This window comes from Pseudofrankia asymbiotica, from assembly GCF_001983105.1.
Lineage (GTDB): Bacteria > Actinomycetota > Actinomycetes > Frankiales > Frankiaceae > Pseudofrankia > Pseudofrankia asymbiotica.
Window position 1 is genome coordinate 1 of sequence record NZ_MOMC01000078.1, and the last position, 46,187, is coordinate 46,187.

A 46,187-nucleotide genomic window follows, 5' to 3' on the forward strand; every position below is an offset into this window, starting at 1 on the left:
AGTCTCACACGCGGACGCCGCTAACTCACTCGCATCGAGTGCCATCTACGCCACCGTTCCGCCGAGAATCGACTGTTCAGCACGAGCTTTTCCGGTCGCGGGCCGCGGACGTCGTGGCAGCTCACCGGACCTTCCACACTCGCACCATACAGACGTATAGCACACCCGGGCGGCCGGCGCGATCCCGGACAGACGAAGATCGTCCGAATCGTCCGACAGACCGTCAGATACTTGCCGGGGATTCCAGCAGGGTGCGGGCCGCTTCCATCCAGTTCTGGCCCGAGAGCCGGCGGAACGCACCCACGAGCGCGTCGCCGATGTCGAAGTCGGGCGACTGAAGCCACTGGAGCTTGAGGCCGTCCCAGGCGCCGATGAACTGCCGGGCGACCTCGGTCGGGTCGAGCCCGGGGTGTGCCTGTCCGTCACGCTGCCGTTCCGCGACGAGGCAGGCGTAGCCCTCGACGGCGAGCCGGTACTGCCGGGAGATGTACTCCTCGGCGGGGTGCCCGGGGATGGCCGCCAGGCCGAGGACGGCGACGTACAACCTCAGCAGGGGTTCTCGGCGTACGGCGGTCCGCGCGAAGTCCCCGAGCGCGTCGAGGTCGAGGCCTCGCAGGCCATCGGCCAGGGCAACTCCGTCCCGTTCGGCCTGTGCCCTGAGGAGCTGGTCGTCCCGTTCGAGGGCCGCGACGAGCAGGTGGTCCTTCGTCGGGAAGTGATACAGGACGGTCGCCTCGCTGGTGCCGGCCCGCGTTCCCACCTCGGCGGTGGTGACCTTCGCGTGCCCCTTCTCGACCACGAGGTCGAGCACCGCCTGAGCGATCTCCTGGCGGCGCGCCGCCGTCCGCGCGTAGCGACCGCGCCCACGGCCGGCCGTCGAAGCCATGGCACGACGATACGCGCCATCATCCTGAGTCGATACCAAACAGAGGGTCGAGAGTCGGCCTGCCCCCGACTTCCTGGGTCACGCAGACCCTTGCGACAACGTCAATCATTATGCTTTGCTCAGTTTTCGCAGATCAGAGGTGCTCCTCGAAGCACATCGCACATGGGAGACAGACGTGAGATCAAGAACTCCCGGGGCCGCGGCCTGGCCGTGGCGCCTGCGTACCCGCTCACTGGCGGCGGGGCCGGCGCTGCTCCTGGCGGTCGCCCTGGTCGCCGCGGCCTCCTGCTCCTCGGACGGCGAGCCCGCCCCTGCGGCCACGAGGGCGTCGTTGCCTACGAAGACCGACGTGGGGCGCCCGTTAGCCATCAGCACGGACCCGTCACCAGGACCGGCCTGCACGCCTGAGCAGGAGGGGGGCACGGTTTTCGTCACCGCGTCCTGCGTCGATCCGGACCTCAACCGGCCCTATGTCGACGTAGATGAGCAGCGGACCGTGGCAGATCCGACCAGCGGCGTCACCGTGTCCTACCGCTACGTCGGCGGCGGCTTCCGGGACAGCAAGGTGAAGTTCTCCTTCTACTTCCCGAAGCAGTATCAGGGCCGGTTCTTCCAGTACACCTACCCGACGCTGACGACCGCGGAGGCGCCGGCCAACGACATCGCGTTCGCCGTCTCCCACGATGYCTACCTGGTGATGTCCAACAACGGCGGAGGGCTACCCCAGGCAGGTGTGATCGGCGGCGTCCGAGCGAACGCGGCGGCCGCCACGTTCTCCCGCACGGTCGCGGCACAGGTATACGGTGACACGTCCCGGCCTCGGGGCTATATCTACGGCGCGAGCGGCGGCGGGTACCAGTCGATCGGCGCGCTGGAGAACAGCGAGGGCGTGTGGGACGGCGGGGTACCGATGGTCCCCGGCACTCCCAACTCGATCCCGACCAACCAGGTCGTGCCGCTACTCGCCCGCCGCGTGCTCGCCGACAAGCTCCCCCAGATCGCCGACGCGATGGAACCGGGCGGCACCGGCGACCCGTACGCCGGGCTCACCGCGGAGCAGCAGGAGGTGCTGCACGAGGCGACCCGTCAGGGCTTCCCGCTGCGCGGCTGGTGGGACTACAAGAACATGAACAACGGCTCCTTCATAGCCGTGGCCGGGGGCGTCCGCATCGTCGACCCGACCTACGCCGACGACTTCTGGACGAAGCCCGGCTACGCCGGGACCGATCCGGCGTCCTCGGCCAGCGCCGCGCGGATTCAGGCCGAGGCCGACGTCACCGCGGTGGATGGCTCACCGGCCAGCGGATTGGCCCTCTCCGGTGTTCCGGCCGGCGATCTGACGGRCTCCGACCTGGTGGTCCTGACCGGCGCGTCGGCGGGGAAGACCGTTCAGTTCGTCGACGTGAACGGCACGAAGGTCACCTTCCCGACGAGCGCGGACCGCACCGTCACCGGCGCGATCCGCCCAGGCGACCGGGTCCGCCTCGACAACTCCTGGTACATCGCGCTGCAGTACTACGCGCGCTACCAGGTCCCGTCGCAGGACCAGTACGGCTGGAACCAGTACCGGGACGCCGGCGGCAAGCCCCGCTACCCGCAGCGGCCGTCGCTGGCGGGGCCGATCTTCGCCGGCGCGGCCAGCGGCGCCGTCCCGACCGGGAAGTACCACGGCAAGATGATCATGCTGGCGACGCTGCTGGACACCGAGGCGTTCCCCTGGTCCGCCGACTGGTACCACCAGCAGGCCAAAGCCGACCGAGGCACGAAGATCGACGACAGCTACCGGCTCTGGTACATGGACAACGTCTGGCACGGCCCCACGCCCACCCGGCAGGCCACCACGCCCGACAAGTCCGCCGAGACACACGTCGTCGGCTACTGGAGTGAGCTCCAGCAGGCTCTGCTCTACCTCGACGAATGGGTCACCCAGGGAACCCCACCGCCACCCAGCTCCGCCTACACCGTCGACGCCGACTCCCAGGTACACCTGCCCGCCACCGCCGCCGACCGGCACGGCGTGCAGCCCGTCGTCACTCTGACCATCGACAAGGTCGGCTCCCGCGACGCCGGCGACGCCGTGCGCGCCGACGCCGCCGTCGGGCAGAAGGTCACGTTCACCGTGACCGGCGACATGCCCCCGAGTACCGGCCAGATCGTCAGAGTGGAATGGGACTTCGCCGGCACCGGCGACTACGCCGACACGTCGAAGGTGGACCCCGACGGCCAGGTGCGGCTGACCTCCACGCACACGTTCACAAAGCCGGGCACCTACTTCGCGGCCGTCCGGGTCAGCGCCGAACGAGACGGCGACCAGAGCGCACGATTCGCCCTTGTGCAGAACCTCAGCCGCGTCCGCGTCGTCGTGAGGTAACGACTTCAGACGCTCCTCGACGGGACGGCCAGCGCACGTCGCTGGCCGTCCCCGGCGTTGACGCTGGCGACCGCGTCGTGGCCGCGCAGCAGGGCGCACGTCGCCTGCGATACGTACGTACAGCATCGTCCGACAACCTGTGATACGAACGTATTGCGCCGTTTATGGACATCGACCGGGTCGGTGACACGGCGTGCGACGGAGAGGTGCTGCCGGGTGAGGATCGGACTGACGGGACGACCGACGACGGCCGAGAAGCTCGTCGAGCAGGCCAGAGCAGCCGAGCAGGATGGTTTCAGCTCCGTCTGGTACGACAGCACGGCGTTGGGAGACCCACTCGCCGCGATGGCGGTCGCGGGCCGCGAGACCTCCACGATCGAGCTGGGGACCKCGGTCCTCCAGACGTATCCCTGCCACCCTGTTCTGCAGGCCAACCGGGCCGCCGCGGTGGCGGCGACGATGGGACGGCCCGGATTCACCCTGGGCATCGGGCCGTCGCACGAGCCCCTCGTCCGCGGCCTGTACGGGTTGTCGTACGACCATCCGGGCCGCAACACAGAGGAATACCTGCGAATCCTGGCGCCGTTGCTGCGCGGCCAGACGGTGACCTTCGAGGGATCTGACTGGACGGCCCGCGGCGCACGGGTCCCCGCGTCGCAACCGGTACCAGTGCTGCTGGCCGCGCTCGGACCACGGCTGCTGCGCGTCGCCGGCGAACTGGCCGACGGTGTCGTCCTGTTCATGGCACCGCCACGGGCGATAGAGACCCATGTCGTGCCGCGGCTACAGGCCGCGGCCTCCGCCGCGGGACGGCCCGAGCCGCGGGTCGTCGCCGGGCTGCCGGTGGCGGTGCACGACGATCTCGACGAGGCTCGGGCCGCGACGGCGGCCACGTCGAAGGTCTACGAGAGCCTGCCGAACTATCGGAGGATCATGGAGATCGGCGGTGCCGACACTCCGGCCGACGTGGCCGTGCTTGGCAATGAGAAGAGCGTGACGCGCCAGTTGCAAGGTCTTGTGGACGCGGGCGCCACCGATATCCAGGTATTCGTGGTGCCTGTCGGTGACGATCGCAAAGCATCGCGGCAGCGCACCATGGACCTGTTGACCTCACTCGCCGTCTGAGTCTCCAGACGAAGTCGGAGCCCCGCCGCTCAGCTGTCGCCGTGGTGAAGCTCCACCACGCTCGCCTCCGACACCGAGGCGTCCGATGCAGGTGGGGACGGCTCGGGCTCGACCTCGCTGAGGTAGTGCTCGAAGAAGTCCGTCGCCGCTGCATGGGACGTCGACATGCCCACGACATCCTCGATGTGAATCATCATCGGCCCGCTTGTCAGGAGGAAAACGAGCACCTCGGGGGACACCGACCCGAGCGACCGAGAATAGTCGTTCGACGAGCTGCGCAGCGCCGCGAGAGTCAGCTCGCGCACCTTCTCCCCCACCGCCGCGATCTCGGCGCGGATCGCCTTGCGGTGATTCGCCAGCGCCGTCAGCTCTGCCATCAAGGCGGCCGCGACCCTGTTGTTGGAGAACTCCCAGAGCGCCCGCAGCGGCTGCCCCCTCTGAAGCCCGTCGACGAGCACGCCCACTGTCTGCTGTGTGCGCCGTCGGACCAGGGCAAGAAAAAGGTCGTCCACCGCAGGAAAGTAGTACTGCACGAGCCCTGGCGTGACACCGGCTTTCGCGGCGAGGCCGCGATAGGTGACCGCGGCGTATCCCTCGTCGAGCATGAGACGTTCAGCGCTGTCCAACAACACCGCACGCGTCTTCGAGGACTMGGTGCCGACCCGCCGGCGAGGTGTCGTCATCTGGCGCCCTTCAGGATCATCTCCCCGCACGTCTCACACGGAGCCTCGACCGTACGAGATTCCCAGGTCCGACATGCTATGTGGCCGTCGCCGACCGTGCCCAGCGCGTCCCCGCCGTGAGCCCGTCGCCGGCCGGCACCGGCCGGCGACGGAGTCACCCGCGTCGAGAAGCGAAGCTAGCGTGACTCGGCGGAGGACGTGAGGTACTCCGGTATGCGCGGGTCGGGTTCGAGATCGAGCGAGTTCATCACCCAGGCCATGGTTTCGTAGCAGCCGGTGACGAACAGCACGTCGAGCAGCTTCCGCTCGTCGAGCTCGGCCGCGAGTGCTGCCCAGGTGTCGGCCGAGATGACACCGTCGTCGATCAGCTCGTCGACGGCCAGCAGCAGGGCCCGGTCGAGCGGCGAGAGGAAGGGCGCCTTCGGCCCGTAGGCCACCCGCGCGATCTCCTCGTCGGTCAGCCCGGCGGCCCGGCCGGCGAAGAAATGCTGACCCCATAGGTAGCGGGACTGACGGCGCGCCGCGACGCGCAGGATGAGGATCTCCACCTCGCGGATCGGCAGCTCGGTGTCCAGCAGTGTGTACCCGTTGAACGGCAGGAAGGCCTTCGCCAGCACGGGGTGACGGGCCAGCGCGGCGATCGCGTCCCGACCGGACGGCCGGCGGCCCAGGTCCGGCGCGGGACGGCCACGCGTCGTCGGGTCGATCGCAGCCAAGGCGGCGACCACCTCGGCAGGCCACTGCCTCGGATGCAAAGGTGGAATTCGCGCCATCAAGCCGCTCCTCCGCTAGCTGCGTACCAAACGTCCACGGTTCCGCTCAGAATGACGGGGGCGCCTTGAGCATCGCGCCGGCATCGACCCGGAGGTTGAGCCCGGTCATGTAACGCGAATCGTCACTCGCGAGGTACGCGACCAGGCCGGAGACGTCCTCGGGCTCGATGTACGGGATCGGCATCGCCTGCATCACTGGGAACGCGAGTTCGGCGTCCGCCCGAGTGGGGTTCTCCAGGTCCCGCCGGAACGCCCGGTACACATTGTCGTTGTGCAGCAGCGTCGTGTTGACGTTCGTCGGGTGAATGGCGTTCAGCCGGACGGAATGCGGCGCCAGCTGCAGCGCGAGCACCTCGACATACTTGGCGACCAGCTGCTTCGCCAGCGAGTAGCCGACTCCGCCCGACGCGCCCATCGCGTCCGTCGTCCCCTTGATCATGCCAGCGGTCGAGCCGGTGACGATGATCGAGGCGCCCGCGCCCAGGTGCGGCAGCGACACCGCCACGGTGTTCTGCACGCCGCCGAGATCGACGTCCATCGCGTCGACGAAGCTGCTGCACAGCGTCTCGTCGGTGAGGGGGCAGATGCCTGCGTTGGCGCAGACGACGTCCAGCCGGCCGAGCTCGGTGACGCCGGCGTCCAGGGCGGCGCGCAGCTTCCCGCGGTCGCGGACGTCGACCTGCGCCGCCACGATCCGCCGGCCGAGCGCCTCGACCTCCTTCACCGTCGCCGCCAGGTCGTCCGGGGTCGCCAGCGGGTACGGCACGCTGGCGATCTGCTCACAGATGTCGACCGCGATGATGTCGGCCCCCTCGGCCGCGAGCCGCACGGCGTGGCTGCGTCCCTGACCGCGCGCCGCACCGGTGATGAAGGCGACCTTGCCGTCCAACCTGCCCATGGAGTGTCCTCTCGTTCTTCCGCAGATATCTCGGGCCCGCGGCTCTTCGCCATGCGGGCGTCACCAACGGACGGCGGGCTCGCTGTCCGGGAGCAGCGGGCGGGCGTAGGACAGGTCGTCCGTGTCCCAGGTGCCCTTGAGGAAGCCCTTGAAGGCCCCGGAGTGGAGGAACGACGCGTCCGCGGTGAAGGCCCACTCGATCGTGCAGCGCCGCAGGGCGATCTTCCAGACGCCGTCGCGCCGCTCCAGCCGGTCCAGGTAGCGGCCGCCCATGAAGGCCAGCGTCTTGTGGTCCCGGCCCACCATCGTGCCGATCACGTAGCTTTCGGCGTGCGCGACGTCGCCGTCGATCTCACAGGTGTGCGTCGTGATGTTGTGCAGGTGGTCCGCGAACACCAGCGAGTGCTGCTGGTTCGCCCACGGGCCGTAGGCCGCGCCGACGTTCGACACCGGGCCGTGCTCGTCGATCCCGTCCTCCGCCAGCACGCTCGTCATCAGATCGGCGTCGTGCCGGTCGTGCCCGCGTGACTGCTTGTTGACACAGTCGAGGATGTCCTGCCGGTCCCGGAGATAGCGGACCTCACGACGCAGCTCCTCGAGCTCACTGTCAGTACTCATGCAACTCCTACTGGGATCGAGGCAAAGACGATCTGGATAGCCCACACAGGCTCAGAAGGGCKGGAATGGCTTGGTCGTGTCCTGGACCAGTTCGATGCGGGTGCCGTCCGGGTCGGCGAGGAACACCATGTCCATGGCTCCGCCGGGCACGTCGATGTGAACCCGTGTGTCTTCCAGCAGGGTGGCGCCGAGGGCAACCAGATGGTTGCCGACGGCCGCCAGGTCGTCGACATAGAACGACAGATGAGTCAGCCCGTTCTGGTTCCGGCGCCGCAGTGGGGTTCCCTCCGCCGCCGGGGTCGTCCATCCGATGATCTCAAGACGGGTCGCGCCCTTGCGGATGATCTGGGTTCTCCCCTTCATCGGTGGGCTTACTTCGGCGAGCGGGGCGAAGGCGTTACCCACCGGCCATCCCTCGGCGAGCTCGAATCCGAGGCCCTCGGTGTAAAAGCGCAGCGATCTCTCGTAGTCGGAGACGCAGATGCCGACGTGGGAGAACGCGGCGCCCACTGACGCGGTCATGGCTCACTCCTCGTTTCTCACGGATGGCGGCACTCAGGCGACGACGGCTGGCATGCTGTCCCAGCCGCGTACGGTCGACGCCGGGGACCGGACGGCGTTCGCAAGGTCGATGTCCCAGTCGGGCCAGCGGTTGAGCACCTCGTCGAGGGCGATCCGCGCCTCGAGCCGGGCGAGGGCCGCGCCGAGGCAGTAATGCGCGCCCTGGCTGAAGGCGAGGTGCTTGTCGATGGTCCGATGGATGTCGTAGCGGTCGGGGTCGTCGAAGTGCCGGCCGTCGCGGTTGGCAGCGGACAGCATGAGCAGCAGCCTGCTACCGGCGGGGATCCTCTGGCCGTGGACGGTGAGGTCCTCCGTGACGTAGCGCGCGACGTTCGGCGAGGAGGTCTCGAAGCGCAGGAGCTCCTCGATCGCGTTCGGGATGAGCGCGCGGTCCCGGGCAAGCTCGCGGCGCGCGTCGGGGTGCTCGCCGAGGACCTTCCCCATCCAGYCGAACAGCCGCCCGGTGGTGTCGACGCCAGCCGCGGAGATCACCGCGAGGAAGATCTGCAGCTCGTCGCGATGCATCCGGCGGACGGTGCCGTCAACGTCCTGGAACTCGATGCTCAGCAGCTCGGTGATCAGGTCGTCCGACGGGTTCCTCTCCCGCCACGCGACATAGTCGGCGAAGTTGTCCCCGGAGAAGTACCTGTCCTTCCGCACGGCGAGCGGCTCGCCGGGGGCATTGCGCAGCGTCCGGTGCGCCTTGTCGCGCACGATGGGCTGATCGGCGTCGGGAATGCCGACCAGCATGCCGATCACCCGCATCGGCAGCTGGGCGCCGAGGTCCAGGAAGAAGTCGAACCGGTCACCGCCCACCAGCGGGTCCAGACACCCCTGGCAGAAGGCGCGCACCYGGTCTTCCAGCGCCTTCATCTTCCGCGGGGTGAACGCCCGGGAGACGAGGGCGCGGTGCACGGTGTGCAGCGGCGGATCCTCGTTGATGAACACGCCGCGGGGCATCGCCGGGTCCGCCCTGATGACCTCGAGGATGTTGCCCTTCCCCGAGATGAGCCGCCGGTGGTCGCGCAGCGCGGCCTCGACGTCGTCGAACCGGCTCAGGGCGTAGAAGCCGTGCCGCTCGTTGTGGTACAGCGGTGCCTCGTCACGCAGCCGCCGGTAGACCGGGTAGGGGTCCTTCGCGATCTCCTGGTCGTACGGGTCGAAATACAGGTCCGCGCCGCTCATCACTTTCCTCGCAGCCGGCCGACCAGCGGCGCGAACGTGTCCATCGCGTTCTGCGGGACCGTGACGTAGCTGGTGCCGAAGTCGTCGCGGTTGGCGTGCAGCCGCTRCTCCATCTCGTCGAGCGTTCCGACCAGCACGTTGGGATGGTCGGGGAGGACGTCTGCGTCGACGGAGATCCAGCCCGCGATGTCGCGGTAGGCCGCCGCCGGGTCGTCGGTGCGGATCGTGAAATAGGGCGAGCCCTCGATCTCCAGGCCGGCCAGCCGGTCACCGGCCGCGGCCCGCACGAGGTCGTACCGGTACGTCGCCTCCTGCCGCGGCGTGCGGCCCGACGCGTCGACCGGGTCGAAGGGGACGTTCGAGATGCTGACGATGTCTGCCGCCCGGGCCGCCAGGGACAGCATCCGCGGCCGGTTCCCGCCGATCATCAGCGGCGGTCGCGGTCGCTGCGCGGGCAGTGGCAGGCCCCGATACCCGGAGACGTTCACGTGTTCGCCATGCAGATCGATCGGCTCGCCCGACCAGTGCGCCTTCAGCAGGGCGATCACCTCTTCGAGCTTGTCGACCCGCTCCTTGCCAGGGGCGAACGGGATGCCCAGCGCCGCGTACTCGTGCACCTGCAGGCCCGCGCCGATCCCCATCTCGAGCCGGCCGTCGGAGAGCAGGTCGATCGTCGTCGCCTCCTTCACCAGCGCCGCGGGCACGTGATAGTCGATGCAGAACACCCGGCAGCCGATGCRCAGCGTTGACGTGACCGCCGCGGCGGCGGCCATCGCCGCGATCGGCGCGAGGTGCTGCGGAGGCATGCTGCACGCCCGCGCCGCCGGGCCGGGCCCGACATAGTGGTCGGCGACGAACAACGTCGAGTACCCAAGGTCCTCGGCCTTGCGGGCGAGGTCGTACCACTCGCGCGCGGACGTCGCCCGCGTTCCCTGGACGGCGAAGCGGAACGGGCACGTGGTCATCGGGCGTACCCGGCCTGCGCCGCGCCAGGACAGGTAGGACGAGCGCCGCGCCCGGCCCGGATGGCATCGGTGAGCATGTGGCCTCGAGACCTGCCTTCCTACTTGGACGCGAACGTGTTCGCGAAGTCCTGAGCGTCGGCCAGGTCTTCGAAACCGAATTTGAGGTCGAAGTTGGCCATGAGGAGATCCGTGGACGGGTCGAACCGGCCGACCGCCGGGGCGGCGCCGCAGTCCGGCGTCGCCGCCGTCGTCGACGCGGGTTCCTGCCGGGGCGCCGCCTCAGGAGATTTCGAGGAGCATCCCGGGCGACGGCGATGCACAACACCGCGCCTAATCGCTGGGCCGCCCAGCGCGGTCGAGCCATGATGTGGTCCTTCGTCTTGGTTCGGTGCCTGTGCCTGGGTCGTGTCAGATGCCGGCGGGGCCTGGGCCGCCGTGGACGTAGAGGGTCTGGCCGGAGCAGAAGCTGGCGGCGTCGGAGGCGAAGAACAGTACGGCGTTGCCGATCTCCTCGGGTTCGCCGAGCCGGCCGGAGCCGTTCATCAGGCCGATCGCCTCCGGGTCCAGTCCGTAGCGGGCCGCGTCGTCGGTGAGGGTGGCGGCGCGGACGGYGCCGACGGCGACGCAGTTGACGCGGATTCCCTTGCGGGTCCAGGCGGTGGCCATCGAGGCGGTCAGGTTGTTCACGCCGGCCTTCGCCGCGCCGTAGGGCGCTGCCTGTGGCATGCCGAGCAGGCTCGCGCCCGAGGAGATGTTCACGATCGAGCCCTTCCCCGCCGCGAGCATCGGCACGGACGCGGCGCGGGACAGGAACCAGACCGAGCCGAGGTTGAGCGCCAGGACCTGGTGCCATTCGTCCTCGGTCCACCTTCTGATCGACTTCGTCTCCGCGCCGCCGGCGCAGTTGACCAGAACGTCGAGGCGGCCGAACTCGGCGAGGGTGACGTCGACGATCCGCTGGCACTCCTCGGCGCTCGTCACGTCGGCCGGCAGGGCGATGGCGCGCCGGCCCAGTGCCTCGATCTCCTTCGCGGTCGACTCCAGCGGTTGCGGGCGGCGGGCGGAAAGCACGACGTCCGCGCCGTACTCGGCCAGCGCCAGTGCCGAGCCGCGGCCGATCCCGGTGCCGCCGCCGGTCACGACGGCGACCTTTCCGGCCAGCGAGAATCTGTCGTTCACAGGACCGCGCCTCCGTTGGCGGCGATGACCTGGCCGGTGATGTAGCCGGCGGCCTCCGAGCACAGGAAGGCGCAGGTCGCGCCGATGTCGTCGGGGGTGCCCACCCGGCCCGCCGGGATCATCCGGGCGATGACCTCGGTCTTCGGCAGGTTCCGACCACTTTGCTGGCCGCGCAGCAGCGGGGTGTCCACGGCGAACGGCGGAATCGTGTTCACTGTGATCCCCTTAGCTGCGTACTCGAGCGCGACGGCCTTGGTCAGGGCGATGACGCCGCCCTTGGTCGCCGAGTAGTGGCCCTGTCGGGCGGTGCCGGTCTGGCCCGCAGCCGACGAGATCGTCACCACGCGGCCCCAGGCGGCCGCCACCATGTCCGGGATCGCGGACTGGACGCAGTGGAAGGTGCCGGTGAGGTTCACCGCCACGAACCGGTCCCACAGCTCGAGGGAGATCTCCTCGAACGGGGTGAACCCGGAGACGGCCGCGCTGGTCACGAGAATCTGGATGGGCCCGAGCTCGGCGCGTACCCGTTCGAACGCCGCGTCGACCGTCCCGCGGTCCGCGACGTCGACCTCGACCGCGGTCGCCGACGCTCCCACGGCGCGCAGTCGTTCCGCCACCTCCTTGGCCGCGGCGCCGTTCAGGTCAAGAACCGCCACCCGGTGCCCGGCATTCGCCAGGTGCTGGCAGACCGCCAGGCCAAGCCCCGATCCGCCGCCGGTAACGACAGCCACTCGTGTCATGTAGCCGTTCCCTTTCTGTACAGGGCTTCCCGGCCCGCGTGGGCAGCAGGATCAGCGGTCGCAAAGTCATCCGCCGGCACGCGCCACTCCGGTAGCGAGCGCGCGGACGAGTTCGGGCGGTGGATCCTGATCACACTGATCTGCCGATGAGGGCGGGCATGGAGTCCCAGCCCCGGACCGTCGAGGTGGGCGCGCGGCGGGCGGCGGACAGGTCGACCTCCCAATCAGGCCACCGCTTGAGGACCTCCTCGAGGGCGATGCGCCCCTCCAGGCGAGCCAGCCCCGCGCCGAGGCAGAAGTGCACGCCGTGGCCGAACGTCACGTGCTGACTGATGTCGCGATGGATGTCGAACTGCTCCGGGTCGAGGAACTGCCGCTCGTCGTGGTTGGCCGACGAGAGCATGAGCAGTAGCGCGCTGCCTGCCGGGACCGTCTGCCCATAGAATTCGACGTCCTCGGTGACGTAGCGGGCCACGTGCGGGCCGGGCGGCTCGTACCGCAACAGCTCCTCGACCGCGCGCGGGATGAGCGCCGGGTCGGCGACCAGCTCRGCGCGCTGGTCGGGATGCTCGGCCAGCACCTTGCCCATCCAGCCGAACAGCCGGCCCGTGGTCTCCACGCCGGCACCCGCGATCACCCCGACGAAGATCTGCACCTCCTGCCGGGTCAGCCTGCGGACCGTCCCCGACAGATCGGTGAACTCCAGCGTGAGCAGCTCGGTGATGATGTCGTCCGACGGGTTGTCGACCCGCCACTTCACGTACTCGCCATAGTTCCCGCCGTCGAAGTACTTCTCCTTCGTGACCGGCAGCGGCCTGCCCGGCTGGTTGCGCAGGGCGCGCTGCGCGGTGGATCGCAGCGACGCCTGTTCCGAGTCGGGAATGCCGAACAGCATGCCGATGGTGCGCATCGGCAGTTCGGCGCCGATGTCCAGCACGAAGTCGAAGCGTTCCTCGCCCACCAGCGGGTCCAGGCAGGCCGCACAGAACGCCCGCACCTTCTCCTCCAGCGCCCTGATCTTCTTCGGCGTGAACATCCGGGAGACCAGCGCACGGTGAATCGTGTGCAGCGGCGGATCCTCGTTGATGAAGATCCCCGGCGGCATGACGGGCGCCGCCTTCACGACCTCCAGGATGTCGCCCCTCGTCGAGGTCAGGCGCCTGAGGTCCTTGAGAGCCGCGACGACGTCCTCATAGCGACTGAGGCCCCAGAAGTCGAGGCGTTCGTTGTGGTACAGCGGCGCCTCGTCGCGCAGCCGCCGGTAGACGGGGTACGGATCCGCGTCGATCTCGACGTCGTACGGGTCGTAATAGAGGTCGCCTGCACGCACCGTCTAGCCCTCCCTGGACATCCTTGTACGAACGTATAGCATCGGGTCATACATTCGTACAGGCCATCGCCGCGGGGTTCAAGCGATCTCCGGCCRCCGGGCGGTGGGCACGCACATCTGAATCTCGTCAGTCGCAGAGTGGAGAGAACGCGATGACCGCGGTGATGCAGGGCGTGCGCGTCCTGGAGGTAGCCGAGCACACCTTCGTCCCGGCGGCGTCCGCCCTGCTAGCCGACTGGGGCGCGGAGGTCATCAAGATCGAGCATGTCGAGCGGGGCGACGCGATGCGCGCGCTCGGCTCCACGGGCGTCGCGACCATCTCCTCCGACGTCCACGTGCTGCTCGAGCACTCGAACCGAGGCAAGCGCAGCCTCGGTCTCGACCTCACCTCCCCGGAGGGCTTGGACGTCCTCTACCGGCTAGCGGCTCAGTCAGACGTGTTCCTCACCAACAAGCTGCCCGGCGTCCGCGCCAAGCTGAAGATCGACCTCGAGGAGATCCGCGCCCACAACCCGCAGATCATCTATGTGCGCGGTACCGGCCAGGGCGAACGCGGACCGGACGCGAACAAGGGCTCCTACGACTCGTTGGCCTTCTGGTCCCGCGCCGGGCTCGCCGTCGGCGTCATGCAGCCCGAGTACGGCCACGTCCCGGTACCGCCGGGGCCCGCGTTCGGGGACTCGTTCGGCGCGATGACGATCGCCGGCGGCATCATGGGCGCACTGTTCCACCGGGAGCGCACCGGCGAGACGACGGTCGTCGACGTCTCGCTGCTGGGTACCGGGATGTGGGCCATGGGCGCCGCGTTCGCGCTGTCGATGCAGCTGAAGATGCCCTGGAAGCCACCGCCCGTCGAGGCGGTGCGCGCCAATCCTCTCGTCATGAACTACCTGACCAAGGACGGCGCCTGGATCGCGCTGTGCTGCCTGCAGGCCGCCAGGTACTGGCCGCCGCTATGCGACGTCATCGGCCGGCCGGATCTCGCGACGGATCCCCGCTTCGCCGACCACGCGTCCCTGACAGCCAACAGCGGCGCGGCGATCGAGATCCTCACCGAGGCTTTCGTCGGCCGCACGCTCGACGAGTGGCGCCTGCTGCTGGCCGATTTCGTCGGCCAGTGGACCGTCGTCCAGGACACCCTGCAGGCCGTCGACGATCCGCAGACCACCGCCAACGGCTACATCCAGGACTGCCGGACGGCGAACGGCGCGCCCTTCCGCCTCGTTGCCGCGCCGGTCCAGTTCGGCGAGCAGCCCGCACCCGTGCAGCGGGCACCCCAGTTCAACGAGCACGGCGACGACATCCTCACCGCGCTCGGCCTCGACTGGGACACCGTCATCGACCTCAAGCTGCGCGGCATCGTCGCCTGAGCGAGGACGACACCGCGCCCGACCGCGAGCCCAGGCGAAGGAGAGGAAGGACAGCCATCAACAAGGACGAGCTGATTCTGATTAGCGTGGACGACCATGTCATCGAGCCGCCGGACATGTTCACGGGCCGGCTCCCGGCCAAGTACGCCGACGACGCGCCGCGGATCGTCCGTCTCGACAGTGGTGCCGACGTGTGGAAGTTCCGCGACACCATGATCCCCAACGTCGCGCTCAACGCGGTCGCCGGCCGGCCGAAGTCGGAGTACGGCCTGGAACCGCAGGGGCTCGACGAGATCCGCCCCGGATGCTACGACCCCACCGAACGGGTCAAGGACATGAACGCCGGCGGGATCCTCGCCTCGATGAACTTCCCCTCGTTCCCGGGGTTCGCCGCCCGGCTGTTCGCGACCGACGACCCTGAGTTCTCCCTCTCGCTCGTCGAGGCCTACAACGACTGGCACATCGACGAATGGTGTGCAGCGCACCCCGGGCGGTTCATCCCGATGGCGATCCCGGCCATCTGGGACCCCGAGCTGTGTGCCGCAGAAGTGCGCCGGGTCGCCGCCAAGGGCTGCCACTCGCTCACCTTCACGGAGAACCCGGCGACGCTCGGCTACCCAAKCTTCCACGACCCCTACTGGAACCCACTGTGGCGGGCCTGCTGTGACACCGGCACCGTGCTGTCGATCCACATCGGCTCCTCCGGCAAGCTCGCCGTGCCGGCGCCCGACTCCCCACCGGACGTCCTGATCACCCTGCAGCCGATGAACATCGTCTCCGCCGCCGCCGACCTGTTGTGGTCACGGGTGCTCAAGGACTTCCCGGACATCCGTATCGCGCTGTCCGAGGGCGGCACCGGCTGGATCCCCTACTTCCTGCAGCGCGTCGACCGGACCTACGACATGCACGCCACCTGGACTTTGCAGGACTTCGGTGGCAGGCTCCCGTCGGAGATCTTCCGTCAGCACTTTCTGACCTGTTTCATCAGCGACCCCGCCGGCGTCCAGATGCGCGACCAGATCGGCCTCGACAATATCGCCTGGGAATGCGACTACCCGCACAGCGACTCCATGTGGCCAGGTGCACCCGAGGAACTGCATGCCGCGATGAAGACCTTCGGGGTTCCGGACCATGAGATCAACAAGATGACGCACGAGAACGCCATGCGGTGGTACTCGTTCGACCCGTTCACGCACATTCCCCGCAACCAGGCCACCGTCGGCGCGCTGCGTGCCACCGCCGACGGCCACGATGTCTCGACCCGCTCCCTCAGCCACCACCAGGTCGACCCCGCCGAACGGTTGGCCGCCTACGCGGCGCAGCGCGACTCCATGGCCGCCGGACGCTGAGGGCCCATCCTGGCTGCGCGACCTAACCCGGAGTGCATACCGCCGGCCGCGCGACGCGATGTACGCAGCCGGGACGGGCGGACCGCATGCCTTGCCCCTTCAGAGCGTGTGTTCCAACCACTCGAACGAACTGAACGACCGTTCAACATATTGCGGCCGCGCATCGGGGAGCAGACGGGTCGGGCAGTCTTTCGACACAAAGACAGGAGAATCTGATGACGTCCAAGGGACAGCCCCTGCGGGTAGTGCAGTGGACAACCGGAAAAATCGCGCGGGAAGCGGTGAAGAGCATTGTCGAGCGCCCAGACCTCGACCTCGTCGGCGCGTACGCCTTCAGCGTGGAAAAAGTCGGCGTGGACGTTGGCGAACTCACCGGTCTTGATCATCAGCTGGGCATCACCGCCACCGACGACATCGACGCCCTGATCGCGTTGCGGCCAGACTGCGTCGTCTACATGCCGCTGCACCCGGATGTTGATCACCTGGTGCGCCTGTTACGGGCTGGAATCAATGTCGTCTCCACCGCGAGCTTCATTACCGGCCGTTCGTACGGCGCCGAGTCGCGCGCGCTGCTCGACAAGGCGGCGACGGACGGTAACGTGACCCTCTTCGGCACCGGCGTCAATCCGGGCTGGGCGGAGTACATCGCGACCGTCGCCTCCAGCCCGTGCCGGGAGGTGAGCCACGTCCAGGTCACCGAGTCCTTCAACATCGGCCTATGGGCCTCGGACGCGAACCAGGACGAGCTCGGCTGGGGCCGGCCAGCGGGCGACCCCGGCCACGCCGACGAGATCCGAGCCGCCACCGCGGTCTTCGGCGACGCCGTCGAGTCGATCGGCGACCAGCTCGCACTGCCACTCGACGACATCCGCTGCGAGGTGCAGTTCGCGCACGCGACCGCGGACTGCGACGTCCCCGGCCGCACGGTCCGCAGGGGCACGGTGGCCGGGCTGGATGTCCACTGGATCGGGTCCGCGGCCGGTGTGGACGTCGTCGAGACCCAGGTCCGCTGGACCGTCACCGCTGACCTCGAGCCCGCCTGGGAAATTGCGATGGCCTACCTTGTCGAGGTGCGCGGGACCCCGCAGATCAAGATGCGGATCGAGGTCCTGCCCGCCGACATCGCCGCCTTCACCCTCGAGGACGCCTCAGCGCTCGGCTCGATGATCACCGCGATGCCAGCCGTCAACGCCATCCCCGCCGTCGTCGCCGCCCGCCCCGGCATTGTCACCTACGCCGACCTGCCGACCATCGCCTCGCGTCTCGTCCCGAAGATCTGAGCGGCCGCGCCTGCACAGACGGCCGCGGGCTGTCTCGACGAGAAAAAGGATGAGAAAAATATGGGTCGGTTGGCCGGCAAGGTAGTCGTGATCACTGGAGCCGGTTCCGGCATCGGCCGCGCGGCGGCATTCCTGTTCACCCAGGAGGGTGCACGGGTGGTCTGCGCCGACGTGAGCGGACGAGAGGAAACCACCGCGAAGGCCATCGGCGAGGCGGCTTTCCCCATCCATGTCGACGTGTCAGCGGCGGCGGACATCGACGCCATGGTGGCGACCGTGCTCGAACAATTCGGACGGCTCGACGTCCTGTTCAACAACGCCGGCATATCCAGCCCGATCTTGCCGCTCGCCGAAACCACTGACGAGTATTTCGAAAGCGTGATCGCGGTGAACGTCAAGGGTGTTTACCTGGGAATGAAGAAGGTTATCCCCGTCATGCTGGCCGCCGGCGGCGGGTCGATCATCAACACGGCGTCGGCGAGCGGGCTGGTCGGCTTCAAGGGACTTTCGCTCTATGCCGCGTCGAAAGGCGCGGTCGTRCAGCTGACCAAATCCGCCGCGCTCGACTACGCCAGGAAGGGAATTCGCATCAACGCACTGTGCCCCGGGCTCACCTGGACGGGCCAGGCCGGCGCGGCCGACGACTCGTCGCCGCCCGCGGACCTCGTTCCCCCGCAGCCGGTCGGCCGGTGGGGGATGCCCGACGAACTGGCCGCCGCCGCGCTCTTCCTCGCCAGCGACGAGTCCTCGTTCGTCACTGGCATCGCGATGCCCGTCGACGGCGGATATACCGCCCGCTGAGCGGGACGCGCCGCGGGAGTGAGGAGCACGATCGTGGACGTTGCGACCATGACGGACGTGGAGCAGATCAAGCAGCTCAAGGCACGATRCTTCCGGCTGATGGACACCAAGCAGTGGGACGAATGGCGGGACGTCTTCACCGAGGACGTCACCGTCTGGGTGGCGGACGTCCCGGACGTGACCTTCGCCGGTCGCGACAGTTTCGTCGCGACCATGAGCAGACAGCTCGACAAATGCCTCAGCGTTCACCACGGCCACATGCCGGAGATCGCCGTCACCGGCCCGGACACCGCGACCGGGATCTGGGCCATGGCCGACGACGTCCAGATGTTCACCGACGCGTCACGCACCGAGCTGAAGGCCACACTGAAGGGTTTCGGCCACTACCACGAGAAGTACCGCCGCTGCGATGACGGGCGCTGGCGGATTGCGCAGGTCCGCCTGCACCGCCTGCGGGTGGACATTTCCTGATCACGTTCATACCGGCCGGGCGCGGTCGCGTAGCGCACGTCGCCAGGGAATCTGAAAGCCGGTCACGCGGGCCCATGCGGACGGGCCCGCCTTCGGCCGTCAGTGGACGCGGGTCGGCTGCGCGTACGCGAGTAGGACGGCACGCTCCTCGGGTGACGCGAAGCCGGTCCCGATCAAGCGGTCGGGTCGGCCAGCTCACCGGCCACGCGCAGCAGCCGCGGGCCGAGCGCGGCGAGCAGTACCGGCACGGGCCGCGCCGTCGGTACCGTCGCGTCCCTGGCCGTCCAGTCCGCTCCCTCGAACGTCACGGTCTCGCCGCGCAGCAGGCGTCCTGTCAGACCAATTCTCACCTGACAACATCCTCAGCGTCGGAAGTCATGAGCGACAATGAAGTAGTCGCTCAGACCCGAACGGAGCCGAGTCAGTGCTACCGCAGTGATCGGCAGCGTTCCCACTGCCATACATCCATACAGCAACGCCATAAGACCGCACAACGGCGCCCACGGTCGTTGCTGCGGCCTGACCGGTTCCTGATCGATGCCGAGCGGGCCGCAGCAGCCTGGCAAGCGGTTCGTCTGAGATCGACATCGCCGTTGATGTCATTCGCCGAGGATCATTTGGAGGAGATCAGGTCTATCAGGATGGCGATTAGATCCGCGGGTGGCACGCGGCGAGCGGACCTTCTGAACGACTGGGTGTTCAGGTGATAGCCGATGAGCGTGCTTCTGATCGTTACCGCGAGGGCCTGGGGGTCGCGTCGAGGAAGCTGCCCGGATTCCATGAGCTGGTTGAGGCGTGCGGCGCTGGCGTCGAGGGCGGCGTTGTAGAGGCCCTCTACCTCGTCAAAGAGGTCGCCCATCGCGTGGGCGTCCCGGTGGATGATCGCCTCGAGCTGGCCGAGTTGACCCAGTGTCGTGAGGGCCTCGTGAAACTCCAGCGCGAGCGCGATCTTCACATCCGCGACGGTCGATTCGCCGATCGTCGTATCGCCGATCGAGGTACGGAATCGGTCGAGTTCCTGTCGGACGACGGCCTCGAAGAGGGCCTCCTTCGACGTGAAGTGACGGTAGAACGAGCCAGATCCGGCCCGGAGCCCGGCACGGGCCTCTAGATCGGAGACCGTGGTGCCGGCGAGGCCGTTGCCGGCGAACAGGGCGAGTCCCGCATCCAGCAGGCGCTCACGGGTATCCCGGGCCATGCCTCATCCTAGGAGCCGTCAGTAGCGGATCTTCTTGCGCAGGGTGACGCAGGGCGCCTGCCTGCGAATTTGGTCGGCCCGGCACCCGCACCGACCAGGACGCCTTCCCTCCTCCGGCGGCCAGTGAGAACAATGCCAGAAGATCCTTATTGGCGCCAGAAGATTCTTGCATAATCCAACGGCGGGTGGTACGAACGGAGGGCCCCAGAGCGCGCGAACCGTCGATGGCTCCCGCCGGGACAGTCATGGCACGTGAGCCCAGCCGCCTCCGGATGCCTCACCCGCGGCGCCGTGGCCTCTCAGCGAGTCGGAGGAAGTCATGTCCATCACGGTCACCAAGCTGGCGCCCGAGATCGGTGCCGAGATCAGCGGCTGCACGGGACGTGATCTCGTCAACGAGGCGGCTGCCGCTGGCTGCAAGGCCGCTCTGGACCAGTACGGCGTGCTCGTGTACCGGGAAGTACACATCGAGGACGGCGACCTGGTCCGGTTCAGCCGAATGCTGGGCGAGGTCGTGGTGCCGAAGGTCAACGACCCCGGCGGGCACCCTGAGATCGCCCGCATCACGCTCGACCCCGACAAGAGCGTCCTGGCCGGCTATCGGCAGGGGAACTTCCTCTGGCACATCGACGGCGCAACCGACGCGCTTCCTCAGAAGGCGACGTTGCTCACCGCTCGGGAGGTCGACCCCGCTGGTGGCGACACGGAGTTCGCCAACACCTACGCGGCCTACGACGCRCTCTCCGAGCAGGAGAAGGCCGAGATCGCCGACCTGCAGGTGATTCACAGCTTCGCGACCGCCCAGCGCATCGCCTACCCCGACGCCACGGACAAGCAGCGGGCCGGCTGGGAACAGGTGCCGCCAAGAGTGCACCCGCTCGTGTGGACCCGTGCGAACGGGCGGAAGTCCCTCCTGGCCGGAGCGACCGCAGGGACGGTCGTCGACTGGCCAGAAGATCGCGGCAGGGCACTGCTAGACCGTCTGCTCGAGTGGTCCACCAGCCCGCGGTTCACTCTTCGGCACCGGTGGCGCCGCGGTGACCTGGTGATCTGGGACAACACCGGGATGCTCCATCGAGCCTTGCCCTTCGAGCCGACCTCACGTCGGCTGATGCACCGCACCACGCTCGTCGGCCAGGAGCTCGTCACAGCCCGGTGACAGGGTGACAACACGAGAACCCGGAAGGCAGGCAAACCGTGCTGGACGTGCGGCTGGTCGCCGACGCGCGCATGACGATGGGCGAAGGACCGGTCTGGGACGTCGACCAGGACCGGCTTTACTGGGTCGACGTCTTCCAGGCGACGGTGCACCAGTGCGCCCTCGACGGCGGCGAACCGCGGAGCACCAAGTTCCCCGGCCGCATCATCGCCTCACTMGCCTTGCGCAAGGACGGGGGGACTGTCGTGACCTCCGGCACTGAGATTCACCTGTTCGACCTCGACACGGCCGAATCCGAACTGATCTTTGATGCCGGTCGAGGCCCGGGATTCGGCTTCAACGACGGAACCGTCGACCGTCAGGGTCGTTTCGTCACCGGACTGGCCGACGGGGCGCTCGTCAAGGCGATTGACTCCGGACAGGGTGACCTCGCGCCGTCGGGCAGCCTGTATCGCGTCGACACAGACCTCAGTGTCCACACCATCGGAGATCCCATCGGCGTCACCAACGGCCCCTGCTTCGACAAAGACGGCACGACCTTCTACTGCAACGACAGTGTGCTACGCCGCCTGTACGCCTGGGACTACGACACCGCGACAGGCGAGGCCACCGAACGCCGGGTCGTCGCCCAGTTCGAGGACGGCGTCGTCGTCCCGGACGGCACCACCGTCGACGATCAGGGCTGTCTCTGGGTGGCTGCCTACCACGGTGGCGAGATCCGCAGATACGCGCCGGACGGCGCCCTCGATCGGCGTGTACCCGTGCCCGTGGCCAGCCCGACCAGCGTCGCATTCGCCGGACCGGACCTGGACGTCCTCGTCGTGACCTCCCGCGGCGGCAACACCGCCGGAGGCGACAACGGCCGCGTCCTCGCTCTTCACGGTTTGGGCGTACGAGGCCTGCCCGAGTCCAAATTCGGATAGCCCGCGCCCCGCGGTGCCTGGAACACCCGATCTGGCCGAAGGGACGTCAACCGATGGCAGGAAAACTCGACGGTAGGGTCGCGATCATCACCGGGGCCGGTTCCGGTATCGGGCGCGCGAGCGCCCGCCTCTTCGCCGCGGAAGGCGCACGGGTCGTCTGCGCGGACTTCAGCGGCAAGGAGACGCGGACGGCCGACGAGATCGGAGCCGCCGGTGTCGCGGTCCACGTCGACGTCGCGGTGGCCGCGGACGTAGAGAGGATGGTCGCCACCGCGGAGGACCGGTTCGGCAAGCTCGACATCCTGTTCAACAACGCGGGCGTCGCCGGGCCGAAGATGCTTCTCACGGAGCAGACGGAGCAGGACTTCGACCGTGTCGTCGCCGTGAACCTCAAGGGCGTTTTCCTCGGAATGAAGTACGGCATCCAGGCGATCCTCCGCAACGGCGGCGGATCCGTGATCAACACCGCGTCGGCGGCTGGCCTCGTGGGCTGGCGGAAGAACGCCGTCTACGGAGCCTCCAAGGGCGGCGTGATCCAGATGACCAAGGCCGCAGCGCTCGACTTCGCGAAACAGGGCGTGCGGATCAACGCCCTCTGCCCGGGCATGACCTGGACAGGAATGGTCCCAGGATCAGACGACCTGCTGGAGCCCCCCGCCGACGTGCCCGCACCTCCACAGCCGATGAGTCGGTGGGGCCTGCCGCGCGAGCTCGCGACCGCTGCTCTCTTCCTCGCCAGCGACGACTCGTCGTTCGTCACCGGTGTCGCCCTTCCTGTCGACGGGGGCTACGTCGTTGGCTGACAGCCGGCCGTTCCGCTTCGCGGTCCAGACCACGACCGCGACCTCCGCCTCCGAATGGCGCGACCTCGCACGCCGGGTCGAGGACCTCGGCTACTCGACCTTGTTCCTCGCCGACCACTACCTCGGGCCAGGACCAGTCAGCACCCGGACACTGCTGCGCCCGCAGCACCTTGCCCCCATCGCCGCGATGGCCGCCGCCGCCGCGTGGACCTCCACGCTACGGATCGGCTGCCGGGCGTTCTGCGTCGATTACCACGTGCCCGCCGCGCTCGCCAAGGAGGCGGCGACCATCGACCTGCTCTCCGACGGCCGCCTCGAGTTCGGCATCGGCGCCGGCACCAACCAGGCCGAGTACGAAGCCATGGGCCTCACCTTCCACGACGCCCCCCAGCGCGTGACCAAACTCAAAGAGGTCATCACCCTCGTCAAGRCACACTGGTCCGGCGAGCCGATCGTCGTCGACGGCGACCACGTCAGAGTCCGCGGGTACGCCGGGCTACYGCGTCCAGTCCAGCGTCCTCGTCCCCGAATTCTCATCGGCGGATCCCGCAGGCGGGTCCTGTCTCTGGCTGCGCGCGAAGCCGACATCGTCAGCATGGCCAACGTTCCCTGGCAGGCTCGCAACGACGCGGGACTCACCCCGGCGGAAGAGGCACGGCGGCGGCACGACATCATCCGCGACGCGGCCGGCGACCGATACCCGCAACTGGAGCTGGAGAGCTCGCCCTACCTGGTGTCCGTGACCGACGACGCGGACAGCGTCCTGACCCGGTGGTCAGCCCGGCTCCACAAAGCGATCCCAGAAGCCCAGCCAGACCTGCTGAGAAACCATCCGAACGTACTCGTCGGATCGCCCGACGGCATCCACGACCACCTGCAGGAACGCCGCGACACCATCGGCGTCAACTACATCACCATCCCCCGTGGACAGATCGACGAGTTCGCGCCCGTCGTCGCGGCACTGACGGGCCGCTGACAGTACRCAACAGGCCCGTGCTCCCTCGCACCCGGACGGGCCGCCACGCGCTCCCCGCAGTCTGCCTGGCGCCGAGCAGCGCAGATGCAGCGAGCCGGCGCGATCCACCGCCGCCACATAGAGGACCTTTTATATGACGAGGCGGCGAACGAGCCAGGACTGAACGGGAAACCCATCGATGGCTTTGGGAGATTCGAGTGGCCCCACCTTCCGGACCTTGAGTTCTAGCGGTGGTTGCAACACCACGCCCGAAAGGTGCTGCGGTGACCGATCCCGACGCAACCTCCGCAAGCGCGGCCCCGAGCCCGAGACCGCCAAGCATGATCACTACCTTCGCCTGATGGCGCAGGGCGTGAGCAACTCGGCAGCGTGCCGGGAGGTCGGGATCAACCGCAGGACCGGCGCCCTGGGTCCTGCGGATCTGCTCTGGAGCGCGGCTGAGGTCCATGCGGCGGCATGCTGGGTCCTCGGCCTCGACCGAGCGCCGGGCACGTCCGGCACCTGGGACCGGATCCTGGAACACGTCGTGGTCAAGGACGACTCGGTCGGCGCCGTCGAATGGGAGGTGTCGATCGACTCGTCGATCGTGCGCGCCCACCARCACGCCGCCGGGGCACCCCACGCCGTCCCGAAAGATCAAAAGGGACGGCCTGATCAACGGACACACCCGGGAGACCGCCCAGGAAGCGAAGGCTCTCGGCCGGTCGAGAGGTGGGCTGACCAGCAAGATCCATGCCGCGGTGGACGGGAAGGGCCGTCCCCTGTCGGTGGTGCTGACCGCCGGGCAGGTCAACGACTCGACCCAGTTCGTGCAGGTCATGGACGGTATTCGGGTGCGACGCGACGGTCCCGGCCGGCCACGGACCCGCCCCGACCATGTGCTCGCCGACAAGGGGTACCGCGCGAAGGCGATCCGCGCCGAGCTGCGCCGACGCGGCATCGGCCACATGATCCCCGAAGCGCCCTGGCGACCCGCTGCACCAAGCGCGCCCACTACTTCCGCAACGAGATCACGATCGCCCCGATCTTCATCTGGCTCAATGATCCACGAGAAGCTGCCTAGCCGAGATCCGTGACGACGACCTCGGTGCGCTCGCCCGCGGCGACACCGACAACCAGGGCCAGCGCAGCCCACTGGCGAACGACGCCCGGACGCTGATCCGCCGGTTTCGCGGCTACGAGGACATTATCCTCCGATTCGCCGTCGACCTGGCCGTGCCGTCGTCGACCCTCACCGGAGGCGGACGTGCCCCACCTGACGACCCGGGAGCAGGACGTGCTGGCGTTGCTCTCGACGAGCTTGCCGAACCGGGGCATCGCCGAGCGGCTKGGCATCAGCGAGAACGCACGACGGGTCCACTGACGGTACGTTGACAGGGTACTTCCGATCTAGATAACGTACCCTCGCCTGATCTCCGCTCAGTCAAGGAGCGCGCATGTCGCACGTATATGACATAGATGTCCGGATTCCGATGCGTGACGGCGTGGCCTTGGCCGCCAACGTGTGGCGCTTGGCCGACGGTACGGGGCCGACGCTGCTCGTGCGCCTTCCGTACGGCAAGGACAGGTTGGGCACGGCCACGGCCTCTGACATCCTGCCGAATTTATTGGTCTTGCTGGAGGCCGGCTACGCGGTGGTCATGCAGGACTGCCGGGGCACGAACCGCTCGGAAGGCGAGTTCGTTCCGCACATGGCCGACCGGGCCGACGGCGAGGACACCGTCGCCTGGATCGCCGACCAGCCGTGGTCCGACGGCGTCGTGGGCATGTACGGGGCCTCCTACCTCGGGATGGTTCAGTGGGAAGCCGCCGCGACCGGCTCATCCGCCCTCAAGGCGATCGCGCCGTCGCTCACCTCGATCGACAACTACGAGGCACCCTGGTATTCGGCGGGCGGTGCGCTCTCCCTGAGCCTGGTCACATTCTGGAACGCCCTGATGTACGCGGCCGACGCGCAGCGGTCGCTGGAGGCCGGCAAAGGCTCGTTGTCCCAGGTGCAGGAGCTCTTTGCGGCGGTCCTGGCTCCCGAGCCCCTCAACGACGTGCTTCCGACGGCCGAGGTTCCGGTTCTGGCGGCCTACGGTAAATGGGGGAACGACTGGCTTGCCCACCCGTCCCACGACGACTACTGGGACGCGATGGAGCTCACGCCCGAGCTCAAGAACGTCACCACCCCGGCGCTGAACATCGGCGGCTGGTACGACCTCTACATCGGGCAGACCGTCCGCACCTTCGTCGCCGCCCGCCAGAACGCCGGCACCGCGCAGGCGCGCGAAGGCCAGCGACTGGTCATCGGTCCGTGGGATCACGCGTCCTACCGTGGCATCTATCCCGACCGCTCCTTCGGCCCGATGGCCGCTGCCCAGATGATGGGCCTGACCGACCTGTATCTGAAGTTCTTCGACCGCTGGCTCCGCGGCGACATCAGTGCCCTCGACGGCGTGGCCCCCGTGAAGATCTTCGTGATGGGCGTCGACCAGTGGCGCGACGAGCAGGACTGGCCGCTGCCCGACACGAAGTGGACCGACTTCCACCTCGGCAGCGCCGGCCACGCCAACACCGCGGACGGCGACGGCGTGCTGACGACCGAGCCACCGGCCGTCGCCGAGCATGACACCTACCTCTACGACCCGCGCCGCCCGGTGCCCACGGCCGGCGGGGCATGCATGCCGACGACCCTGGGGTTCTGCGGTCCGGTCGACCAGCGGACCGTCGCCGGCCGCGGGGACGTCCTGTGTTTCGCCAGTCCCGTGCTCGCGGAGCCCGTCGAGGTCACGGGTCCGGTCAGCCTGACCCTGTTCGTCTCCTCGTCGGCGGCGGACACCGATTTCACCGCCAAGCTCGTCGACGTCTTCCCCGACGGCAAGGCGATCAACCTGTGCGACGGTATCCTGCGCGCCCGCTATCGCAACGGCCTCGCCACGGAAGAGCTGATGGAGCCCGGCATGGTCTATGAAATCACCGTCGACCTGACCGCCACCTCGAACGTGTTCCTGCCCGGTCACCGCATCCGCCTGGACGTTTCCAGCAGCAACTTCCCGCGCTACGACCGCAACACCAACACCGGGGGCTTCATCGCCCGCGAGGCCGAAGCGCAGATGATTCCCGCGATCAACCGCATCCATCACGGGCCGAGCCACCCCAGCCGGCTGGTCCTTCCGATCATCGACCGGAAGCAGCAGCAGTGAGCGCTGCCGGCCGGGTCGCGGAACTGAGCGCGGAATTCACGGCTCCTGTCCTCGACGTGGCGTGGCTGCTATGCGACCGGCACCCCGCCRACCGCGTCGCGTTCATGGTCGTCGACTACCCCGATGCACCGTCCACCCTGTCCTTCGGAGAACTGGCCGCGAGCTCGCACCGCTGTGCACGGGCGTTGCAAGGGCTCGGTGTCGGTCCCGGCGACCGGGTGGCGACCCTGATGGGCAAGAGTACCGACCTGGTCACGCTCATCCTCGCGATCTGGCGGCTCGGTGCGGTCTACGTCCCGCTGTTCACCGCGTTCGCGCCCCAGGCCATCGCCCTGCGGCTAGAAGGCTCGGGCGCGCGCGTCGTGGTCGTCGACCCCGACCAGCGTCACAAACTCGACCCGGGCCCCGACCTGCCGCCCGACCCCGAGCGCCGCGTCGTCGTCGCCGGCGCCGGCGCCGGCGAGTCCCTCGGTGACGCGTGGCTGTCGGACCTCGTCGCCGCCGCGTCGCCGGAGCCGGTGCCCTCGGTCACCACGAGCGGGGACGGCCCGCTGGTGCACATGTTCACCTCTGGCACCACCGGCAAGCCCAAGGGGGTGATCCACCCCGTCTCCTACATCGCCGGATGGCAGATCTACCTGGAGTACGGCCTCGGCGTCACCCGGGAGAGCAGCTACTGGTGCGCAGCCGACCCCGGATGGGCCTACGGGCTGTACGCCGCCATCGCCGCTCCACTGGCCGCCGGCGTTCCGAGCCTGCTCCTGGCCGGCAAGTTCTCCGTCGAGGCGACGTGGCGCACCCTCCTCGAGCACTCGGTCACCGACTTCACCGCCGCCCCGACGGTGTATCGGGGTCTGCGCTCGTCGTCGGTGCCCGTGCCGCGGGGGCTGAGCCTGGAACGGGCGTCCAGCGCGGGGGAACCACTCACCCCCGAGGTCAACGACTGGGCCGGCGCCGCGCTCGGCCTCGCCGTGCACGACCACTTCGGCCAGACCGAGGTCGGCATGCCGCTGGCCAACCACCACCATCCGGAACTCGCCCGTCCCCTCAAGGCCGGATCGATGGGCCGGCCGGTGCCCGGCTGGAGCCTCACGGTTCTCGCCGACGACCAGGACGAGCCCGTCGAACCAGGCGTGCTCGGCCGGGTCGCCATCGACGTCGCCGCGAGCCCGTTGATGACTTTCCGCGGCTATCAGGTCCCCGGGCAGAGCGACGCCAAGTTCACCGCCGACGGGCGCTGGTACCTCCTTGGTGATGCCGGGCGGTTCGACGCCGACGGCGACTTCTACTTCTCGTCCCGCGACGACGACGTCATCATCATGGCCGGGTACCGCATCGGGCCGTTCGAGATCGAGAGCGTTCTCGCCCAGCACCCCGCCGTCGCCGAGTGCGGCGTCATCGGCGCACCCGACGACGCCCGCGGGGAGGTCATCGAGGCCTACGTCGTCCTCCGCCGCGGCCACGACGCCTCGCCGACCCTGATCACCGAGCTCCAGGACCTCGTCAAGACCCGCTACGCCGCCCACGCCTACCCGCGCACGATCCACTTCATCGACGCCCTGCCCAAGACACCCAGTGGCAAGACGCAGCGTTACCTGCTTCGCCGCGGCCGACGAGACGAGCTCTCCCAGGAGGTACGTTGATCGGCGGCGAACCCCTGCTCGTCCAGCAACGCGGTGCTGTCCGGTGGTTGCTGCTCAACCGTCCCGAGCGGCGCAACGCCCTCGACGTCACCCTGATCGAAGCCCTGGACAAGCAGATCACCAGTGTCGAAGCCGATCCCGCCACCGCGGTCGTCGCGGTGGCGGGCAACGGGCCGAGCTTCTGTGCCGGCGGGGACTTCCACCAGTTCCTGGAACTGCACGACCGCGGCCACAATCCGGTCCGCTTCCTGACCGACGTCTCGGCTTGCTTCAGCCGCATCGCCGCCGGCACCAAACCGTGGGTCGCCGTGCTGCACGGCCATGCCGTCGCCGGGGGCCTCGAACTCGCGTTGGCCTGTGACGTCGTTGTCRCCGCCGACACCACGCTCATCGGCGACGGTCACCTCACCCGCCGGCTCGTCCCAGCCGGCGGATCCAGCGTCCGGCTGCCCGCCGCGGTCGGACGCGGCCTCTCACGCTGGCTCCTGCTCACCGGCGAGCTGCTGCCCGCGACCGCGTTCGCCGACACCGGCTGGATCCGGGCGATCGTGCCCGAAGCAGACCTGCGCGCCACGGCGGACCGCATCTGCCGTCAGCTGGCTGGCCGCGCCAGTCCCGCCCAGCAGCGGCTCAAGGCGTTGCTGCACCGCATCGACGGCGTCGCACCCGAACACGCCCTGGGTGAGGAACTGGCCACCTTCGCCGACAACTGGCCGGCGAGCTCAGTGGCCGATGCCTTGCGCGCTTTTCTCGATCCCGAATCCACGAAAGCCGACGACCAATGAATCGCTACCAAGGACGCGTCGTCGCCATCACCGGTGGCGCACAGGGCCTGGGTCTCGCCATGGCCACCCGCTTCGCCGCCGAAGGCGCCGCGGTCGCATTGGCCGATGTCAACGGCGAAGCCCTCGAAGCCGCCACCAAAACAATCACCCACGGCGCCGAACTCCGCAGCGACGTGGTCGACGTGACCGACTCCGCCCAGGTCGACGCCTGGATCGCCGGCGTCGCCGATGATCTCGGCCGTCTCGACGTCCTTGTCAACAACGCCGGAATCATTCGCGACAACCGGATCGAAGATATCACCGACGACGATTGGCGCGCGGTGCTCGACGTGAGCCTCACCGGCAGCTTCCTCTGCGCGCGCGCAGCGTTCGGGCCCATGAAGCGCCAGGGCTACGGACGCATAGTCAGTTTCTCGTCCATGTCCTGGCGCGGGAACTTCGGGCAGAGCAATTATGTGGCCGCCAAGGCCGGCCTCGTCGGCCTGACCCGCACCCTCGCGCTCGAGGGCGCGCGCCACGGCATCACCGCCAACGCCATCGCCCCCGGCCTCATCGAGACCCCCATGCTCGCCTCGATGAACGGCCCCGCGCGCGACAAGCTGACGAGCAAGATTCCGATGCRCCAGACCGGCAGGCCGGAGGACATCGCCGAAGCCGCAGCGTTCTTGGCCGCTGAAGCCGCCGGTTACATTACCGGTGTCGTGCTGGACGTGGACGGCGGCATCTCCATCGGATCCTCGATCCGGTGACAGCGCTCGTCCTCGCGCTCAGGCCGGTGGCGCGCTGAGACCGTGCAGCAGGAGATCCGCCATTTCGGTGTACGCCTCACCCGCGCTCAGGCCGCTGCTCCGCAAGAGCACTCCGGACTGGATACCTTCGATGGCCATGGCCACGAGCTGCCCGGCGAAGTTTCCGTCGATCGGCCGCAGCGCGCCCTCCTTGACACCCTCGGCGATCAGCTCCTGGACGCGCCGAGCCGCGGYCGCGGAGTTCGTCCGGTAGATGCTCGCGGTTGACCGGAGCCCGATCATGTCGGCGTAGAACTGGGTCGAACACCGGCTCATCGCCCGGCCGACCCCCGACAGGTAAGTTGGAATGCGCAACCCCGGGTCGGCCACGTCGGCCACGGCCTGCTCGATCTGTTCGGTCGCCCGCCGGAAGAATGCCTTTGTCAAGGCCACCACCAGATGCTCCTTGGTCCCGGCCACGCTGTAGAGCGTCGCCTTCGAACAATGAAGCCGGCGCGCCAGATCGTCCATACTCAGCGCCAGGAAACCCTCGGCGAGCACGAGTTCCTCGAGATCGTTGAGCAACTGGGCGCGGCGTTCGGGGTCGACCCGCCGTCGCCGCGCCGAACCGTTGCCGGTGTCGTGCACTCCGATCATCAGAGGCCCCGTCATCACCCACCCAGTATGACCTGGCGGGGAGGGGTCCTGTCCGGCCCGGGCGGCCGTGGCGCCCAGCGCGGCCTGGAGCGGTGCGCCAGCCGGGTCAGCCGGTACTCCAGGCGGGGCAGCACACTGGTCCCACCGGTGCCTCCCATCCCGATACGAAGATCCACCGATGTGGACGACGCCCGAGGCCGGGGTGACGGGTCCTCGACCAGGCCACCGACGCCACCGGTCCCCGCGGGGCCAGKCCTACCGCGCTGCTTCATTCTGAACACTTGTTCGGCTCGGAAAATGATGTAGAGGCTGGCGTCTTCACTGGACATCGCCCCTGGCCACGGCCCGAGTAGCGACCAGCCGGACAGAGATTTCAGGACCAGCAACCAAGATCGAAGGGTTCGGATGCCGGTACACATGGTCCACCACGCTCCGCAGTTGGCATCTGACCTGGGTTAATAGGTTTGACCTATTAATCGAGATGCCCGGTAGACGCCTAAACGGGCAGGTAGGCGGCCCGCCTCCTGGTTCGTACGGAAAGATGGTCCTCGCCCGACGGCCCACACGTGGCTGCTGTAAGTGACATCTGGCTCCACGCCGCGACGTCGAAGAAGCAGCTCGCGTGAAGGCGCTGCCCGGGATTCCAGTCCGAGCCGCGCTGGCCCGAGCACCCTGCGCACACCACGGAAGCCGAGGCAATGGGCAGACGGGTGCCACGGCGGGCGCGCCTCTCCCGAATCGAACAGGGCCGGGTCAGACGGGATTAATCGCCCTTGCTGCCCGAAGTGGTGCTTTTATCCGCACACGGCGATCTCGCTCTCAAGGTTTCCGGCGCAGTCCGCTGGACCGTCTCATTCAGTGCGCATTCCTCTCATTTCCCCTGACCAGGTGCCGYCCGCGAACAGTGCGGTTGGATAGGCTGCGACCACGCAACTACTAGCTGTGGGCGAGTCGGAGAGCGGTGAACGTATTGAACGATCGGTTCGGATGGGGATCCCCTTGAGGTCACCAGCGGTCGAAGGTGCCGCGCTGGCCGCCGCCATGGGAGTCGGGATATGGGAACGCGAGTTCCCGAGCGGTCGACTGGTCTGGGACGGGCTCACCGCCGAACTGCATGCCCTCCCGCCGGACTGCCGCGGCGGGACGCTGGACACGCTTTACGCTCATGTCCCCGCTGGAGAAGCCCAGTCAGTGCGGGCGTCGGTAGAAGCGTCCGTACAACCGCCGACCTGCGATGGGACGCCGACCGGCGGGCGGTGGTCTACGGCGACGGCCTCGCGTTGCTCGACGACGGGCCTGAGAAGCCGGTGCGGATCTGGAGCCGTCTGGGCCGGCGCCCCCTGCTGGCCTGCGGGAACTCGAACGGTGACATAGAGATGCTCACCGACGCCGCCGAAGCACCCCACGGGCTCGCGTTGCTCGTCCGCCACGACGACCCCGAACGCGACGGACCGGCGTACGACACAAGCGCCGAGCGGGCCTTGGACACCGCCGCCCGTCGGGGATGGCTGACCGTAAGCGTCCGCGACGATTGGGCTCGCCTGTTCCCGGAGGCCGTTCCCGCGCGTTGACGCGTGGATCGGCGCGAGCCTGTCCCCCGGGAGCGTCACCGTCCGTAGCCTCTGAGAGGCGGAAGCGTAGCGGACGTCCGAGACTGCAGGCAGCCGCGGAACGCCGGCGCGGCACACGGGGCGGGAATCGCTCAGCGTGTGAGGAGACAGGCCATGTCAGACGCGTTCCGCGGTGTCGTGAATCTCGATGTCCGCGACTCGGTGCCCGACTGGGCGCCGTACGAGCAGCCGAAAGCCGCGGCCGGCTCGCCCAACGTCGTGTGCATCGTCCTCGACGACGTCGGCTTCGGGGCGATGAGCTGCTACGGCGGCCCGATCAAKACCCCGAACATCGACCGCATCGCCGCGAACGGTCTGCGCTACGCCCAGTGGCACACCACCGCTCTCTGCTCGCCGACCCGCTCGGCGCTGCTGACCGGGCGCAACCACACCACCAACGCGATGGCCTGCATCAGCGAGGCGGCAATCGGCTTCCCCAACGCCAACGGCCACATCCCGCCCGAGTGCGCCACGCTCGCGGAGATCCTGGTCGACAAGGGGTATCGCACCGCGCTGGTCGGCAAATGGCACCTGTGCCCGGAGGACGAGATGAACCTCGCCTCCACGCGGCGCCACTGGCCCACGGGTCGCGGTTTCGAGCGGTTCTACGGATTCCTCGGCGCCGAGACCAGCCAGTGGTACCCGGACCTCGTCCACGACCAGCACCCCGCCGAGCAGCCGGCGACGCCCGAGGAGGGTTATCACTTCAGCGTCGACATCACCGACAAGGCCATCCAGTACATCGACGATGTCAAGGCCATCGCGCCCGAACGGCCTGTCTTCCTCTACTACGCGCCCGGCTGCGCCCACGCTCCGCACCAGGCACCAGGCACCAGGCACCAGCCGAGTGGATCGAGCGGTACAGTGGCCGGTTCAATGCCGGGTACGAGGCGATGCGCGAGGAGATCCTTTCCCGCCAGAAGGCGCTTGGGYTCGTCCCGGAGAACACCGAGYTGCCGCCGTTGAACCCGATCGGCACTCCCGAGACCCGTACCGGACCCGGCGGTGAGCCGTTCCCCGCCGTGGACTTCACCCGCCCCTGGGCGTCGCTGAACGAGGACGAGCGCAAGCTTTTCGCCCGGATGGCCGAGGTCTACGCCGGGTTCCTGTCGCACTGCGACGACCAGATCGGCCGGCTGCTGGCCTACCTGGAGGACATCGACCAGCTGGACAACACGATCTTCGTCGTGGTTTCCGACAACGGCGCGAGCGGTGAGGGCGGCTCAAACGGCTCGGTCAACGAGAACAAGTTCTTCAACAACGTCGCCGACGACCTCGCCAGGAACCTCGCGATGATCGACAAGCTCGGCAGCGTCGAGACCTATGGCCACTACCCCAACGGCTGGGCCATGGCGTTCAACACGCCGTTCAAGATGTGGAAGCGGTACTCGTTCAACGGCGGCACCTGCGACCCGTGCATCATTTCCTGGCCGGTCGGTATCAAGGCCCGCGGCGAGATCCGCRACCAGTACCACCACGCGGTCGACATCGTCCCGACCATCCTGGACTGCCTCGGCCTGGACCTGCCCGGCACCGTCAAGGGCTACCCGCAGACCCCGCTGCAGGGCGTCAGCATGCGCTACAGTTTCGACTCCGCCTCGCTGCCTTCGGCCAAGAGCACGCAGTTCTATTCGATGCTCGGCACGCGCGGCCTCTGGCACCAGGGCTGGAAAGTCGTCACCACCCACCCCGCGATCAGCGGCTGGGGCGAGTTCTCCCGCGACACCTGGGAGCTTTACCACACCGACGTCGACCGGGCGGAGCTCATCGACCTCGCCGGGCAGGAGCCGGACAGGCTCAACGAGCTGATCGGCCTATAGTTCTACGAAGCGGGCGTCAACCAGGCGTTCCCCCTCGATGACCGCTCGCCGCTGGAGATCCTCTCCACGCCGCGCCCCACGCTCACCCCGCCCCGCAACCGGTATGTCTACCGGCCCGGGGGCGCCGAGGTTCCCGAATCCGTGGCGGTCAACATCCGCAACCGTTCTTACGCGATCGGAGCTCTCGTCGACATTCCCGGACCGGGAGCGTCGGGTGTGCTGTTCGCCCACGGCGGGCGTTTCGGTGGGCACTCCCTCTACGTCAAGAACGGCCGGCTGACGTACGTGTACAACTTCCTCGGCGACGAGGAGCAGCGGATCATCGCGACCCAGGACCTGCCGACCGGAAAGCAACTCATCCTGGCGGCCTCCTTCGACAAGGACGGGGAAGCATCCCCCGGCGTCGCCACCGGCATTCTCAGCCTCCACTACGGCGACCGAAAAGTCGGCGAGGGCCGCATCCAGACCCAGCCCGGCAAGTTCACCCTCGCCGGCGAGGGCCTCACCATCGGCAGGGACAGCGGCGAAGCCGTCACCTCCGACTACCCCGGGAAGGCCCCCTTCGCCTTCACCGGCGGCACCCTGCACCGGGTGGCCGTCGACGTCAGCGGCGACCCGTATGTCGACCTCGAACGCGAAGCCGAGGCCATGCTCGCCCGCGAGTAGTCCTTCCGTTGGATCTCCCTGAACTTCGAGACCTGCTGGTCTGACGTCGCGCGGCCGGGGCGGCTCGCGCCGCGCGACGATGCCGGACATGATGGCGCCGCCGGTCGTTCGTCGCGGGTCGTGCCGACCGCCCGCCGGCGCAGGACCGGACTGCCCACGGGTGAGACCGTCAACTCCCACCCACGCGCCAGGACCTCGCTCGCCGTCGCCCGACCGAGGAACCAGGTACCCCCGAGCAACAGAACACGCATGCCCAGATGCTGCCGGCTCGATCACCCAGCGCGCCAGGCCATTGCGAACCGACGGCGGTTCACCTGGTCAGTCCACCGCCGGTCTCGGTCGACGTCGGTCGGTCGGCCGTGGCCCAGCTTGCCAGTAGCTGGAGTGCCTGCGCCGACCCGCTGGCCGGCTCGACGGTGTAGGCGATGATCGTCAGTCCGGGGTCGGCTGGCACTGTCAATGCTTCGCCGGTCACCTGGATGTCGCCGACGATCGGGTGGCGCAGTGTCTTCGTGGCGGAGGTGTGCGGCCTGACGTTGTGGGTGGCCCACCACGTTCGGAAGGCTTCGCTCTCGTGTCGAGAGCTCGCCGACCAGATCTGTCAGGTTTCGGTCGTAGGGGTCGCGGCCAGCCTCGATGCGAAGCGCCGCCACGGAATCGCGAGCGACGGCGTGCCAGTCCGCGTAGAAACTCTGTGATCGGCCGTCGAGGAACAGGTAGCGAGCCAGGTTCGGCGACGCACCGGATTCCATCATCTCCGGTAGCAGAGCCGCGCCCAGGCCGTTGACCGCCAGGATGTCGTACCGGCCGCGCGCGTAGGCGGGCAGGCCGGTCATGCCGTCGAGCAGCTGCTGGGCACGCCGTGACCGCAGGAAGTCACGCACCTCAGTCCKGTTGTCCACCGCGCCGACGGTACGCGGCGGCAGTGCCGCGAAACAGGTACTGCCAGTACACGCAACGTCCCTGACTCCCTGACTGGTGCGCTCTCGCGTTGCATGGATCTCGGGCCGTTCGGACCTGTCGAACGCTGGCGAGAGATGCGGATGACGACGAGGCTTGACTCCGGCACCGCGCGGACGGCGCTTGTGGTGTCCGCGTCGCGGGGGCGAAGTGCGGCGCCTGATCAGCCACGTTGCCACCGCCGTTCTGATCTTGCTGACGGCAGCGGCGACGCTCACCCCCGAGCGAACCGGCACGCGCATGGGCAGCTACCCACTGACCGGCGGCATGGCCCGTCGGGACGAAGGAAGGACTCAGCGATGAGCACTCCGGTTCCCACCATCACCTTGAACAACGGTCTGGAGATCCCGGCCGTCGGTTTCGGCGTCTTCCAGACCCCACCAGACGAGACCCGCGACGCCGTCAGCTCCGCGCTGGAGACCGGCTACCGTCACATCGACACCGCCGCCGCCTACGGCAACGAGCGCCAGGTCGGCGAGGCCGTCCACGCCTCGCGGACCGGCCGCGCGGCGGTCTTCCTGGAGACGAAGGTCTGGATCAACGACTTCGGCTACAACGAGACGCTGCACGCCTTCGGCAAGAGCGCCGGCAAACTCGGCGTCGACGAGATCGACCTGCTGATCCTGCACCAGGCGCTGCCCAGCGCCTTCGACCGGACAATCGGCGCCTACCGCGCGCTGGAGAAGCTGCTCGCGGACGGCAAAGTCCGCGCCATCGGGGTCAGCAACTTCATGGTCGACCACCTCACCCACCTGCTGGAGCAGGCGACGGTCATGCCCGCCGTCAACCAGATCGAGGTGCATCCCTACTTCCAGCAGCGCGAGGTCCAGACGTTCGGGGCAGCGCACGGCATCCTGACGCAGGCGTGGTCGCCGATCGGCGGCATCACCTTCTACCGCGAGGGCGAGCACACCAGCACCCTGGAGGACCCGACGATCGTCAAGATCGCGCAGACGCACGGCAGGAGCCCGGCCCAGGTGATGCTGCGCTGGCACCTCCAGCAAGGACGGTCGGTGATCCCGAAGTCGACGAAGCCGCGCCGCATCGCCGAGAACTTCGACGTCTTCGACTTCGACCTCACGAGCGACGAGCTCTCGGCCATCGACCAGCTCGACACCGGCAAGCGCGGCGGACCCGAGCCCAGCGCCATCACCCTCGAAACCTTCGGCCGAGAAATCCCGGAGGCCTGACCATGCCTGTCAGCGACACCTCCGGCCGCGCCGCGGTCGTGACCGGTGCGTCATCTGGCATGGGCGGCGAGGCCACGAGGCCACGGCTCGTGGCTCACCCCGGGCTGCTCGACGGGTCTCGGCCGGGCCTGACCGCGAAGTAGACCCTGTGGACCACGCCCCGGCGCGCACCACGTCGATCTCACGGCGCACCCTGCCGCACGGTGCGCTCCGGGGCGTGGCCGGAGTCCCCGCGATGCCGACGCTCAGCGCCTGCACGTCGTCCAGCGATTCCAGCGGCCCGACCGCGGCCGGCACTCCAAGCAAGGAGACGATGACCAACCAGGCCACCCGACACCCCGCGTCTCACGTCCTGCTCGCGTATTTCTCCCGGGCAGGCGAGAACTACTACTAAGGCGGACGGCGCGACCTGACAGTCGGCAACACCGAGGTGCTCRCACGAATGATCAGCCAGCTGATCTCGTGCGACGTCTTCCGTATCGAGGCCGCGCAACCGTACTCGGCGAACTACAACGACACCGTCGCGCGCAACGTCCGCGAACAAGAAGCGGACAGTCGGCCCGCCATCGCCGGGGACCTGCCTGCCATCGACCAGTACGACACGGTGCTCCTCGCCAGTCCCCGACGGTGACCTGATCCGTGTCGCAGGCACATGACGGGCATTGGAGGATTGCTTTGAAGACCGCCGGCCTGAAGCCAGCGTGGACCACTACCGAGCCCGGCCTTACGACGCCTGGGATCGCCACATCATCCTCGCGATTCTCGCGCGCACCTGCCGGGCCGTCGCCGCTCGCGATCCCCCACCAGCGCTGGCAGCGGCCCCATCCCCGTCCCGCTCCGCTGGATGGAGCCTTTCCTGCGTATCTGAAATGACTGTACGGTGGACCAGGTCGGGACTGACTTGGCTCATGGGACGTCAGCGCGGTCCCGGTCGTCGGCCGGCCCTTCGGTTTCGACAACCCGGCCAGCGCCCCGGCCTCCCGCGCCTTCCGCCATTCCACGATGTGCGTCGAGTACAGGTTTTCCCGGCGCAGGATCGCGCCTTTCGCGCCCAGCGCGGTCGCCGCCTCGTACTCGGTGAGGATCCGCAGCTTGTACGCCGGCGAGAACGTCCGCCGCCGCGCCTTCGGCTCGACCTCGGGGTCCGGCCGCCGGCCTGCGCGCTCGCGTTCCTCCACACGGACATCATCGGCCAGAGGACGCCCGGGCCGTCACCGCCAACACCACGATCTTCTTCTCCCAACCTCGCCCTGGTCACAGGACGATACGGGCCACCTGTCTCATCTCGCCTTGGCAGGTCGGGCTCTTGGCAGCACCTTGTCGTAGAGCTATGGTGCTGACGTATCGAGAACTGTATCCTGCATCCAGGCGGCACGTTGCGGGCGGACTGGCCGAATGTCAGCACGGCATCAGGTGGCACAGAAGGAGCATCGGTGACTCAATCCACGGGCCGTCCGGTCGCGATCGTGACCGGCGGCGGCACCGGCATGGGCCGATCGGTCGCGATCGAACTGGCCAAGGACCACGACGTCGTCATCGTGGGCAGGCGGAAGGAGCGCCTCGAGGAGGTCGCCGACCTGGCCGGGAGCGCGGTCACGCCGATCGCTGCCGACGTGTCCGAGGTTGACGCTGTCGAGGCAGTCGTCGAGTCGGTGATGAGGCTCCACAATCGAATCGACGTCCTGGTCAACTGTGTCGGTGTACGCGCTGCACGCGTTCTCACGACCACGGATCTGCGTGAGGCCGCGGAGATCTGGACCGRCCAACTGAAGGCGAACGCTACTTCCCACTTCCTCATGTGTTATGCCGTAGCGAAACATCTCACGCGGCCGGGCGGGCGAATTCTGAACTTCAGCTCCGAGGGTGTCTACACCGGAGGAATCCGGCCAGGCAATCCCACCTACATCGCTGCCAAAGGTGCGGTGCAGGCGATGACGCTGTGTCTCGCCCGCGAGCTCTCGCCAGAGGGCATCACCGTCAACGTCGTGGTGCCCGGCATCATCGGCGACACCGACATGAGCAGTCAGCTTACGGATGAGGGCCGGGCCGACTACGCAGCCGAGACGCTYGTGGGGCGAATCGGCCGGCCGGACGAGATCGCCRCCGGTGTCAGGTATCTCGTCTCGCCGKAAGCAGGCTTTGTGACAGGCCAGATGCTCACGATCAACGGCGGCRCTGTCCTCGGTCGTTGATGCGATGTCACTACGGAAGAGGCGGTGCTGCTGGGTGACACGGAGACGAGGCCCCGACGAAGTTGACCGTGACGCGCCCGACGGCCACGCGAGGGCCCTGATGGTGGACTACCGAGAAGGGGGATCGATGCGCGCAGCATTTCCCTCGGAACTCGGTGGCGTCGGAGTTCTACGGGTGGGTGACGCAATTACATACTGTTGCCGTACGAAACAGGGATGCCGCGAGGGCACCTCTCCCTGCGCCATCGGACATCGGAGTCGGACATGAGAACACGTGGCGCGGTCATCTGCGGAGTCGGTAAGGGCTGGGAGGTGCGGGAGATCGACCTCGATCCGCCCCGGGCGGGCGAGGTCGTCGTCAAAATGGCGGTGGCGGGGATCTGCCACTCCGACGATCACTACGACTCCGGCGACACCGTACCGTCGCCGGAGATGGTGCGCGGCATGGTCGCGGCCGGGCTGCCGGAGCCGACGATCTTCCCGTTGCTCGGCGGTCACGAGGGCGCCGGGGTCGTGACCGAGGTGGGCCCGGGGATGACCGAGCTGGCCGTCGGTGACCAGGTCGCGGTGTCGTGGATGCCTGCCTGTGCGCGCTGCCGGTGGTGCGTGACGGGGCGCAGCTACCTGTGCGACCGGGGTGCGAACCTGTTCGGCCCGGGAATGGTCACCGACGGGACTCCACGCCGCTTCCTGGACGGCGAGCCGCTGCGGACGATGATGCAGCTCGGAACCTTCAGCGAGCACATCGTCGTGGCCAGCGACTCCCTGGTCAGGATCGATCCGGGCCAGTCCCTCGTCGCCGCCTCGCTGGTGTCGTGCGGTGTCACCACCGGCTGGGGAGCGGCCGTGGTCCAGGCCGGCACCCAGCCCGGTGACACGGTCGTCGTGATCGGCGTGGGTGGTGTCGGGATCAACGCGGTCCAGGGCGCGCGGACGGCCGGCGCCGGGCGGATCATCGCCGTCGATCCGGTCGCGTTCAAGCGGGAGAGCGCCGAGCGCTTCGGCGCCACCCACACGGTCGCCTCGATCGAGGAGGCCATCCCCCTGGTGCGGGAGCTCACGCGTGGCGCGATGGCCGAGCGGGTCATCGTCACGCCGAGCGTCCTGCATGCCGAGATCATGACTGGCGCGATCGCGCTGACCGGCAAGGGCGGTACCTGCGTGCCCGTGGCCATCGCCCCCCTGGCCGATGTGTCGGTGCCGTTCTCACTCACCGAGCTCGTCGGCTACTGCAAGGAGATCAAGGGCAGCCTCTACGGCAACCTCAACCCCCGCGAGTCGATGCCGAGGCTGCTGTCCCTGTACCAGGAGGGAAAGCTCCTGCTCGACGAACTGGTCACCACCACCTACCGCCTGGACGACATCAACCAGGCCTTCGCGGACCTGCACGCCGGGACGAACCTGCGCGGCGTCATCGCCTTCAGCTGACCGGTGGCGCTGCCGCCACCGAGTCTCCGAGGAGTCTCCATGAATCGAACCGAGTTCTTCATCGGCGGGCGCTGGACGCCGCCGGCGGGAACGGATGTCCTCGTCACGACRTCCGCCGTGACCGAGGAGGTCGTGGGCACGTCCCCCGAAGGGGCCACCGCGGACATCGACGCCGCTGTCTCCGCCGCGCGCACCGCCCTGCCGGCCTGGCGGTCGACGCCGCCGGAGCAGCGCGCCTCCTTCATGGAGGYCCTGGCCACCGCGCTGGAGAAGCGGGCGGAGAGCATCGGCCCGCTCGTGGCCCACGAGGTCGRCACTCCGCTGCTGTTCGCCTCGATGGCCAACACGGCGGGCCCCGCCGGCCACCTGCGGTACTACGCCCAGCTCGCGCGCGGACTGGGACAGGATGAGGAGCGCCCCGGCCGGGCGGGGCCGGTCCTCGTCCACCGGGAGCCGGTCGGCGTCGTCGGCATGATCGTGCCGTGGAACTACCCGATCGGAGTGCTGCACTTCAAGCTCGCCCCCGCGCTCGCCGCGGGCTGCACGGCGGTCATCAAGCCGTCGCCCGAGACGGCGCTGAGCTCCTACCTGTTCGCCGAGGCGGTCGAGGAGGCCGGCCTGCCCGCTGGTGTCGTGAACGTGGTCCCGGCCGATCGCGCCGTCGGTGAGCACCTGGTGACGCACCCCGGCGTCGACAAGATCTCGTTCACCGGGTCCACCGCGGCGGGCCGGCGGGTCGGAGCCCTGTGCGGGCAGGCACTGAAGCCCGTGACGCTGGAACTCGGGGGCAAGTCGGCCGCGGTGCTCCTCGAGGACGCGCCGCTCGACCGGTTCCTGGGCAGCCTCGGCTTCGTCTGCCTGGCCAACAACGGGCAGACCTGCGTCAACAACACCCGTGTCCTCGCCCCGCGCAGCCGCTACGACGAGGTCGTGGACGCGCTCGCGGCGGCGGTCACGGCCATGCCGGTGGGYGATCCGCTGGAGCCCTCGACGGCGATCGGGCCGGTGGTCACGACCGTGGCGCGCGACCGCATCGAGTCCTACATCGCCTCCGGCCTCGACCAGGGGGCCCGGCTGGTCGTCGGCGGCGGTCGTCCCGCCGGCCGCGACCGGGGCTGGTACGTGGAGCCCACCGTTTTCGCGGATGTCACCGCCGACATGAGGATCGCCCGTGAGGAGATCTTCGGCCCGGTGCTCGCCGTCCTGCCCTACGACGGGGGCGACGAGGGCGCCGCCGCCGCCGCCAACGACTCGGATTACGGGCTCGGCGGCACGGTATGGACCGGCGACACCGAGCGCGGCCTGCGCTTCGCCCGCCAGGTCGACACGGGCACGTTCGGCGTGAACGTCTACACCATGGACATCGTCGCGCCGTTCGGCGGCCACAAGGCGAGCGGCCTGGGCGTCGAGCTCGGCCCCGAGGGCCTCGACGCCTACCTCAAGACCACGGCCATCTACACGTCCGCCTGAACGCGCAGGGGCGGTTCGGCTTACGGCCGGGCCGCCCCTCCCGCGCTGGCGGCGCCCATCCCGCGCCAACGGCGCTCAGCGGAAGGCACCGATCGGCAGGAGGATCGTGATGGGCGCAGGCACCGGGGCGAGCGAGACCGCGCTGTCTCCCGACGAGGCGCGGACGGCCGCCCGGGCCTGGCTGTCGGACCACTGGGCGGGCGTCGACGACGAGAACTGGCGCCGCGCCCTCGTCACGTCCGGCTGGGCCGCGCCGACCTGGCCCGTCGGGCGCTACGGCCGGGGCCTGTCCCGACCGTCCGCGCGGGCGGCCGCGGCCGAGTTCGACGCCGCCGGGGCGCCGGGCGCCTGCGTCGAGACCGCTCCGTTCCACGACAACCCCTGGATGTACCTGCTCGGGAACACGCTGCTGGCCCACGGCGGCCAGGCGGTGTGCGACCGCTACCTGCCGAGGCTGCTCACGGGCTCCCTCACCCACGGCTGCCTGCTCTACAGCGAGCCCGGCGCCGGTTCCGACCTCGCCAGCCTGCAGACCCGGGCGGAGCTGGTCGGCGAGGGCGAGTACCTCGTCAACGGGCAGAAGATCTGGACGACGGGTGGCCAGGAGGCGCAGTTCGGCCTGCTGCTGGCCCGCACCGACTGGGATGCGCCCAAGCACGCCGGCCTCACCTTCTTCGTCATCGACATGGACTCCCCCGGGATCGAGATCCGCCCGATCCGGCAGATCACCGGCGACGCGGAGTTCAACGAGGTCTTCCTGACCGACGTCCCCGTGCCGGCCGACGCCGTGATCGGCGCGCCGGGCGAGGGCTGGCGGGTGCTCCAGGTGGCGCTGGCCGCCGAGCGCGCGGGGATGGGCGCGGCGGCGCGCGGCCGCGCGGAGGGGAAGGCCGCGGCGGGAACGAGCGATCTGGCGGTCCTGCGCGCGGTCGCGGACGACCTGGTCGAGGCGGCGCGCGCGGCCGGGCGGCTGAACGACACCGTCGTCCGCGACGAGTTGGTGAAGATCCTGTCCTGGCGGCTGACCAACACCTGGACCGGCGATCGCGCCGCCGCCGAGATCCGGCGCGGGCCGTCGTCACTGGCGTCACTGGGCAAGCTGGCGGCCTCCCGGGTCCTGCACGCCGGCACCGACTTCGCCTACCGGATGCAGGGCCGGGCGTCCCTCGTCTACGACGTCGACGATCCGCTGGCCTATCCGGTGGACCGGGCCCTGATGTTCGCGTTCATCAACTCGATCGGCGGTGGATCCGACCAGATCCAGCGCAACATCATCGGCGAGCGGGTCCTCGGCCTGCCGAAGGGCTACGAGCCTGACCGCGGCGTGCCGTTCCGCGACGTGCGCAAGGGCAGCGCGACCCGGCCCGTCAGCCAGGAGAAAAGGCCATGATCAGGGAGTTCAGCGAGGAGCAGCTGGAGCTGCGCCAGACCGTCCGGCGGTTCCTGGCCGAGTATTCGGCCGAGGCGGACGTGCGCCGGACGATGGCGACCGCGTCCGGCTACGACCAGAAGACCTGGGAGGCGATGGCCACCCAGCTCGGGCTGCACGGCCTCGCGATCCCGGAGGAGTACGGCGGCCAGGGCTTCGGCTGGGTCGAGCTCGGCATCGTGTTGGAGGAGACGGGACGGGCACTGCTGTGCGGGCCGTTCTTCTCCTCGGTGGTCCTCGCGGCCAGCGCGCTGTTGGAGTCCGGCGACGAGGCGGCGAAGCGGCGCTACCTTCCCGGCATCGCCGACGGCTCGGTGATCGCGACCGTGGCGCTGCCCGGCGGGGGCGGTGAGCTCGACGTCGCCGCCGAGCTGGTCGACGGCCGGTGGCGGCTGACCGGCCGAGCCGCGCTCGTCACCGACGCCCACGTCGCGCACCTGGTGATCGTCCCGGCGCGTACCCCCGCCGGACTCGGGCTGTTCGCGATCGAGACCGGCAGACCGGCGGACGGCGCCGGCCTGACCAGCGCGATGGGCGCGAACGCCCCGACCGGCGCGGCAGGCAGGACCGACACGGTGGGCAGGACCGACACGGTGGGCGCGACCGGCGCAGCAGGCAGGGCCGGCTCGGACCAGACCGGGTTTCGTACCACGCTGCGGCCGACACTGGACCAGACGCGCCGGCTCGCCGACATCGACCTCGACGCAGTGACAGCGGCCGCGGTGGGTGACCCGACGGGCGGCGAGGCGATACTCGCGCGCGTCCTGGACCTGGCCGCGGTGGGTCTGGCGGTGGAGCAGACCGGCGGCGCCCAGGCCGCGCTGGACATGGCGGTCGAGTACCTGAAGGTCCGGGTGCAGTTCGGCCAGCCCATCGGCGCGTTCCAGGCGCTCAAGCACATGGCCGCCGACGTCCTTGTCGAGGTCGAGACGGCCCGCTCGGCGGCCTACTACGCCCTGTCCGCCGCCGCCGACCGCAGCGACGCGCTGCCCGTGGCCGCACCGCTCGCGGCCGCGTACTGCTCGGACGCGTTCGTCACCGCCGCCCACCAGAACATCCAGGTCCACGGTGGCATGGGCTTCACCTGGGAGATCCCCGCCCACCTCTACTTCAAGCGGGCCCGCTCCAGCCAGCTGCTCCTTGGCGAGCCGGCCTTCCACCGCGCCCGCGTCGCCGAACGCCTCGGCCTCTGACCAACGGCCCGCCGGGCGCCGGCCACAGGTCATCACGGGACTGTCCTGTCCCTGGGCGGCGCCCCCTTTCCCGTTCGGTGGCGGCTTCCTCCCACGCGACCAGGGTCCGCGATCCAGGCCAGAGCGGGACTCAATTCAGCCGGCGACGCCCATGCCGCCGTCGACGGCGGACTCGCCTTCCACGACGGGCGCGATGTTCTCACCGAGAAGCTGCTGGCGCAGGGTCGCCGACAGCCACCGCTCGTACTGGTCCGGCTTCCAGCCCCGGGTGTCGATGAGCTCGCGGTAGACGGCGCCGCGCGACAGCGCCCAGACGACGTCGACCGCGGAGCGGGTCGACACCCCCGGGGCCAGCTGGTCGGAGATGCCGGAGATGACCTCGGTGATCCTGTCGTCGGCGGCCACCCGCAGGCCTTCCCACATCTCGGCGACCTTCGGATCGGCGCGGGTCGCCTCGTCCACGATCATCGAGATCGTGGCGCCCACCTCGAGCTGGTGCCGGATCCAGCGGGCCGCGAGGACCAGCCGGCTGGCCGCGTCCGGCTCGGCCAGCGCCGCCTGGACCAGCCCGGCGAGGTCGGCGTCGCGGAACCACACCCGCCGGATCTCCCGGAGGACCTCGCGCTTGGAACCGAAGATGGCGTAGACGCTGGCCGCCGAGACCCGCGCGGTGCGCGCGATCTCGTCGATCGTCGTCCTCGCGTACCCCCGCTCGGTGAACAGCGCCAGGGCCGCGCGGGCGATGCTCTCGCGGGTCGCCGCCGCCTGGCGCTGGCGAAGGGTGCCGCCGCGAGACGGGTCGTCGATCGGGCGTACCTCCTGGTCCGCCATGGCGCCGCCGCTCCCCATCGTCTCGCCGGTCCCGAGCCTCTTCGACAGCAGAGGTCCACCCACTGAAGCCGAACTGTAGTGCATGACACGACCAGTCGACCTTCGGACAGGGTTGACCCGGCAGAACGCAGACACAGCCGTCCGGCAGCCCAGGGCCGTACCCAGAACTTCATTATCATCCGACTTCTTGGATGTAGGATCCAGCAAGGCAGCGGCGTTTTGTCGACTATCGGAGTCGCGGTAGGAAGCCCGGCGGGGCGCGGGAGGCTCCGACCTGGACGGACCCGACATGAAGGGGCTGGACATGAAGGGGCTGGACACGTGGAGATAGCGGGTGCGGTAGCCGTCGTCACCGGCGGCGCCTCGGGCCTGGGGCTCGCGACGGCCCGGCGGCTGACCAAGGCCGGGGCGGGCGTGGTGCTGCTCGACCTGCCGACCAGCGCCGGTGAGCGGGCCGCCGCGGAGCTGGGCGAGCGGGCCCGGTTCGGCGCGGCCGACGTCACCGACGAGGGCGCGGTCGCCGCGGCCCTGGACCTGGCCGAGCAGCTGGGCGCGCTGCGCGTGGTGGTGAACTGCGCGGGCATCGGCCCGCCGGCCCGGGTCCTGGGCCGGGCGGGTGTCCACTCGCTGGACCTGTTCGCGAAGGTCGTCGGTGTCAACCTGATCGGCACGTTCAACGTGCTGCGCCTGGGCGCGGAGCGGATCGCGCGCGCCGAGCCGCTGCCCGGTGGGGAGCGGGGCGTCATCGTGAAC

46 protein-coding genes and 3 pseudogenes are annotated in these 46,187 nt (G+C 68.9%); 30 read left to right on the top strand and 19 right to left on the bottom strand.

Annotated features, from left to right (window positions below; genetic code table 11):
- Nucleotides 1–223: 223 nt before the first annotated feature.
- Nucleotides 224–886 carry a TetR/AcrR family transcriptional regulator gene (locus BL253_RS32145; protein ID WP_076821131.1) on the bottom strand — a complete coding sequence of 221 codons (663 nt, stop codon included), beginning with the start codon at nt 884–886 and terminating at the stop codon, nt 224–226.
- Between the two features lie 175 nt (nt 887–1,061).
- Here BL253_RS32145 and BL253_RS32150 point away from each other — a divergent pair, with 175 nt between their 5' ends.
- Together BL253_RS32150 and BL253_RS32155 are read left to right on the top strand one after the other, a co-directional pair.
- Complete coding sequence (locus tag BL253_RS32150; RefSeq protein ID WP_338013763.1) at nt 1,062–3,257, top strand: PKD domain-containing protein; 2,196 nt, start codon at nt 1,062–1,064, stop codon at nt 3,255–3,257.
- Nucleotides 3,258–3,473: 216 nt separating this feature from the next.
- On the top strand, nt 3,474–4,382 hold the full coding sequence (locus BL253_RS32155; RefSeq protein WP_076821133.1) for a TIGR03564 family F420-dependent LLM class oxidoreductase: 909 nt from the start codon (nt 3,474–3,476) through the stop codon (nt 4,380–4,382).
- A gap of 29 nt (nt 4,383–4,411) precedes the next feature.
- On the opposite strand, the gene BL253_RS32160 is transcribed toward BL253_RS32155, so the two are convergent.
- The 11 genes from BL253_RS32160 to BL253_RS32210 form a co-directional block, all read right to left on the bottom strand.
- A complete protein-coding gene (locus tag BL253_RS32160) occupies nt 4,412–5,065 on the bottom strand; it encodes a TetR/AcrR family transcriptional regulator (protein WP_076821135.1) in 654 nt (217 codons plus the stop codon).
- Nucleotides 5,066–5,241: 176 nt separating this feature from the next.
- Nucleotides 5,242–5,781, bottom strand: coding sequence for a carboxymuconolactone decarboxylase family protein (locus tag BL253_RS32165; RefSeq protein WP_420801739.1), 540 nt, complete (start codon nt 5,779–5,781; stop codon nt 5,242–5,244).
- Between the two features lie 103 nt (nt 5,782–5,884).
- Nucleotides 5,885–6,736 carry a mycofactocin-coupled SDR family oxidoreductase gene (locus BL253_RS32170; RefSeq protein ID WP_076821139.1) on the bottom strand — a complete coding sequence of 284 codons (852 nt, stop codon included), beginning with the start codon at nt 6,734–6,736 and terminating at the stop codon, nt 5,885–5,887.
- 60 nt (nt 6,737–6,796) lie between these two features.
- Nucleotides 6,797–7,354, bottom strand: coding sequence for a nuclear transport factor 2 family protein (locus BL253_RS32175; protein ID WP_076821141.1), 558 nt, complete (start codon nt 7,352–7,354; stop codon nt 6,797–6,799).
- A gap of 51 nt (nt 7,355–7,405) precedes the next feature.
- Nucleotides 7,406–7,876 (bottom strand): VOC family protein, encoded by a 471-nt coding sequence (locus tag BL253_RS32180; RefSeq protein WP_076821142.1) that lies wholly within the window; start codon nt 7,874–7,876, stop codon nt 7,406–7,408.
- Nucleotides 7,877–7,909: 33 nt separating this feature from the next.
- A complete protein-coding gene (locus BL253_RS32185; protein ID WP_076821144.1) occupies nt 7,910–9,100 on the bottom strand; it encodes a cytochrome P450 in 1,191 nt (396 codons plus the stop codon).
- Nucleotides 9,100–10,065 (bottom strand): TIGR03621 family F420-dependent LLM class oxidoreductase, encoded by a 966-nt coding sequence (locus tag BL253_RS32190; RefSeq protein WP_076821146.1) that lies wholly within the window; start codon nt 10,063–10,065, stop codon nt 9,100–9,102. The genes BL253_RS32185 and BL253_RS32190 overlap by 1 nt, the downstream gene beginning before the upstream one ends.
- A gap of 98 nt (nt 10,066–10,163) precedes the next feature.
- Nucleotides 10,164–10,385: a hypothetical protein gene (locus BL253_RS32195; RefSeq protein ID WP_076821148.1), complete on the bottom strand. Its 222-nt coding sequence runs from the start codon at nt 10,383–10,385 to the stop codon at nt 10,164–10,166.
- Between the two features lie 88 nt (nt 10,386–10,473).
- The gene (locus BL253_RS32200) at nt 10,474–11,244 is read right to left on the bottom strand and encodes an SDR family NAD(P)-dependent oxidoreductase (RefSeq protein ID WP_076821150.1); all 771 of its coding nucleotides are present in this window, start codon (nt 11,242–11,244) and stop codon (nt 10,474–10,476) included.
- Complete coding sequence (locus tag BL253_RS32205) at nt 11,241–11,984, bottom strand: SDR family NAD(P)-dependent oxidoreductase (protein WP_076821152.1); 744 nt, start codon at nt 11,982–11,984, stop codon at nt 11,241–11,243. Before BL253_RS32205 ends, BL253_RS32200 begins: the two co-directional genes overlap by 4 nt.
- Nucleotides 11,985–12,114: 130 nt before the next feature.
- Nucleotides 12,115–13,314 carry a cytochrome P450 gene (locus BL253_RS32210; RefSeq protein ID WP_076821154.1) on the bottom strand — a complete coding sequence of 400 codons (1,200 nt, stop codon included), beginning with the start codon at nt 13,312–13,314 and terminating at the stop codon, nt 12,115–12,117.
- A 152-nt stretch (nt 13,315–13,466) separates the two neighbouring features.
- Between BL253_RS32210 and BL253_RS32215 the strand changes: the two genes are divergently transcribed.
- The 5 genes from BL253_RS32215 to BL253_RS32235 all read left to right on the top strand — a co-directional run bounded on the left by BL253_RS32215 (nt 13,467) and on the right by BL253_RS32235 (nt 18,585).
- Entirely contained in the window at nt 13,467–14,684 is a 1,218-nt protein-coding gene (locus BL253_RS32215) for a CaiB/BaiF CoA transferase family protein (RefSeq protein WP_076821156.1), read from the top strand.
- Nucleotides 14,685–14,740: 56 nt separating this feature from the next.
- Nucleotides 14,741–16,033 (top strand): amidohydrolase family protein, encoded by a 1,293-nt coding sequence (locus BL253_RS32220; RefSeq protein WP_096336135.1) that lies wholly within the window; start codon nt 14,741–14,743, stop codon nt 16,031–16,033.
- 215 nt (nt 16,034–16,248) lie between these two features.
- Nucleotides 16,249–17,313 (top strand): NAD(P)H-dependent amine dehydrogenase family protein, encoded by a 1,065-nt coding sequence (locus BL253_RS32225; protein ID WP_076821158.1) that lies wholly within the window; start codon nt 16,249–16,251, stop codon nt 17,311–17,313.
- A gap of 60 nt (nt 17,314–17,373) precedes the next feature.
- Entirely contained in the window at nt 17,374–18,114 is a 741-nt protein-coding gene (locus BL253_RS32230; protein ID WP_076821160.1) for an SDR family NAD(P)-dependent oxidoreductase, read from the top strand.
- Nucleotides 18,115–18,147: 33 nt separating this feature from the next.
- Nucleotides 18,148–18,585 carry a nuclear transport factor 2 family protein gene (locus BL253_RS32235; RefSeq protein ID WP_081438913.1) on the top strand — a complete coding sequence of 146 codons (438 nt, stop codon included), beginning with the start codon at nt 18,148–18,150 and terminating at the stop codon, nt 18,583–18,585.
- A 185-nt stretch (nt 18,586–18,770) separates the two neighbouring features.
- On the opposite strand, the pseudogene BL253_RS40670 reads toward BL253_RS32235, so the two are convergent.
- Nucleotides 18,771–18,923, bottom strand: a pseudogene (locus BL253_RS40670) (LLM class flavin-dependent oxidoreductase); the annotation flags it as partial.
- Nucleotides 18,924–19,198: 275 nt separating this feature from the next.
- Entirely contained in the window at nt 19,199–19,783 is a 585-nt protein-coding gene (locus tag BL253_RS32245; protein WP_076821162.1) for a TetR/AcrR family transcriptional regulator, read from the bottom strand.
- 319 nt (nt 19,784–20,102) lie between these two features.
- Between BL253_RS32245 and BL253_RS32250 the strand changes: the two genes are divergently transcribed.
- The 10 genes and pseudogenes from BL253_RS32250 (at nt 20,103) to BL253_RS32305 (ending at nt 30,009) form a co-directional block, all read left to right on the top strand.
- Nucleotides 20,103–20,942: a TauD/TfdA dioxygenase family protein gene (locus BL253_RS32250; RefSeq protein ID WP_076821164.1), complete on the top strand. Its 840-nt coding sequence runs from the start codon at nt 20,103–20,105 to the stop codon at nt 20,940–20,942.
- A gap of 38 nt (nt 20,943–20,980) precedes the next feature.
- Nucleotides 20,981–21,865, top strand: coding sequence for an SMP-30/gluconolactonase/LRE family protein (locus BL253_RS32255; protein WP_081438907.1), 885 nt, complete (start codon nt 20,981–20,983; stop codon nt 21,863–21,865).
- Nucleotides 21,866–21,918: 53 nt separating this feature from the next.
- On the top strand, nt 21,919–22,668 hold the full coding sequence (locus tag BL253_RS32260; protein ID WP_076821166.1) for an SDR family NAD(P)-dependent oxidoreductase: 750 nt from the start codon (nt 21,919–21,921) through the stop codon (nt 22,666–22,668).
- Complete coding sequence (locus BL253_RS32265) at nt 22,661–23,644, top strand: TIGR03621 family F420-dependent LLM class oxidoreductase (RefSeq protein ID WP_076821168.1); 984 nt, start codon at nt 22,661–22,663, stop codon at nt 23,642–23,644. The genes BL253_RS32260 and BL253_RS32265 overlap by 8 nt, the downstream gene beginning before the upstream one ends.
- Before the next feature lie 496 nt (nt 23,645–24,140).
- A pseudogene (locus tag BL253_RS45575) lies at nt 24,141–24,603 on the top strand (IS5 family transposase); the annotation flags it as partial.
- 317 nt (nt 24,604–24,920) lie between these two features.
- On the top strand, nt 24,921–25,007 hold the full coding sequence (locus BL253_RS32285) for a hypothetical protein (RefSeq protein ID WP_420801743.1): 87 nt from the start codon (nt 24,921–24,923) through the stop codon (nt 25,005–25,007).
- Between the two features lie 109 nt (nt 25,008–25,116).
- Nucleotides 25,117–26,832 (top strand): CocE/NonD family hydrolase, encoded by a 1,716-nt coding sequence (locus BL253_RS32290; protein ID WP_081438909.1) that lies wholly within the window; start codon nt 25,117–25,119, stop codon nt 26,830–26,832.
- On the top strand, nt 26,829–28,475 hold the full coding sequence (locus BL253_RS32295; RefSeq protein WP_076821172.1) for an AMP-binding protein: 1,647 nt from the start codon (nt 26,829–26,831) through the stop codon (nt 28,473–28,475). Before BL253_RS32290 ends, BL253_RS32295 begins: the two co-directional genes overlap by 4 nt.
- On the top strand, nt 28,472–29,260 hold the full coding sequence (locus BL253_RS32300) for an enoyl-CoA hydratase/isomerase family protein (protein WP_076821173.1): 789 nt from the start codon (nt 28,472–28,474) through the stop codon (nt 29,258–29,260). The genes BL253_RS32295 and BL253_RS32300 overlap by 4 nt, the downstream gene beginning before the upstream one ends.
- Nucleotides 29,257–30,009, top strand: coding sequence for an SDR family oxidoreductase (locus BL253_RS32305; protein ID WP_076821174.1), 753 nt, complete (start codon nt 29,257–29,259; stop codon nt 30,007–30,009). The genes BL253_RS32300 and BL253_RS32305 overlap by 4 nt, the downstream gene beginning before the upstream one ends.
- Nucleotides 30,010–30,027: 18 nt before the next feature.
- On the opposite strand, the gene BL253_RS32310 is transcribed toward BL253_RS32305, so the two are convergent.
- Nucleotides 30,028–30,645, bottom strand: a complete 618-nt coding sequence (locus tag BL253_RS32310) for a TetR/AcrR family transcriptional regulator (RefSeq protein ID WP_076821175.1) — start codon at nt 30,643–30,645, stop codon at nt 30,028–30,030.
- A 1,005-nt stretch (nt 30,646–31,650) separates the two neighbouring features.
- Nucleotides 31,651–31,812: a hypothetical protein gene (locus BL253_RS42565; protein ID WP_158230458.1), complete on the bottom strand. Its 162-nt coding sequence runs from the start codon at nt 31,810–31,812 to the stop codon at nt 31,651–31,653.
- 89 nt (nt 31,813–31,901) lie between these two features.
- Here BL253_RS42565 and BL253_RS43100 point away from each other — a divergent pair, with 89 nt between their 5' ends.
- The 4 genes from BL253_RS43100 (at nt 31,902) to BL253_RS45930 (ending at nt 34,741) form a co-directional block, all read left to right on the top strand.
- Nucleotides 31,902–32,216 carry a hypothetical protein gene (locus BL253_RS43100; RefSeq protein ID WP_076821176.1) on the top strand — a complete coding sequence of 105 codons (315 nt, stop codon included), beginning with the start codon at nt 31,902–31,904 and terminating at the stop codon, nt 32,214–32,216.
- Between the two features lie 153 nt (nt 32,217–32,369).
- On the top strand, nt 32,370–33,221 hold the full coding sequence (locus BL253_RS45920) for a sulfatase-like hydrolase/transferase (RefSeq protein ID WP_274535282.1): 852 nt from the start codon (nt 32,370–32,372) through the stop codon (nt 33,219–33,221).
- Nucleotides 33,107–34,075: a sulfatase-like hydrolase/transferase gene (locus tag BL253_RS45925; RefSeq protein WP_274535283.1), complete on the top strand. Its 969-nt coding sequence runs from the start codon at nt 33,107–33,109 to the stop codon at nt 34,073–34,075. The genes BL253_RS45920 and BL253_RS45925 overlap by 115 nt, the downstream gene beginning before the upstream one ends.
- 141 nt (nt 34,076–34,216) lie before the next feature.
- On the top strand, nt 34,217–34,741 hold the full coding sequence (locus BL253_RS45930) for a hypothetical protein (protein WP_241835329.1): 525 nt from the start codon (nt 34,217–34,219) through the stop codon (nt 34,739–34,741).
- Nucleotides 34,742–35,051: 310 nt separating this feature from the next.
- On the opposite strand, the gene BL253_RS44220 is transcribed toward BL253_RS45930, so the two are convergent.
- On the bottom strand, nt 35,052–35,339 hold the full coding sequence (locus BL253_RS44220) for an MmyB family transcriptional regulator (protein ID WP_241835334.1): 288 nt from the start codon (nt 35,337–35,339) through the stop codon (nt 35,052–35,054).
- Nucleotides 35,308–35,943: pseudogene (locus BL253_RS45585) on the bottom strand (MmyB family transcriptional regulator); the annotation flags it as partial. The gene BL253_RS44220 and the pseudogene BL253_RS45585, both read right to left, overlap by 32 nt.
- A 57-nt stretch (nt 35,944–36,000) precedes the next feature.
- Between BL253_RS45585 and BL253_RS32330 the strand changes: the two are divergent.
- The 8 genes from BL253_RS32330 (at nt 36,001) to BL253_RS32365 (ending at nt 44,603) form a co-directional block, all read left to right on the top strand.
- Entirely contained in the window at nt 36,001–36,891 is an 891-nt protein-coding gene (locus tag BL253_RS32330) for an aldo/keto reductase (RefSeq protein WP_076821178.1), read from the top strand.
- 148 nt (nt 36,892–37,039) lie between these two features.
- Nucleotides 37,040–37,285 carry a hypothetical protein gene (locus BL253_RS44225; protein ID WP_241835330.1) on the top strand — a complete coding sequence of 82 codons (246 nt, stop codon included), beginning with the start codon at nt 37,040–37,042 and terminating at the stop codon, nt 37,283–37,285.
- A 36-nt stretch (nt 37,286–37,321) separates the two neighbouring features.
- Nucleotides 37,322–37,522 carry an NADPH-dependent FMN reductase family protein gene (locus BL253_RS32335; protein WP_420801742.1) on the top strand — a complete coding sequence of 67 codons (201 nt, stop codon included), beginning with the start codon at nt 37,322–37,324 and terminating at the stop codon, nt 37,520–37,522.
- Nucleotides 37,523–38,324: 802 nt separating this feature from the next.
- Nucleotides 38,325–39,083: an SDR family NAD(P)-dependent oxidoreductase gene (locus BL253_RS32345; protein ID WP_076821179.1), complete on the top strand. Its 759-nt coding sequence runs from the start codon at nt 38,325–38,327 to the stop codon at nt 39,081–39,083.
- 264 nt (nt 39,084–39,347) lie between these two features.
- Nucleotides 39,348–40,511 carry an NDMA-dependent alcohol dehydrogenase gene (locus tag BL253_RS32350; RefSeq protein ID WP_076821181.1) on the top strand — a complete coding sequence of 388 codons (1,164 nt, stop codon included), beginning with the start codon at nt 39,348–39,350 and terminating at the stop codon, nt 40,509–40,511.
- Between the two features lie 39 nt (nt 40,512–40,550).
- On the top strand, nt 40,551–41,981 hold the full coding sequence (locus BL253_RS32355; protein WP_076821183.1) for an aldehyde dehydrogenase: 1,431 nt from the start codon (nt 40,551–40,553) through the stop codon (nt 41,979–41,981).
- 109 nt (nt 41,982–42,090) lie between these two features.
- Entirely contained in the window at nt 42,091–43,371 is a 1,281-nt protein-coding gene (locus BL253_RS32360) for an acyl-CoA dehydrogenase family protein (protein ID WP_076821185.1), read from the top strand.
- Nucleotides 43,368–44,603 (top strand): acyl-CoA dehydrogenase family protein, encoded by a 1,236-nt coding sequence (locus tag BL253_RS32365; RefSeq protein WP_076821187.1) that lies wholly within the window; start codon nt 43,368–43,370, stop codon nt 44,601–44,603. The genes BL253_RS32360 and BL253_RS32365 overlap by 4 nt, the downstream gene beginning before the upstream one ends.
- 135 nt (nt 44,604–44,738) lie before the next feature.
- Here the strand turns inward: BL253_RS32365 and BL253_RS32370 are convergent, their stop codons facing one another.
- Entirely contained in the window at nt 44,739–45,434 is a 696-nt protein-coding gene (locus BL253_RS32370) for a TetR/AcrR family transcriptional regulator (protein ID WP_158230459.1), read from the bottom strand.
- Nucleotides 45,435–45,755: 321 nt separating this feature from the next.
- On the opposite strand from BL253_RS32370, the gene BL253_RS32375 reads away from it, so the two are divergent.
- On the top strand, nt 45,756–46,187 hold a 432-nt coding region (locus BL253_RS32375), incomplete at its 3' end, for an SDR family NAD(P)-dependent oxidoreductase (RefSeq protein ID WP_116438910.1).

Excerpts from the sequence above, each read along its gene's own strand:
- BL253_RS32365 (WP_076821187.1), top strand. The coding sequence starts at position 43,368 with ATGATCAGGGAGTTCAGCGAGGAGCAGCTGGAGCTGCGCCAGACCGTC.
- BL253_RS32260 (WP_076821166.1), top strand. The coding sequence starts at position 21,919 with ATGGCAGGAAAACTCGACGGTAGGGTCGCGATCATCACCGGGGCCGGT.
- BL253_RS32145 (WP_076821131.1), bottom strand. The coding sequence starts at position 886 with ATGGCTTCGACGGCCGGCCGTGGGCGCGGTCGCTACGCGCGGACGGCG.
- BL253_RS32215 (WP_076821156.1), top strand. The coding sequence starts at position 13,467 with ATGACCGCGGTGATGCAGGGCGTGCGCGTCCTGGAGGTAGCCGAGCAC.
- BL253_RS32170 (WP_076821139.1), bottom strand. The coding sequence starts at position 6,736 with ATGGGCAGGTTGGACGGCAAGGTCGCCTTCATCACCGGTGCGGCGCGC.
- BL253_RS32330 (WP_076821178.1), top strand. The coding sequence starts at position 36,001 with ATGAGCACTCCGGTTCCCACCATCACCTTGAACAACGGTCTGGAGATC.
- BL253_RS42565 (WP_158230458.1), bottom strand. The coding sequence starts at position 31,812 with ATGAGCGTAAAGCGTGTCCAGCGTCCCGCCGCGGCAGTCCGGCGGGAG.
- BL253_RS32245 (WP_076821162.1), bottom strand. The coding sequence starts at position 19,783 with ATGGCCCGGGATACCCGTGAGCGCCTGCTGGATGCGGGACTCGCCCTG.
- BL253_RS32370 (WP_158230459.1), bottom strand. The coding sequence starts at position 45,434 with ATGGCGGACCAGGAGGTACGCCCGATCGACGACCCGTCTCGCGGCGGC.
- BL253_RS32225 (WP_076821158.1), top strand. The coding sequence starts at position 16,249 with ATGACGTCCAAGGGACAGCCCCTGCGGGTAGTGCAGTGGACAACCGGA.
- BL253_RS32175 (WP_076821141.1), bottom strand. The coding sequence starts at position 7,354 with ATGAGTACTGACAGTGAGCTCGAGGAGCTGCGTCGTGAGGTCCGCTAT.
- BL253_RS32360 (WP_076821185.1), top strand. The coding sequence starts at position 42,091 with ATGGGCGCAGGCACCGGGGCGAGCGAGACCGCGCTGTCTCCCGACGAG.
- BL253_RS32290 (WP_081438909.1), top strand. The coding sequence starts at position 25,117 with ATGCGTGACGGCGTGGCCTTGGCCGCCAACGTGTGGCGCTTGGCCGAC.
- BL253_RS32350 (WP_076821181.1), top strand. The coding sequence starts at position 39,348 with ATGAGAACACGTGGCGCGGTCATCTGCGGAGTCGGTAAGGGCTGGGAG.
- BL253_RS32205 (WP_076821152.1), bottom strand. The coding sequence starts at position 11,984 with ATGACACGAGTGGCTGTCGTTACCGGCGGCGGATCGGGGCTTGGCCTG.